The following is a 54872-nucleotide window of genomic DNA, read 5'->3' on the forward strand; positions in this document are numbered from 1 at the left end:
CAAGAGGAGAAAGGAGGGGGGCGCTCCCTCCCCCCCCACCCCCGCCGCGAGCGCCCCCCCCCCCCCCCCCGCCCGGGGCGTGGCGTCCGTAGGGGGTTTCAGGCCCCGTCGACGGCCATCACGACCGCCTTCGGCTCGGTGAAGAACTCCCGGCTGAAGTTGCCGCCCTCGCGTCCGACACCGGAGTCTCCCACGCCGCCGAACGGGGCACGGAGATCGCGCACGAAGAAGCAATTGACCCATACCGTACCGGCTTTGAGGGCCGCGGCGACTCGATGGGCCCGGGACAGGTTCTCGGTGAAGAGCATGGCGTTGAGGCCGTAGGGGGTGCCGTTGGCCGCAGCCACGGCGTCCGCCTCGGTGTCGAAGGGGGTGATCACAACCACCGGCCCGAACACTTCCTCCCGGCAGACCCGCGCCGTGGAGGGTGCGTCGGTGATGACGGTGGGACGTACCACCCAGCCGTCGCCCAGGCCACCCATCGCGATGGTGCCCCCGTCTTCGGGCGCGCCTTCCACGAAAGAGCGGACCTTCTTGTAGTGCTCCTGCGAGGCGAGCGGGCCGAGTTGGGTGGCCGGGTCCTTGGGGTCGCCGATCACGAGGGCTTCGGCCGCGGCGCAGAATCGCGCCAGGAACGCGTCGTAGATCTCCCGCTGGACGTAAAGGCGGCTCCCCGCGAGGCAGACCTGTCCCGCGTTGCCGAAGATGGCCTTGACCGACCAGGCGACGGCGGAATCGAGGTTGGCGTCGGCGAAGACCACGTTGGCGCCCTTGCCTCCGAGTTCCAGGCTCACCGGGGTGAGATTGGCGGCGGCGGCCCGGGCGATCGCCCGACCTGTGCCGGTCTCCCCGGTGAAGGTGATGCGGTCCACTCGGGGATCGTTGGTCAGCGCCTCACCCGCCGAACCGGGGCCGAAGCCGTGCACGACGTTGAGGACGCCCGGTGGCATGCCGGCCGCCAGGGCGAGTCGCGCCAGGATGGTGGCGGAGGCCGGGGTGTCCTCGGCGGGCTTGAGGACCACCGTGTTCCCCCAGGCGAGCGCGGGAGCGATTTTCCAAGTCTCCAACATCAGCGGGAAGTTCCATGGCGCGATGGCGGCGACGACGCCTGCCGGCTCGAATCGGGAGTAGGCGTGGTGACCGCTGTCCATGGGCAGCGCGTCTGCCGCGGTCATCCGGGCGTGGTCGGCGAAGAAGCGGAAGTTCATGGCGGACCGGGGAACGTCCTTGCCGGAGCTGTCGGTTATGGGCTTGCCCATGTCCGTGGTGTCGGCCATCGCCAGCTCATGGCTGTTTTCGTCGATCAGATCGGCGAGACGGTGCAGGATCGCGCCGCGTTCGGCGAAGCCCATTCTCGGCCACGGCCCCGTGTCGAAGGCGCGGCGGGCTGCGGCGACGGCCTCGCCGGCCTCGTCCGCGCCGCCGAGCGCGACCTGGGCCCAGGGTTCCTGGGTCCACGGGTCCACCGTGTCGAACCGGGCGGCGCCGCGTGACTCGGTCTCGCGGCCGTCAATGAGGTGTGGGATCAGGTCCATGGTGCTCGTTCCTCTTTTCTTCGATGGTCACGTCACCGCTCGCCCAGTGCGTGGCGGGGACTTCGCGAAGGATGACGCGGATGTTGCACCGGGGTGCGCCGATGGTCTGCTCCACGGCGTCCGTGATGCCGCCGATCAGGGCGCGCAGCTGCTTGGGGGTTCTGCCCTCGACGAGGGTCACTTCGACCAGGGGCATGGCGCTTTCCTCTCAGATCACGCGTGCGCTCGAGTCGTGCTTGGCCTGTGCTGTCGTGGTGGTGTTCAGGCCGGCCGTCGGCGGCCTGCCAGGATCTCGGCGGCCGTCGGGGCGGGCACCACCTCGGCGAAGACGGTGCCCATGACCCGCAGGCTGTTCTCGTGCAGGTCGTCGAAGTACCCGGAAACCGCGTCTCGGGCCACGACTGCCCGCAGGTCGCGGAAGAAGGCGTCCCGGACGGTTGACTCGACGCAGAAGTCGGTGCGTACCCCGGCCAGCACCAGGGTGGTGACACCGAGCCGGGCCAGCAGTTGTTCGAGCCCGGTGCGATGGAAGGCACTGAACCGGGGTTTGACCACCTCATGGTCCTCGGGCCGTCGGTCCAGCCCCGTCATCAGCTCGGCGCCCCAGGTTTCACGCCGCAGCCCGCGTTCGCGCAGAAAGGGGCTGCGTTCGGCGAGCAGGCCCACGTCGCCGCGGTCCTGCCACTCCATCCGCACCCAGATGACCGGCGCGCCGGCCGAACGCGCCGCCGCGACCAGGGAATTGATGCCGGCTACGAGCCCCTCGGGGTCGGTCACCCGCAGGCCGGCGGCGGCGAACACGCCCTCCGGGTGGCAGTAGTCGTTCTGCATGTCGATCACCAGCAATGCGGTACCAGGGGCGGTCATGCGGTCCCCCGGTGGGCGACGGTGAGGCAGGCGTGCGCGTCCAGTACGCGGGTCAGGCGGTCGGCGTCGCCGTCGGCGATGGCCTCGACCAGTTCTCGGTGGACCTCGGGGCCGAGTGCGTTCACCTCCGTCGGCTCGTCGGCGGTGACACCCTTGAGGCGGCTCTCCACGAACTCCAGCAGGGAGATGTAGGTGTGGCGCAGGATCTGGTTCGGGGTGATCTCGGCGATCCGGCGGTGTAGCGCCCAGTTGGCGGCCAGGTAGCCCGCGGTGTCCAGCCCCTTGGTCGCCATCGCCATCGCCAGCCGGCGCAGTTCGGCCACGTCGGAGGCAGTGCGGTGCCGCATCGCCTCCTGGGCGACCAAGGGCTCCAGCGTGTCACGGACCACCAGACAGTCCGAGACGGAGACCGAGTCGCCGCTGAGTTCGAGCATCTTGCGGCCGAGGCGAACAAGAGCGGGTGGCGAGGCGACGAAGATGCCGCCCTTCACACCCGGGCGGACCGAGATGGTGCCGCGCGAGAGGAGCAACCGAATCGACTCGCTGAGCGTGGCGACCGCCACGTCGTATTCCTGACGAAGGCTCTGCTTGGTGCCGAGCCGGTAGCCGCTGGGCAGATTCTGCTCCGCGATCCGCGTCTCGATCCGCTTGGCCACCGCTTCGGCGCGCGATGCCTGGCGAAACTCAACCGTGGTGTCCTGGCTGCTCATGGCAGGTGTCCTTCAACTGGTCGGAGTGAATTCGCGAGAGTAGCCGGCCGACCGTCGATGGGTCGGCCGAGGGTGGGCGTCAGGCCGAGCGCGGGCAGCAGGGCGGCGGCGTTGCCGCCGAGGATCGCCGCCTCCTGGTCCTCGTCGAGCCCGACGGCCCGCACCGTTTGCACCGGGCTGCGGTCGACCAGGTCGAAGGGGCTGTCCGTGCCGAGTAGTACGTTCCAGGCGGTCATGTCCTCGACGAGTCGGCTCAGTGCCCTGACATCGAAAACGGCGGTGTCGTAGAGGAGCCGGCGGAGGTAGTCGGTGGGCGTGTTCCGCACCACACGGGCCACCGGCTTGCGGTGCCATCCGAGGTCCAGGCGGGCACCGAGGGCGGGAGCGCAGCCACCGCCGTGAGCCAGGCACAGCACGAGGTCGTGGCGGTCGAGTACGCCGCCGAAGATGAGCCGAGACGCGGCCAGCGCGGTCTCGACCGGGTAGCCGAGCAGCTGCACCAGGTGATAGTCGGCGAGCCGGTCGCGGGAGGAGACCCTGCTGGGGTGCAGGAGAGTGAAGCAGCGGCGCTCGGCCAGCGCCGTCCACAGCTCCTCGTTGATCGGGTCGTCCAGTTCTCGTCCGCCGCCGAAGGAGCCCATCGTGGCACCGACCATGCCGAGCCGATCGAGGCAGCGGGCGAGTTCGTCGGCCGAGCCCGGGAGGCCGACCGGCACCGTGGCGAGAGCGGAGAGCCGACCGCCCGAGCCGGCAACGAATTCGGCGAGGGCATCGTTGGAACGCCGCGTGACGTCCAGAACCAGGCGCGGGTCGTCGGACTCGGAAGCAAAGAGGAACGGCGGGGCGGCGACCACGTGGTGGTCCGCGCCGGTGGTGTCGAGCAGCGCCAGTCGGCGGGCCATGTCGTGCTGCTCGGGGGCGAACGGCACCCGCGCGTCCGGAGGCAAGCCGCAGAGCGCCGGGTCCAGGGTCAGCACGTGTTCCGCGGCGCCGGACAGGTCTGCGAGGCCCTCGCGTTCGAGTTGGCGGAGGAAGGGCATCGGCATGGCGTGGGTGTGGATGTCGACGACCGGCGTCTGTCGTGGGATCACCGCACCGGTGGGCTGATCACTCACTGCGTTCCGCCATGTAGGTCTCGTAGTCGTCACCGAGCAGGGAGCGGAGCAGCATGGTGGCGGCCTCGGAACTGCCGGCCTTCTCGCCGGTGCCGTGGACGAGCCGGGCAAGCTGCGCGAGGAGGTAGGGGTGCAGGCCGAGTTCGTGCAGCCGGCGGTAGTCACGTTCGCGAATGGCGGTGCGTTCCTCGTCGGTCAGGGGATAGGCGGCCAGCACCTCGGCCTCGTGTGACTCGAAGCGGGCCCGCAGTTCGCCGTTCCACTTCAAATCCTGCACCAGGTCGTTGGCCCGCAGGAGCGGGTTGAAACGGTCAAGCGCCACAGCGGTTCGTCCTTTCGTGTCGTCGGCGGGGTGTCAACCGAGGAGCCACTGCACGGCGCCGACTCCGCAACGCCACTCGTCGACTGCCGCATAGCCCAGACGAGTCAGGGGCCGCGGTCCGATGGCGCCCATCACGACCAGCCATGAGAGGAGTTCGGCGGTGCCCCCGGAGCCGGCTTCCTCCATGCGCTCGAACGTCGCTTGGGCCAGGATCTCGGAGTGGTCCCCGTCTTCCAGCAAGTCGAGCCACCAGTGGTCGAACTCCTCGTCGATCTCCAGGTAGCGGGGGCCGCCGGGTTCGTGGCTCAGACCGCCGGAACCGAACAGCCCGACTCGGAGTCCGGCGGGCAGCGTGGTGCGAATGGCCTCACCCAGTGCCTGACCGAAGGCGTAGCAGACGCGTTCGTCGGGCACCGGGGGAACCGTGCAGTTCTGCAGGATGGGAATCACCGCCACGCCGGTGCCGGCCAGATCGGCCATCGCCGCGGGGACGGAGAGATTGTCGTCGAACCGTAGGTTGCCGTGTTCGGCGCGGATGTCGGGGCCGCTGTCCTTCAGGGCCTCGAAAAGGGCACCGGCCACCGCCGGGGCGCCGGGCAGCGAGTAGTCCGCGACGCGCAGCCAGGGCTTGAACCACTCGTCGGGGCCGGAGTGCCGCTCGGCGAGACCGACGGTGAAGTCGGCGTAGTCGCTCAGTCGTGCGTTGGCCACGTGGTCGTTGCCGACCACGAGCAGCACGTCGGTCCGTGAGGCGACGACCGCTTCGTGGATCGTGTCGTACGCGCGCCTGACCACGAGTCGGTCGGCCTCGGGCGCCTTGTCGAACCATCCGGTGAGGCCAGGGGTGTGACTGGCGGCTATGGCCATGCTGATCTGCGCCATTCGCTCCTGCGCTCCGTCTCTTGAAATCTAATAATGAATATATCTGATTGGGCGTCGCTTCGTGTTCTCTCAGTCACTCGCGGATCCGGTGCCGGCCGCGTTTCGGCCGAGCCCAAGCCGGGTCCGAATGGCGTCCGCGGCCAGTTCGGCGGACGCGGCGTGGGCTCGCCGGCCCTCGTCGGGGTCGGCCGCGGCGGGATCACCGCAGTAGCCGAGCGGCGTGGTGCGCCGGGCATCGTCGAACCCCCGCCGCCACACGGCCAGTTCGGCAGGCCCCAGGTCGGTGGCGACCAGCCCCGCCCGGACGTCCTCGCGGACGAGGTCGGGGTGCAGGTGCCTCATCACCGATGTCTCCGCGCGCCCGGCGTGCACATCGGCGTACTGCGGCTGCTCCACTCCCCCGACCGGTTCGGAGTCCGCCGGATCGGTGCCGTGCACCGTCAGACACCGGTCGCCGGGGTCGAGGCCGAGGCGGTCGACCAGCGCGGGCTCGAGCACGAAGCTGGCGTCGATGCCGCAGCGTTCACGGGCGACCCGCACACCCTCGTACAGGGTCCGGTTGTGCAGCGCGTCGCCGTGTCCGGAGAAGCAGAAGACGCGCCGGAAGCCGTCCCTGGCCATCCCGGCGAGCAGGTCGGCCATGACCTCCCGCATCAGCTCCGGCCGGATGCCGTACGACGCGGGGAAGCTGCCGGAGACCACGTTGATGCCCCAGTAATAGGGCGGCACGATCAGCGCCTCGATGCCCCGGTGTGCCAGCAGGCGGCGAACGGCGCGCAGCCGGGCGCTGGGCAGATAGACGTCCGTACCCGTCGGCAGGTGTGGGCCGTGCTGTTCGATCACGCCGAACGCCCACAGCAGGACGGCGCCGTCCCGGGCCGCCCGCTCCACCTCGTACCAGGTGAGCTCCGCCATGGTGTCGACGAAGACGCCGGTCCCGTCCGGCTCCCCCGCGGTCATGCCGGATCCCCGGCCGCGGCGGCCGCGGTGTGGAACACCTTGGCGCGCTGGATCTGTTCGTAGACGTGCGCGCGCAGCTCCGCGAAGCGTGGTAGCGCGCGCGTGGCCAACTGCTCGCGTTCGTCGGGCAGATCGACGGCGATGTCCTCCATCACCACGGTCGGGGACGCAGAGAGCACCAGAACCCGCCGACCGAGGTACACCGCCTCGTCGATGTCGTGGGTGACGAAGAGCACGGTCATGTCCAGGTCGCGCCACAACGATAGGGTGAGGTCCTCGAGTTCCGCGCGGGTCTGCGCGTCCACGGCGGCGAACGGCTCGTCCATCAGCAACACGGCGGGTTGGTAGGCGACGGCGCGGGCGATCGCCACTCGCTGTTGCATGCCGCCGGAGAGCTGCCAGGGATAGGCGGCGGGCGCATCCTTGAGCCCGACCGACTCCAGAGCCTGCGTCACGAGCCGGTCGCGTTCCTGACGCGGTACTTTCTTCTGCTTCAGCGGCAAGGCGACGTTTTGTGCAACCGTCATCCAGGGGAACAGGCTGCGGCCGTACTCCTGGAAGACCACGGCCATGTCCTTCGGTGGCTCGTGGACCGGGCGGCCGCTCAGCCGCACCTCACCGTCGGAGGGCGCCAGGAGCCCGGCGACGCACTTGAGCAGGGTCGTCTTGCCGGCCCCGGAGGGGCCGACGATACAGGCCAGCTCGCCGGTGCGGATGCCGAACGTCAGGTCACGCACCGCCTCCACGCTCCGCCCGGCGCTCTCGTAGGTCTTCCGCACCTTCCGGACATCGAGCAGTACCGGGCTCGTGGGGCCCGTGGTCGCGGCGGGGGCCGCGTCGGTGCTGGTCATCTCTCTCCCCTTTGGGAACGGCGGAGCCCGTGGTACCAGCCGAGGACCCGGGACTCGAACAGGCGGAACAGCAGGGACAGGGCGAAGCCCAGCAGGCCGAGGAGCAGGATTCCGCTCCACATCTCGGGGATGGCGAAGCTCCGCTGGAACTGCACGATCGCGAAGCCGACTCCGTTCGAGCTGGCGAACATCTCGCTGATCACCATGAGGATGAGCGAGATGGACAGCGCCTGCCGCATTCCGACGACGATCTGCGGGCTCGCGGCCGGCAGCACCAACCGCCGCAGCCGGGCGGCTCCGGTGATCCGGTAGCAGCGCGCCGTGTCGACGAGCACGTCGTCGATCGCCCGGACCCCTTCGATGGTGTTGAGCAGCACCGGCCAGACGGAACCGGCGATGATCACGGCAACCTTCATGGTGTCGCCGATGCCGCTGAAGAGCATGAGCACCGGAATGAGCACCGGTGGCGGAATGGCGCGGAAGAACTCCAGCACCGGTTCGAGCAGTGCCCTGGACCGACGATGGGACCCCAGCAGCACGCCCAGGCTCACGCCGAGCAGTACCGCCCCGAGGTAACCGACCGCCAGTCTGGCGAGACTGGGCAGGACGTCGTCGACGATCCGTGCGGAGAACCACGTGTCACCGAACGCGGTCAGGACTTCGTCGAGCGTCGGGTAGTAGAAGCTGTCGCTTCGGGCGGCCATCCACCATGCCAGTGCCAACAACCCCACAGGCAGCCCGAGTACGTAGAGCAGGCCCTTGACACCGTTCTTGAGCGTCCTCACGTCGCAGCCTCCGTCCGCACGGATGCGTGCCAGAACAGCACGCGCCTTTCGAGCACCCGGGCGAGTACGTTCACCAGGACCCCGAGCGCGCCGGTCACGATGACCAGGGCGTACATCGTGGGTACCGCGTTGCTGGACTGTGCGAGTGCGATCTCGCTGCCCAGGCCGGGGCTGCCGATGAGAAGTTCCGCGCTGATGGCCAGGACCAGCGCCACCGAAGCGGCCAGCCGGATGCCCGTCACGAGGTAGGGAAGTGCGGTCGGCCAGACCAGGTGGCGCAGCCGGATCCACGGCGTGAGTCGATAGCTGCGGGCCGTGTCGCTCGCCACCGGGTCGACGTCCTGAACCCCGTGCAGCATCTGGAGCAACACCGGCCAGAACGAGGCGTACACCACCAGTAGCAGCTTCGATTCCAGACCGGTGCCGTAGACCAGCACGGCCAACGGGACCAGTGCGACCGAGGGGATCGGGCGGAGGAACTCGATGGTCGACGCGGTGGCCTTGCGCAGCACTTCGATGCTGCCGATGAGCAGTCCCAGGACGACTCCCGCGCCGACCGCGATGGCCAGCCCGTACCCCCAGCCTTTGAGCGTGTCCAGCACCGCCTGCCAGAAGGAGGGCTCGTCGGCTTCGTCTGCCAGCGCCGCGGCCATGTCGCTGAAGGGCGGCAGGTAGTCCGCCGAGACCATGCCCAGGCGTGGCAGCGCTTCCAGCATGCCGGCCAGCAACACGATGCCGAGCACCCCGAGCGCCGGGTCCGGAACCGTCCGCGCCCAGGCGCGGGCGCGGGACGTGTGGATCGCGGAGGCGCGGCCGGGGCCGTCCGAAGCATCCGTCCCCGGCGGGTGTTTCGCGGCGGCCGGTGGCGCGTCCGCCCGCCGGGTCCCGCCGCGCGGCTGAAGCTTCACATCCATCTCCGACTCCTCGAACTGGGCTTGGTGGGCTACTTGTTCATCAACTGATCGAGCGGCTTGAGATTGTCGATCAAGCCGGTATCGACGGCGAGCCGCGCGAGGGTCTCGATTTCGTCCCGGTTCGTCGTCGGGTCCCAGCCGGGCAGCGTCACCTTGGCTCCGACGCCGTCGTCGAGTTTGAGGTAGCGGTTCAGGACGGCACGCGCCTCGTCCGGATGGGCTTGGGCGTATCGCAGAGACTGTTCGAGGGCGGTGGTGAAGCGTTGCACCACCTGAGGATTCTTGGCGGCGTAGGGCTCGGAGGCGAACCAGGCCGCGAACGGCAGCCCGTGGCCCATGCTGGCGTAGTTGACCGGAAGAGGGTGCGCACCCTGGTTCTCCGCGACCGTGGTGAACGGCTCGCCGAGCATGGCGGCGTCCACCTGGCCGGAGTGGAGTGCGGCCGGCATGTTCGGGATGGGCACCTCGACCAGCGCCACGCCGCCCGAGACACCGTTCTTCTTCAGAGTGGACCGGATGGCGACCTCGTTGATACCCCGGAGGGTGTTGACGGCGATCTTCTTGCCCGCCAGATCCGCGACGGTCTTGATGTTCGGGTCATTGGTCATCAACTGGCCCGATCCGTCGTCCAGTTCGTCGCCGGAGGCCCGGGCGCCCACGGACACCATGCGTACCGGGACGCCCTTGCTCTTGGCGATCAGCAGGCTGACGATGTTGGAGTAGCCGAACTGGAAGTCGCCGCTGACGACGCCGGGGACGATCGCCGCGCCGCCCTGCGAGTTCTGGGTGCGGACCTCCAGGTTCTGGTCGGCGAAGAAACCTTTCTCTATGCCGAGTTGCACCGGGGCTATATCGATGATGGGTATGACGCCCAGCTTGATCCGGGTCGGACCCGCCCCCTTGTCGCCGCCCCCGTTTGACCCGCAGGCCGTGGCGGCGAAGGCCAATGCGGCTGTGGCCGCGACTGCGATCGATCTCTTGCGCCGTGAGAATGACATACCGGACTCCCTACTTCTCATGCTTCGGGTAGCGCCCTGGAATACCGCCCGCGGATCGCAAACGGGCGCTGTCGCCGCCCCGGCCGAAACGCCACGACTGATCCGGGAGGGGGCGGATTCCAAATCGGAAGGGCAGCAGTGCGCGTGGTGGGATGATCGGCGCCGCAGGTCGGCGGCCGGGTGGTGCGGACGGGGCGCGCTGTCGGGCGGTCCCGTGGTGGTCGGGGAAAGCGGAGGCGGACTCGACGAACCGTCAGATGGCCCCGGAAAGCACCAGGGTGCCGAGCGTGCCGAATTCCGCGGTGATCCGCGTGCCGGGTGTCAGAACGACCGCGTCGGTCAGCCCGCCGGTCAGCACGGTCCAGCCCGCTTCGATGGCCAACCCGCGCCGCGCAAGGCCGTTGGCGGCCAGGGCCAGGGCCGCAGCCGGGTGGCCTTGGACGGCGGCGCCGGTGGCGACGGCGACGGTCTCGCCGTCCACGTCGAGACGGCATTGTTCGGTGGCGAGGTCGAGTCTGCCGGGTGCCAGCGCCTCGCCGGAGACGACGAAGCGGCAGGAGGAGGCGTTGTCCGCCACCACGTCCGGCAGTGCGAAGCTGAAGTCGCGGTACCGGCTGTCGATGACCTCGAACCCGGCGTGCACGGTGGCGACCGCGGCCAGCGCTTGATCCGGCGTCACTCCGGGACCGGCCAGCCGCCGGCCCATGGTGAACACGATCTCCGGCTCGACCCGGGGGTGGATCATCCCGTCCAGCGCCACAGGAGGGCCTGCGGGCAGCGACATGGCGTCCGTGAGCCACCCGGTCAACGGCGAGTCGATGCCCATGCGTTGCTGCTTGGCGTGGGAGGTCAAGCCCAGCTTCACCCCGATGACACGCTCACCGGCCCGCGTCTTGCGGTCCAGAAGCGCGTCCTGGACCCGATACGCGGTGTCCAGGTCGAGGTCCGGCCATTGATCGGTGATCCGGCCGCCGTCCTGAATCCGCCGCTCCCTGCTCAGCAGTTCATCGACAGCCGTCTCGATGGTCCACTCGGCCATTTGGCATTCCTTCGGTTCCGCGCGGTCGGGAGTCGGCCGCGTCTCGGATGGGGGCCGGGGTGCGGCCGCCTAACGTCACGGCCGGCCGGAGGGGCCCGTAGGTGCCCGCGGTGTGCCTGCACGAGGTCTTCATTCCTGTGCCTCCTGACCCGACGGGATGCGTCGATGGTTGGAGTATGGAACATGAAAAGACTGTAATCAATACATTGATAGCAGCTAATCTTCCGCGACGGCCGAGGCGCTCGTTGCGGGGTCCCCGGCGCCTCGCGCCGTCAGGTCGAGCGCGATGTCCGTGATCATGTCTTCCTGACCCCCGACCATGCCGCGGCGACCGGCTTCGACGAGGATCGCGCGGGTATCCAACCCGTGCCGCCGAGCTGCGGATTCGGCATGGCGCAGGAAACTGGAGTAGACACCCGCGTAACCCAGGGTGAGGGTTTCGCGGTCGACGCGGACTTCTCGATCCTGGAGAGGGCGGACGAGATCGTCGGCGGCGTCCATGAGCGGGAAGAGGTCGCAACCGTGATGCCAGCCCATGAGATCGGCCACCGCGACAAACGCCTCCAGTGGGCAGTTGCCCGCCCCCGCGCCCTGGCCTGCCAGTGAAGCGTCGACCCTGGTCACTCCGCTCTCGACGGCCACCACGGTGTTCGCCACCCCCAGGGCGAGGTTGTGGTGGGCGTGGATGCCCAGTTCGGTGCCCGGGTCGAGGGCGTCCCGATACGCGCGGACGCGATCCCGTACGCCGTCCATGGTCAGCCGGCCCCCGGAATCCGTCACGTAGACACAGTTGGCGCCGTAGCTCTCCATCAGCTTGGCCTGCCGGGCCAGTTCGGGGGGCTCGGCCATGTGGGACATCATCAGGAAACCGGCTACGTCCATGCCCAGTTCACGGGCGGCGGCGATGTGCTGGGCGCCGATGTCGGCCTCGGTGCAGTGCGTGGCAACCCGTACCGACCGGATGCCCAGTGCATGGGCCTGTTTCAGCTCCCGCACAGTGCCGATGCCCGGCAGCAGCAACGTGGTGGGCACCGCGTACCGGACGGCGGCGGTGACGGCTTCGATCCAGTCCCAATCGGTGTGGGCGCCGACGCCGTAGGTGATGCTGGAACCGGCCAGCCCGTCGCCGTGGGCGATCTCGATCGCGGCGACCCCCGCCGCATCCAGCGCGGCGGCGATCGTACTCGCTTGTCCCACGGAGTAGCGATGGCGGACGGCGTGCATGCCGTCGCGCAGGGTTACGTCCTGGACGTACAGGGACGGTGCGGTGGCGGTCATCGTGCGGCCCTCTCACTCTTCCGATGGGCGGCCATACGCTCGGCGGTGCGCAGCGCTGCCGACGTCATGATGTCGAGGTTCCCCGCGTAGGCCGGCAGGTAGTGCCCCGCGCCCTCCACCTCGAGGAACACCGAGACTCTCGTCGCTCCGGACCCGCTGCCGGGCGGCAGTAGGCCGCGTAGCGGATCGTCGGCCGCGACCGAGTCGAACTGCACCCGCTGCTTGAGGCGGTAGCCGGGCACGTACGCGCGGACCCGACCGGCCATCTCCTCCACCGAGGCGGCGATCGCCTCCCTATCGCAGTCGCCGACCAGGCAGTGCACCGTGTCCCGCATGATCAACGGTGGTTCGGCCGGATTGAGGACGATGATCGCCTTGCCCCGCGCCGCGCCGCCCACCTTCTCGATGGCCGAGGCGGTGGTCTCGGTGAACTCGTCGATGTTGGCACGGGTGCCGGGGCCGGCTGATCTCGAGGCGATCGAGGCGACGATCTCCCCGTAGTGCACAGGAGTTACGGCGCCGACCGCGGCCACGATGGGTATGGTGGCCTGCCCCCCGCATGTGACCATGTTGACGTTCGGCGCCGCCAGATGCGCGTCCCCGTTGACAGGCGGCACCACGTAGGGGCCCAACGCCGCCGGGGTCAGATCGATCACGGTACGCCCCAAGCCGCGCAGCACCTCGTCATGACGGCGATGGGCGCCTGCCGAGGTGGCGTCGAAGACGAGTTCCACCCCGGCGAACTCGTCCAGAGCCACCAACCCGTCGACGCCGTCGTGCGTGGTCGCGACCTTCAACCGACGGGCGCGGGCCAAGCCGTCGGAGCCGGGGTCGATCCCCGCCATCGCGACGATCTCCAGAGTCGGAGAGAGCCGCAAGAGCTTGATCATCAAGTCGGTGGCGATATTGCCCGACCCGATCACCGCGACCTTCGTGCGCGTCGCGGGCGGTGCGGCGGCGCCTCGCGCTTCGTTCGGCGGGTCTGTCGACGGTGCCGTCAACGGTCTGCTCCTTCCGTGCCGAACTCGACACGGACCGTGCCGAGCGGGGGGATGTGTGCTTCGAAACGGTCGCCCGGCGCGCAAGGCACCATGGGCCCCAGTGCGCCGGTAAGGACGATGTCTCCGGCGCGCAACCGATCGCCTCGGCGCACCAGCGCGTCGGCGAGCCACGCGGCGGCGTTGAGCGGGCTTCCCAGGCAGGCGGCCCCGGTTCCGGCGGACACCCGCTTGCCGTCCCGGGTCATCGTCATCCGCACCTCGCGCGGGTCGAAGGCTGTCATCGGGACAGCGCCGCCCCCCAGGACGAACAGACCGGAGGAGGCGTTGTCGGCCACGGTGTCGACAAAGCCGATGTCCCAGTCGGCAATCCGGCTGTCGACGATTTCCAGCGCGGGCAGCGCGAAGTCCACCGCCCGCAAGACCTCGGCCACGGTGCAGTCCGGATACGGCAGATCGGCACCGAGCACGAGCGCCACCTCGGCCTCGATCTTCGGCTGCATCAGGCGGCCGGCTGGGACACAACCCCCGTCCGGCACCGCCATATCGGCGAACAACGCTCCGAAGTCAGGCTGGTCGACGCCGAGTTGTCGCTGCACGGAGACAGACGTCAGTCCGATCTTGCGGCCGACGATCCTGCGGCCGGCGTCCTCGCCGCGGACAAGGCCCAGGCGCTGCACCGCGTAGGCGGCCTCGACATCCTCGGCCGCGAACAGGTGGCGCACCGGTGGGCAAGGCACCCCGGTGCGGGCGGCCGTGGCCAGGAGGGCGGCGGCCCGATCGACGGCGGAGTGGCTGCCGCCATCGTGGGCGGGCGGGCGATCGGACGGTGGGGGCGGCGGCATGGCGAGTCCTTCCGCTGGGTCACGCGGGGTGCGGGTTGTGCACGGGCCCTCGGTATAGACGCGGCGTCTTCGGCCTGGCAAGGTCTGTTCCGTGTCACGGAACGAGATCAGGACGAGCATGCTCCAAAAAGCCGTCAATCTACTCGAAAGCTTCCAGCCCACCGGTGGCCCGTTCCGGCTGACAGAAATGGCGGCCCGGACCGGCCTGCCCAAGCCGACGGTGCATCGGCTCGCGGCGGACCTGACGGCCCTGGGCTGGCTGGAACGTTCGGGGGCGCACTACCGGCTCGGCGGAAAGCTCTTCGAGCTGGGTTCACTGGTTCCGCGCCGCCGTGACCTGCGGGAGACAGCGCTGCCGTTCCTCCAGGATCTCTTCGAGGCCACCCGGGAGACCGTGCACCTGGGCGTCCGGGAGGGGCACGGGGTCGTCTACGTCGAGCGCATCCACGGCCACGGCGCACCGCTGATGCCGTCGCGGATAGGTGGCAGCCTGCCCCTGACCTGTACCGGTGTCGGCAAGGCACTGCTGGCCTTCTCCAGCCCCGAGTTGACCGAAGAGGTGCTGGCCGCGCCGCTACCGCGACTGACACCACACTCGATCACCGAGCCGGCCAGGATCCGAACGGCCATCGAGCAGGTCCAGGCGTCCGGCCTGGCCTACGAAGACCAGGAGTCGGCGCTGGGCGTGAGTTGCATAGCGGCCCCGGTGTTCAGCGGCGGGGAAGCCGTGGCCGCGCTCTCGGTCGCCGTACCCCGATCCCGCTTCCGGCCCGCCCAGCTTGCACCCGCGGTCCGCACCGCGGCGCTCGGCCTGTCGCGCGTCCTGCGGGCCGGCGCCTGAGCCCCTCCGGATCGACGAGCCGCCCTTCGCCGGACCCACCGACGCCGCACGGATGCACCAGCACCTCGACATGCACCCGCGCCCACCGTTCGTAGGTCGTCCAGCCCTTCGGTTCGAGTTGGACCGGCAGTCGCAAGGAACGGCATCCCTGGTATCGGTGTTGGACGGTCCTCGACCGATCACCCATGTCGCCCGCGAGGTGGGAATCCACGACACCACCCTCGGAACACGGGTGGCGCGGTATCGCAGATCGACGACGGGGCCGAAGCCGGATCCCCGGAACCGCGTGGTCGGGTGAGGGTGATCTGGCGTACGAGTTGGTGCAAACAGACCGTGGTCGCCACTGCGGGAAGGACGGCGACGACGCCCTGGACGGTCATGGGGGCGTGGGTGAGGGACAGCGCCATGGACAGGCCGGCGAACGCGGCAACCACGATCCACGAATGCAGTGCCCCCGGCAGTGCAGGCTGGAACGCAGGATCGACAGCGACGCCACCACCCACGGCCCCTGGACCAGGGCCGGCCACCACCGGGCCGGATCGGACGGGGTGGTTGATCAGGACCCTGTCGTCCGCACCCCGGACGGCGCGGGCGAGTTTGTCGCCGTGGGCGGCGAGTACCGGCCCGGTCACGTCGTACGCCGCGAAGAAGTCGGCAGATGACCAGGTGACGATGCGGTGCCTCGTCCTGCCTGCCCGTCGACCGGTTCGGAGCACGCGCGGGCGCCCCTCCTTCCTCTCCTCTCGAATGTCCAGATCGTCATAGCCTTCTAATACGAAACATATCGCGTTAAGGTGTCCATATAGGGCATCGCCTCGTCGGTCGTCGGAGAGACCGGGGCGCGTCCGGACGGGGGCCAAGTAGGAAGCCATCCGACAGCCCACTGCCGCGGAGACCACCGTGAATCACTCGATCACCTGCCCAATGGCCCGGTCCGCTTTCCCGAGCACCCGCCGGGCGGATCCTCCTCCCACCGAGCGCTCGCCCGAGGCGCCGCGCGCCAAGAACGCGGACGGCGACGTGACGGCGGATCTGACCGTCCCCTCCGATCCTCGCTCCGCCCGCGCCGCCCGCGACTTCGTCCGGCTCCGGCTGACTGGCATCGGAGCTCCCGCAGAGGTGGTGGACGACGCCGTTCTGCTGGTTTCCGAACTCCACGGAAACGCGGTCCGACACGCACCCGGAGCCCATGTCACCGTGCGATTCGTGCACGACCCGAAACGATCCGTGTTCACCGTAGCCGTCCAGGACCACGGCCACGCTCACCCCCGGGCCGCCGACACCACCGACACCACCGACCTCGTCGAACTCAAGGACTCGGGCCGCGGCCTCGCGCTCGTGGCGGCAATCGCAACCGCCTGGGGCTGGCACCCGCTGCCCGACGGGAAGGCCGTATGGTTCACCATCGACCTGCCTCGGGCTTCCTGGCTCGAGGGCTACCCGATCAACGCGGGAACACCCGGCCCCCGACCACACAGGCATACCGTGGAGCGCTACCGATGAGAGACGGTCGGCCCTCTCGACGGGAGTCCGAGACGTGTTTCTTCCCCGCGCACGCGTCCGTCCCGTATCGCTCGCCCGAACAACTCGGCTCTCACCCCGAAATCGCCGGCGCGGGGAATGGCCACCGTCGAACACGGGTACCCCCCGCGGGCGTACTGCCAGTCCGACTGTCCGACAGTTGTGGAGCCCGGTGCCAGCCATGAGTGAACCAGCGCACACGCCCGGATCCGTTCGTCCCGGTGGACGCACGGCGCGAACCCGCGCGGAGGTACTGAGCGCTGTGTTGGCGGAACTCGGTGAGCCCGAACGGGGCGGACTCACCATGGAGAACGTGGCGCGTCGCTCCGGTGTGCACGTGGCCACCCTCTACCGGCGTTGGCGCACGGTCGAAGGCTTGATCGTGGACCTCCTGACGTGGATCAGTTTCAACGAGCTTCCCTTTCCCGACACCGGATCATTGAACGGTGACCTTCGGGCACTGTCGCGGTCGATCGTGGCGTTGTACCGGGACGACATCCGATTCCGCACCCTGATCGAGACCATCGTCGCGGGCGCCACCCGGGATCCGGTGGCGGAACGCGCCCTGCACGACTTCTTCGCCGACCGCAACGCCGGCGCCGCGGTGATCGTCGAGCGTGCGATCGCACGCGGTGAACTGCCCGCCGAGACCGACGGCGTCGAGCTCATCTCGGCGCTGGGCGCGCCGGTCTACTACCGGATGCTCGTCGTGCGCCGGCCACTCGACACCGCGCTCGCGGACCGCGCTGCGGCCGCGGTCCACACCGCCGCCCTCGCCGGCGTCTTCGCGAGCACCGACCCCATCGTGAAAGCATCCGCTGGAACCGGCGACGACTCGATGCACGGACCCGGAACGCGCGGTGAACACGGCTGAGATCGTCACCCAAGCGCAGTGATCGCAGGGCCGTGCCCCAGGCGACCACCTGATCGAGCATCGAGCCCGCCGCCGCGTACTGATGTTCGCGGGGTCGGCGAGGTGCCGCCGTCCGGGCTGAAGGAATGCGCTGTGACTCTCGCGGATTTGTCGGCCATGGCCGGCAGTTGTTCGTCCGTGTGGGCGTCGCGGATGACGACCACGCCGTTTTCGTCGACGGCGTTCGGCGTGTTGTCGAAGGTGCCCGTCGTCCTGGTGCCGCCCAAGACCGTTTGCCGGCCCGTCGACCCGGGCGAAGTGGTGGACCGACCGGTCGAGTCGGCCCAGGGTGCGCCGGCCGGGCGGGACGGCGAGGAGGATGTCCGTGCCGCCGTCCGGGTGGCCGGGTACGAGGGGCAGCAGCAGCGCGCCGCCCGCGCCGAGGATCAGCATGGCCGGCGGGTGCACACGCGGATGGAAGATCCGAAGGCGGCCGATGTTCGCGGTGGTGAGGCCGCCGGCGAGGACGAGCGTGAGAATGCCGGTGCACCGACCGCCACCGACTCAACCGCGGCAGCGACCGCCAGGCCACCGCGCACTGCGCGCCATCGTGCGCGTCCGCACGCGCCACGACCCACGCACCCGCGCCTACGTCGCACGACGCACCCTTGAACGACTCGAGACGAAGGACATCTTCAGATGCCTCGAGCGCTTCGTAGCGCGCGAGGGCTACCGCTACCTGACCTGCGACTCGAGGAGCGACCCCGCAGTGTCGACGGCTCCTTGACCATCTGTAGGAGCTTCAGAGTCAAGCTCGGACGCTCACCGCCCGCCGGGCCACCTGGTTGATCAACGCCGGCCCGGACGGCTCGCCGAGGACACGGCGATCAAGCGCAAGAAGCCGCCGGCCCGCTTGCCACGCCGAGCTGAAGCCGTCCTTGGCTGCGCCTGCCCCCACCCACCATTCTCACAGGCCCCATTGGTGAGGCGGAGCGGGAAGCAATATCGTTAGCACTAGTGCTAACGTTAGTCGTATGTCTAGTAAGACGAGACGAGTTCTCACTACCGAGGCCGAGATTGCGGCGTACCTGCACCGGACACGCATGGCGATCCTCGATGCCCTGCGCGACGGTGCCGCCACGGCAACGCAGGTCGCCAGAAGGCTCGACGTCCACCCCGCCAACCTCACCCGACACATCCGGATCCTGGAAAGTGCCGGCTTGGTGATCCTCGTCGAGAAGCGGGACACGGGTCGGAACCTGGAGAAGTACTACGCGGCGTCAGCCGAGCGTTTCACGGTCGCGCCCGCTCCGACCGACATGACCGCACCACACAAGATCGCGCTGACCTTCGCCCGCAGTGAGTTGTCGGCCGCGCTGGCGCGACTGCCCGACAAGTCGAGTGACCCCATCGTGGCCCTGACACTCGGCGTTCGTATCGCTCCCGGCGACGCGAGCGCGTTCGCCGACGAGCTGGTCCGGCTCGGCGAACGCTTCTCGGCGGCCGACCAGGAGGACGGTCGGCCCTATCAACTCGTCCTCGCCATCTACCCCGGGGAGGACGTCACGGCCGACGGGCGGCAGGAGATTCGGCTGCCACCCGCGAAGGACGAGAGGGGGTGACACGGGTGTCACGAGGAACCGAGGCACTGGCGCGCGCCGGACGGGCGGTGACACGCCGACTCGGCATGCGTTCCCGGCCCACCCGCGTCGCGCAGCCGGCCTGGGACGCCTGGCGGGCCGGGGATCTGCCGCTCGCCCGCGAACTCGCGGCGAACCTGCTCGCTACGGGGCATGCCGTGGACGAAGCACGGCACGTGCTCGTTCTCGCCGACTCCGTGCTCGGCAACTACGACGGCGCCATCAACACACATCGGATGATCGCCCCTCGCTACGAACGTCTCGATGAACTGAACGAACCGATCCTGTGCGCGCACATCCACCGAGGAGACATCGCGGGCGCCGTGACGCTGGCGGAACGACGGGGCCTTGCGCGACGCGGCGCGATCGGAGCACGTTTGCGCCTGGCCGTTGAGCGGCCCCTCGGAATCGATATCGACGGCGTCGTCGACGTCCCGTTCACCGACGACCCGCTCACGCCGTTCATGCCCGGTTTCGCCGGGCACCTCAATGACCGACCGACCGTACTCCGCCTCGACACCGGCGGCTCATTCGTGCACCTTTCGCGGGAGCTTGCGGCCGCCCACGGGATCGACACGATTGCCTCGGCACGGGAGTTCGCGGCGCTCGGCCGGCACCGGGTCGGCTACGGACTGGCCGATCTGGAGATCGGGACGATCCGTCTGCGCAATGTGCCCGTGGCCGTGCATGAAAAGGGACTTCCGCCGGCCGCGGCCTTCGACGTCCCGCTCGGGCCGATCGTCGGCACCAACATTCTGGAGCGCTTCCTGACGACGGTCGACGCGCCGAATCGGCGTCTCGTCCTGTCCCGCCGTGGCGACAACATCGCCCGCGCCCGGCATCTGGCCCGTCTCGGTGCGGCACAGCACGTGGCACCGTTCGGCCTGTGGAGCGATCACCTGATGATCGCCCGTGGTCGCGTCGATGGGATCAGTGGCGTCAACCTGTTCGTCGACTCGGGCCTGGTGGCGCTCACCCCCGATCAGGGACAGGTGGCGATGCTCGTGCCACGGCGCACCCTTGCCCGGTGGGGAGTGGCCAGGCCGCAGACCGGCCGGTTCGCCGAACTCCCCGGCACGCTTGCCATCGGCACGGCATCGAGAGAGGGAATGACCGCCTACCCCGTAACGGATCGCGTCTGGCGCGACTTCGGCGACTGGGGCGGAATCCGCGTGGATGCGCTGATCTCGTGGGGGTACCTCCGCCATTTCACCTGGACGATCGACTTCGAACGCAGGGAGTACCTGTTCGCATAAGACCAGCCCTGACCGCGATTTCGCGAAACCACAACCGGATCGCTGCCGGAATGACCGCACCGTGAGAGTCGGCCCGTCTGCGAAAACGCAACCGCTGGGGTTCGTCGAGGTCGGTGACCGGCTCGGGCAGCGCACGGAGCGGCGCCGCCCGCTGGAGCGTTCGGTGCGGCCTGTACGCATTGTCATGGTGATCCCCTGGACTGGTCAGTGGTCCCGGAACGAGTCGCCCCCGTCGGCCCGTACCACGACCTGCCGCGTCGCCGAGTCAGTGTTCGTCGTCGTGCCCCGCACGAACAGTGCGTGGCGAAGCGCCCAGTTCACGTCTGCAGGCCTTGTTGAAGGCCTGCAGATCAGGAATTCCCACCTGCGATGCGACCGCTGGGATCGCCAGAGTCGAGTTCCGCAACAGGTGCGCGGCGACCTGGAGGCGACGCCGCCGTAGATAGGCGACCACGGTCTCGGCGAAGGCGACGCGAAACAGGCGGGTGAGTTGGTTGTGCGAGACCCCCGCGGCCCGGGCGATGGCCGGAACCGTCAGCGGACTCGCCATGTTCACCTCGATGTGGGCCAGCGCCGCAGCCAGTGCCGGATGGCGCTCCTCCGCCTGTGGCACCTCGCCGGCCGCCAGTGCCCACAGCACTGTCCACACCTCTGCGGCGGCCCGCAACGGGGTCTTCGAGTGCCACGCTACGGCCCTCAGCAGTGCGTCCGACAGATGTGGCGCCTCCGCGCCGCAGTCCAGCACGGCTGGTACTCGGTGAGGCGTACCGGTGGTCCCGAGCTCGAAGTGCGCGTACAGGTGCTCCGAGCGGCCCCGGTACCGGAACTCCACCACCGCGCCGGGTGGAACGAGGCTCGCACAGCCGGGCCGGACCTCGTGGGCCACCCCGTCGACGATCAACTCGGCGCTGTAGCGGTACAGGTGCAGCTGCCACAGTTCGGGCAGCTGGAACACCTCACGCTCGATCCCCAGCCCGTGCACTCCCACCCCGACCTGCGCCACGCGCGGAGGTGAGTCCAGGTGGGCGATATGCCTCGCCGAAGTTTCGACCATGGTGAGAAATTACCAGTAACTGGTGAACCTGGCCCACGTCAGGAGCACCTATCTGGTTCTACTGTGCACATCAGCAACCACTTGAGTCGGACGCCCTCCCACCTCCCCACACCTTCTTCAAGGAGCACCCCATGCCCATGCAGCCCTGGTTCACCGATGCCAAGCTCGGCATTTTCGTCCACTACGGGATCTATGCCGTCGACGGCATCCCGGAATCCTGGGCCATGTACGACGGAACCGTCAGCCGCGAGCAGTACCTGGCACAGCTCGACGGCTTCACGGCCGCCCGCTACGACCCCTACGCGTGGGCCGCGCTGTTCAAGCGTGCCGGTGCGCGCTACGCCGTCCTCACCGCGCGTCACCACGACGGCGTCGCCCTCTGGGACAGCGAGTGCGGCGACCTCAACGTCGCCAAGCGCACCCCCGCAGGCCGAGACCTCGTCCGGGGATTCGTCGACGCCCTGCGCGGCGAGGACCTGAAGGTCGGCCTGTACTACTCCCACTCCGACTGGAGCCACCCCGATTACGCCAGCGTGATCCACCCCGACCCGTCCCATCACACGTACATCCCCGGCAACACACTGGTCGAGCCCGCCGACGGTCGCGAAGACCCCGCCGCCTGGGTTCGCTACCTCTCCTACCGCGACGGCCAGGTCAGCGAACTGATGCAGCGCTACCGGCCCGACCTGCTCTGGTTCGACGGCGAGTGGGAGCGCAGCGAGCAGCAGTGGCGCACGGACGTGCTCGCCGACATGATCCTCGCCGAGAACCCGGACACCATACTCAACGCCCGGATGCTCTCCCGGGGCGACTACGCCACCCCCGAACAGGGCATCCCCCTCCGGGCGCCCACGGGCCCCTGGGAGCTGTGCCTGACGATCAACGACTCCTGGGGCTATCGGCACGCCGACAACGACCACAAGAGCGTGCGTCAGCTCGTCCGCTACTTCACCGAGACCATCGGCATGGGAGGCAACCTGCTGCTCGACGTCGGCCCGATGGCCGACGGCCGCATCACCGCCGAGCAGTCGGCCCGGCTGGAGGGCCTCGGCGCGTGGATCGCCCGCCACCATGCGGCCGTCCACGGCACTGGCGCCGGTCTGCCGCCCGGGCACCACTACGGGCCCAGCACCCTCTCCTCCGATCAGCGAACCGTCTACCTGGTCTGCTACGGCACCCATCGCGAGCACCTCGCCCTCAAGGGTCTGCGCACCCGGGTCAAGCAGGCGACCGTAGTGGGCACCGGCACGGAATTGAGCCACCACGTCACCGGCGGCCTGGGCGAGGTCCCCGGAATCACCTGGATCAACGCCCCTGCGGAAAAGGACCAGGACGAGTACGCGACCGTCCTCGCCGTCGAGCTCGACGGTGAACTCGAGCTCTATCGGGGCCAGGGACGAAACTGACCGCGGGTCCGGATAAGCGGTCCCAACCAATAGTGAATTCGGTGTGACTATCGGCTTGTTCGGTCGTTGGGCCCGGTGTGCGCAGAGGCGAGTCGCGTCCGTCGATCGTTTCGGACGAACTGTGCTCCCTGTTCGAGCCGTTGCTACCCGAGCCGGCGCCGAGATCGGTGCCCGGGCGGCCTCGTGTGCCGGATCGGCGCGCGTGGTGCGGGACCCTGTTCGTCCTGCATACGGGTATCCAGTGGGAGTTCCTGCCGCAGGAGTTGAGGTTCGGATCGGGGATGACGTGTTGGCGTCGTTTCGCGGCCTGGAACGAGGCCGGCGTGTGGGATCGGCTGCACGCGATTCTCCTCGCGAGACCGCACGCGGCCAAACAGCTCGACTGGTCGCGGGATCGACTCCAGCCATATCCGGGCCGCCCGACGCGCCGTCGGACGCGAAACCAGGTCCAACGCCGGATTCGCCTACCTCCACAACGCCGTCGACGACCACTCCGGCCTCGCCTACGGCGAAATCCTCACAGACGAGAGGAAGGAGACCGCCATCACGTTCCGTGAACGCGCACGCGAGTACCTGGGTGGGTGGCGCGACTACGTCGACGCCCCCGCGTCCCTACTCGCGATCGGGGCCGACGACTCCTCGTGGACGGCGGAGCAACAACCCGACTACCACTCGCAGTTCGTCGCCGTGGCCACCCCCGGCCATGCGGAAGGTTTCGACCGAGCCGCAGTTGCTGCTGCACCTCAACCGTCGCCAACGGGGCACCGTCGGGCGTGGACTGGAGGACGAGAAACGTCCGTGCCGGATCATGCTCCGGGCCCGCATCCGCGGCCCGGCGGTAGGTTCGGACATCGAGGCGTGGATGATCCCCCTGTCTGCGGCCAACCCCTGGCGCGGGCCTCGGAGATCGTGCACAACCGAACCCGGACACCGCCCGCGCGTGCGCTACCGTATGCGGTCGGAGCCAGACGTGCGGCTCTTGGCGAGAGCGAGAGCCGACGTGAACATCGACGAGGCCGTGGCCTTCTTTCGGGAATTCCTTACTGCGGTGTACGCGCAGGACGTCGCCAACCTCACCGAGCCCGACGATCGGCTCGAACTGCGGGTCGCGCGTACGGAGGCCTTCATGTACTCCTCACCCGGGACCAGTATGACGTCCCCGTTCATGCGTCCCCGGCGCATGTCGGCCGAGAGACTGGCCGAGATCGCGAAGAGGGCCGCAACACCGGTACGCCGCCCGCTGTACGTGGCGGTGGAGTACGAGGTACCCGGATGGGGCACCTGCTTCGCCGCCGACGTCGGCGGCGGGGACGAGCACAACTCCATCGCCTACGAACGCCAGTACTGGGCGATGAAAGTCGACGGGCAGCCGAAGATCGTCGCGCAGTACGGGATCGACTTCTACGCCGAAGGTCTCGCCTGGGAGAACATCATGGGAGCGGAGATCGGACCCGTCGGCGAACCGGTCTCGGTCCGAGCCTTGGAGGAACCCCAAGTCCCGCGTGACCGGCACGACTACCAGCGCATCGTCGCCTCGGCCCCGCGGAACGGCGTTTGATGTGACGCTCGAGTGCCGGTCCGTCCAGCGCCCGCGCCGCATTCCGGCGCGGGCGTAGTACAGGCTCGGCGGGACCACGAACACCACGGCCGCCGGCAGACCCCAGTCCACCCCGTCCGCACGGCTGCCTTGGGCGCTGTGGGCGCCGGTCAGCGGGAACACGGCGAACAGCGGGTACTTCGGGTCCAAGCCGTCGGTCACCCGACGCGCGAACAACGACGCCGGGGACAGCGTGTGAGACACGCCATCGCAGTCGCGCAGATCCGAACCGCTGGAACCGCACCCCGACACAAGGGGGGCGTCACGCCCTGCACCCACACTCCTGGGAACCGGACGGTTCTGTCACGCACCACCACGCGCCCCGAGGCGCAGGCGACGTTCCCTCCTATCGGCATACCGCGACTCCGACCCGCTGACAACAAACCACCGCCAGGAGACTCGGAGGACATGGGACACGTTGGCCATACTCTCCAGCAGCGAGTTCAACTCATTGACCAGCCCGTTCGTGCTGTCGCCCGCGTCCTGGGTGGCGAGCTGGTGGAACAGGCCGAGGACGTGGCAGAGGCCGGACATGTCCCTGCCTGACCCTCCGTCGCGGCGGTACGTCTTGTGGTGAGTGTGGATCCCCCGAAGGTTCGCCGCGGCCCGCACCATCCCCCTGCCGGCACTTCGCCCCGCCGCGTTGCGGCGGGGCGAAGCAACCAGGCTCGGATCGGCCGACAGCATCCCTGTGGGGGCCGCGCACCGGGCGATTATGCGACTGCCGCGACCTTGGGGTCATCCGTCGCGGCCGGGTAGTCGATGTATCCCTCCGCCCCTCCCCCGTACAGGTGCTCCGTCGGTGGCCCCGCCAGCGGGATGCCGTTGGCCAGGCGGGCGGGCAGGTCCGGGTTCGTCATGAACAGGCGGCCGAGGGCGACCACGTCCGCGTGCCCGTCCCGCACCAGCCGGGCCCCCGCGCCGGGGCTGCTCGGCACCGGACCGTTCGTGTTGGCGACGAGCGTCCCCGACCAGCGCGTCCGCAGGTCCGCGATCGCTCCGTACGCACCGTTCTCCAGCACGTGCAGATAGGCCAGGCCCAGCGGGTCCAGTGCGTCGACCAGCGCGCGGTACGTGGTGCGTGCGTCGGCCTCCGCGAGCTGGTTCTCGGCGTTGTCCGGCGAGATGCGCAGCCCCACCCGGTCCGCACCGACCTCGGTGACGACCGCCTCGACGACCTCCATCGCGAACCGCAGGCGGCCGGTGGCCGAGCCGCCGTACTCGTCCGTGCGCAGGTTGGTGTTGTCGGCGATGAACTGCTGGATGAGGTAGCCGTTCGCGCCGTGGATCTCCACGCCGTCGAAGCCCGCCTCGATCGCACGCCGAGCTGCACTCGCGAAGTCGCCGACCGTCCGGGCGATTTCACCGACCGTCAGCTCACGCGGGGTCACGTGGTCGAGCATCCCGTCCCGGGTGAAGATCTGCTTCCCCTCGATGGCGACGGCCGACGGGGCCACCGGCAGCTCGCCGTCCGGCAGCGTCAGCGGGTGGGTCATCCGGCCCACGTGCCACAACTGGGCGAAGACCGTGCCGCCCCCGGCGTGCACCGCGTCCGTCACCTCCCGCCAGCCACGCGCCTGCGCGTCGGTCACCAGACCCGGGATGCCGGGGCCGCCCTTGGCGAGCGCGTTGACGTACACGCCCTCCGTGATCAGCAGCCCGGCTCCGGCGCGCTGCCGGTAGTACGTCGCCGCGTGCCGGCTCGGCACCCCCGTCACGTCGTCGGCCCGGCCGCGCGTCATCGGGGCCATCGCCACACGGTTGGCCAGTTCCAGCCGCCCCGCCCGGTACGGCTCCAGCAACTCCCGCATTTCTCCACCCTCGTTTGCCGTGTCCGTGTCCCGCGCCACTCCCCTCACGCCCCCGGCGCTCATGCGGCACTCCGGTCCAGCGCGACGACCTCGACCTCGATCTGCCAGTCGGGCCGGGCCAGCGAGACGACCTCGACGATGGTGTCGGCCGGGTAGGGCTCGGCCAGGAACTCACCGCGCAGTGTGATCACGTGCGGGAGATTCGTCGCCATGTCCCGCACGAAGATGCCGACCTTGATCACGTCCGCGAAGGCCAGACCGGTCGCATCCAACACCCGCGCGACATTCCTGAACGCCTGCCGTCCCTGCGCCAGGAACCCGCCCTCGACGGTCGTCCCGTCCTCCTCGAACCCCGCCTGACCGGACACGTACACGAAGCCCCCGGCCCGGACGGCCTGCGATATCCGATACGGCGCGTACCAGTCCGGCGTGGTCGCGATCTTCTCGACGCGCCCCACGGTGGTCGCGCTCTCGTTGCTGGACATACCTCTCCCCTTGTCTCGGCGGCATCCGGTACCGGGCCCCGCTCGATCACGTTACGAAACGTTCCGTAACGCCAAGAAAGTTAGATCCTCCCGAGCGACTTGTCAAAACGAAACGTAACGTCACGCGAGCGGTAGAGTGGGAACCATGACCCCCGACCCGAACAGTGAACGGCGCAGCGAGCGCGCCCGCCGGGCGATCCTCGACGCGGCGTTCGACCTGGTGAGCCGCAAGGGCTTCGCGAAGGTGACCATCGAGGCCATCGCCGCCCAGGCCGGCGTGGGCAAGCCCACGATCTACCGTTGGTGGCGCTCCAAGGGCGCGGTGGTGCTGGAGGCGATGAACGAGGAACTCGGCGACGACTTCGACTTCCCCGACACCGGTGACATCGCCGCCGACCTCACGACCCAGATCACCGCGGTGAGCCGGCGGCTGATCACCGGCCGGATCAGCGAGGCCTTCAAGGGCGTCGTGGGCGAGGCCCAGAACGACCCCGCGCTGATGAAGGCGTTCCGCGAAACGATCCTCGAGCCCAGCATCGCGCAGTGCCGGGCCCGCCTGGATTCCGCCGTCGCCGCCGGGCAACTCCGCTCCGACGTATCCACCGACGTGATGGTCGACCTCTTCTACGCGCCTATCCACTACCGGCACTTCCTGGGCTTCGGCGACGACGCCGTCAGGCGCAGCGCCGATCTCGTCCAGGACGTCCTGCTCGGCCTGCGACCCCGGCCGGACACGGGGTGAACGACCGGCGCCCGGCCCCTCGTCGAGGATGCTGTCGGCCGACCCGGGCCTGGATGCCTCGCCGGCCATGACGCGGCGGGGCGAAGTGCTGTCGGGGGGCTGGTGCACCAATCGACGCGCGCCGACGCCCACGTGACAGGCCGCGAACGCGAGGACCGGTCACTCCCGGCCCGCGCCGTCACCGTTCCTCGTCGTCGAAGTGGACCACGCAGGCGTTACCGCGCCGAACCGAAGTACGCCGCCCCGATCAGAGACGGTCCGTCCGTCTCCCACAAAGGAGTGTGTCCGGCGGTGGTGGTCCACCGCGGCGCCCGCCGCCCACGACGCGGGCGCCGCCGCGTACGACCCCGGGTAGCCTCCGGGCTCAGACCCTGGTCATGGTCGACGTGTATCCGCCCCCACCGGGGTAGACCCAGTCACCGGTCATCACCGTGTCGTCGGCGTTGAAGGTGCCCCGGAAATACGCCGGGCTGCCTTTCGCCCCTGCCCAGATGGTGAGTGTGTCGCCGGCGAGTTCGTAGACGTAGTCGAATGTGTTGCCGTTCGAGTCGTAGTACCGCGACACCACGTCCGCGCCGGCGGGCTCGCCGAACGGACGGAGGTTCCCGATCACTTCCAGGCCACTGACCGGCTCACCGAACTGCGTGAGCTCGACCTGCTGGCTCAGGAAGAACCCGCCGGGCATCCACTCGTATCGCACGCTCCCCTCGGCCCCGCCGGTCACCGCCCAGGTGCCGACCAGGCGATCCAAGGCCTTGAGCTCGACGCTCGGCTGGTTGCTTTCGGACATGTCGTCCTCCTTCTTGTCGATGGTCGCCGATACCTCGAAGCCGTCGACCCGACCTCGACATCCGGCGCGTGTGGCGTGGATCACGCCTGGAAGGTGTCGAGACCCGGGATTCGGTACCGAGGTATCCGGCAGGACCCACCAAGGAGGAGTCATGACGAACACCGTCACCACCGACGCCGCCCCCGCGATGCGCCGCTCGGATCACCTGTTCATCGCCGGAGCGCTGGCCGGGCCGGTGTTCTTCGCCTCGGCGGGCGTCCAGATGGCCACCCGCGAGGGCTTCGACATCACCCGGCACCCAATCAGCCAACTCTCCACCGGTGGGGCCGGCTGGATCCAGATCACCACGTTCGTACTCGCGGGTCTCGGCGCTCTCGCCCTGGCCGCCGGCATCGCGCGCGCCCTGACCGAAGGTGTCGGACGACGGACGGTACCGGTCCTCGTCGCGGTCTTCGGCGTCGGGATGATCTCCGCCGGACTGTTCACCATGGACGCGGAGAACGGCTTCCCGGTCGGCACCCCCGACCGGCCGGTCGAACGCATGTCCTGGCACGGCATCGTCCACTCGGCCTCGGCCGTCGGCGCCTACATCGCCCTGGCCGTCGCCGCGATCGTGTTGACCGTGCGCTGCGCGCGCCGCCGGGCGATCGGCGCGGCTGTGCTGAACGGCGTGGTCGCGACGGTCCTGCTGCTGCCGATGTCGGAGGACCACATGAGCATCCGGATCGCCGTGAACGGCCTGGTCGCCTTCGGCTGGACGACCGCCCTTGCGCTGACGCTCCGCCGTGTCCACCGGCCCGATTCGACCTACCATCGGCAGGGATGATCGGAAAGGAAGCGTCATGAAATACCTGCTTCTCGGCTACACCTCGGCCGCCGCCTGGGACGCCGCGACCGCCGATGCCCCGACGGAGGACGCGCTGGCCGCGTTCGCCGCCTACCAGGCGTTCGAGAAGGAACTCCGCGCGACCGGCGAACTCGTCGGCACCGAGGGCCTGGGCCACCCCGCGGTCAGCACCACCGTGCGCCGGACCCCGGCGGGTGTGACCGCGACCGACGGACCGTTCGCCGAACTCAAGGAGGTCCTCGCCAGCTTCGCCGTCATCGACGTGACCGGCCGGGAACGTGCCCTGGAAATCGCCTCTCGGATCGTGGAGGTCCTGGGCGAGCCGATCGAGATCCGGCCCATCATGGGCGAGGACTTCGCGTCATGAGCAACAGGCTGTCGCACGACCCGGCGCGGACGGCGCGCCACATCCCGCGATGAACGACGGGCCGGGCGCGACCGCGGATGTCGAACTCCTGCTTCGCACCGAAGCGCCACAGGTGCTTGGCGCGTTGACGCGCCGTTTCGGCCGCTTCGACATCGCCGAGGACGCCGTACAGGAGGCGCTGTTGACGGCGAGCCGGACGTGGGCCGTCGACGGCGTGCCGGACGAACCGCGGAGCTGGTTGATCCGGATCGCCCACCGGCGGATGGTCGATCTCCTGCGCTCCGAGCAGGCACGGCACCGGCGCGAGCAGAAAGCGGGCATGGCCGAACTGATCCTGCGCGAGCCGACCCGCCAGGCGGCCCCCGCGCGGGAGACCGACGACGGCCTCATCCTGCTACTGCTGTGCTGCCACCCCGTGCTGAGCCCCGACTCCCAGGTGGCACTCACGCTGCGCGCGGTCGCCGGCCTCACGACCGCCGAAATCGCGCACGCCCACGGAACGACCGAGGCCACGATGGCGACGCGGATCAGCCGTGCCAAACGACGACTGGCCGACGTCGGAGCCCGCTTCACCCTGCCCACCGACACGGACCAGGCCTCCCGGATGAGCGCCGTCATGCGGGTGCTCTACCTCGTTTTCAACGAGGGCTACACCGCCTCCGCGGGAGACGAACTCGCTCGCACCCGGCTGACGAGCGAGGCAATTCGGCTGACCCGGATGCTCGTCGACGCGGTGCCGGACGACGCCGAGGCGACCGGCCTGCTGGCGTTGATGCTGCTCACCGAGTCGCGACGGCCGGCCCGCACCGGCGACGACGGCGCGTTGATACCGCTGGACCGGCAGGACCGCTCCCGCTGGAACAGCGATCTGATCCGCGAGGGCACCCGCCTGATCGACGGCGTCTGGCACCGCCGTGAGCCGGGCCCCTACCGACTCCAGGCGGCGATCGCGGCGCTGCACGCCGCGGCCGCCACGCCGAAGGCGACGGACTGGCCGCAGATCGCGATGCTCTACCTGTGGCTGGAACGGCTCGCCCCGACCGCGCCGGTGCGACTGGCCCGAGTGGTCGCCGTCGCCCGCGCGTACGGCCCGGTTCGGGGACTGGCGCTGCTCGACGACCTCAACCGGCGCCACGCATTGGATCAGGATCCGCTCACTCACCGACGCGAACGCGCGGTGCGCGCCCATCTCGCACATGCCACCGGCGACACGGCGGCTGCGAGGACCCTGTACCGCGAGGCCGCCGCGCTGACCGACAACCGGGTCGAGCGCCGCTACCTGCTCGACGAAGCCGACCGGCTCACCCCCCGAACCGATCGTCCATCCCCGGGCGACGCCCGCGATGCCCCGGCGATTCCGAAGGGGACATCCCACCTGCCCCCTGAAACCAGCGAGTAGCGTGGGGGCCGGCGCGGTGGCCAACACCCCGTTTCCGGCCCCCGCCGCTTCGAACCGTGCCTACCAACCCTCGCGGCTGCGGAGCAGGCTGTTCCGGTACGCCGTCAGGAACCGCTCGAACGACGAGGCCCGCACGGGCAGCGGGCCGCCTTGGATCTCCCAGGAGAAGACCTGTCCGCGGACGCCGTCGGCCTCGGGGGCAAGGTCGATGCAGTGCAGATTGCCGCCACCGTCCCGTGCGAACGGGACCCAGCCGGGATGCCACCATCGGTATCGGACGGACTTGTCGTCCGGATCCAGTTGGTGTGGCTCCGCGCTGTCGAAGGTGCCCTCGGCGAGAAGGTCGGTGAGCCCGCGCCGGGTGCTGATCATCTCCGAGACGGACATCCCGTCGTACTCGAACACGTCCAGACCGGCCGAGCCGCCGAACAGCCGTAGGTACGCCCGGAATTCGGCCGGCAGCGGTTCACCGACCGCGGCCTCGAGTTCGGCGATCGCGGCCGGATCCGCCGCGCCCCGTCTGCTGCTCAACCTTTCGGCGGCACCGGCGTCATGCGCGGCGAGCCAGTCGGCGATGTCGGACACGGTCGTGGTCAGTCGCTCGGTGCAGGCGTCGATGTCGACGGAATTCGGCACCTCACGACGCACGAGCGGCAAGGCCGTGGCGGCATGTTCGGCACGCCATTGGGCGACCTCGGATGCGCCGTCGATCAGATCGACCGCACCGTGCTTCCGCAACAGGGCTTCAATGTCGCGGTGATGGCGGACGCCGGCGATGTGCAGCGCGTGGGTCCTGCGATTCCCGGTACCCTTCACGGCGAGCACGTCCGCCCCGGCCGCCAACAGCGCTTCCACGACTTCGATGTCCCCGCCGTGTGCGGCCAACATCAGCGGGGTCCAGCCGTCCGGGCGGGGCACGTTCGGGTCGGCTCCGGCACGCAGCAGCGCGGACACGACCGGCAAAGGCTCGGCACACCCGAGCGCGTGGGTCAGGACTGTCCCGAAATTCGGATCGTCCGGGTCGTTCGGATCGCACGGATCGCTGTGGTTGACGTCGGCGCCCGCGCCGATGAGGTACTCGACGATCGGAAGGCAGCCATCCCGGGCTGCCGTACCCAACATCGTCGAGCCGCCGACGAAGACGCCTGCCACCTGCGCGTCGACCGGCAGTCCCGCGACGACGAACGGCCGAACCAACTCCACCGCACCGGTGTCGACAGCCCGGAAGGCGACCAGATCCACCAAACCGTGATCGTCGTACTCGGCTGCCGGATCGACACCCTGGGCGAACAGGCGACTCAGCGCGTCGGGGTTCTTCTCCTCGATCGCGGCAAGAAGCGCGCGTGTTGGCTGTTGCATTCACGAAAGTTAGCACGCCTGTTCGATCAGCATCCGAGCACATTCCGCCCGGGTCACCGAGCACACCCGACACGCACGCGCCGGCGCGCCGGGGGCGCGACGGCGACCCGGTTGTCGGGCCGCTTCGTCGAAGTCGCCGCCGAACTTGCAGCCACCACGTGCCGCCCGCCCCACGCCAACCGGCCGCACAGGACCCGGCCGTTGCGACGGGGACTGTAGAAAGGTCCTGATACTCCCACCACCGGACATGAGAGCACCGGCGATCACCTCTCGAGGCCGCCATCGGTCGCGTGTCGGAGGTCCGCGGCGGGCGCCGCCGTCGATCCGCCGTCGTCGAGTCCTGGCAATACATGACCTTGACCGGGGCACACTCACCCCGGGAAATGCACCACACCGTCCCGCAGGCAGGCGAGACCCACTCGCCGTCCTGGCTCGATCCCGGCTTCCCGGGGTCGGTGGCGGCGCGTTCCCGCCCGCGATGCGTCGCGGTTGTGGCTGTTGTCGTGTCGGCACGGAGGAGTGCCGGTGGCCTGGGGAGTGATCTGGTGCGTGAACGAATCGGACTGGCCGAGGTGTTGGCGGCTGCGGAGGGTACCGCGCCGGTGCGTTCCCTCGATGTCGTGGCACACAATCTGCGCGAGCGTTTCGACGCGCGATACGTGTCCTTCCTGTTCGTCGACGTCGTCGGACGAAGGCTGCTGCGCGTCAACGACACCCCCCGTACCGACCACGAACACCACGCCGAACAGGTCCCTCTCGCCGGCAGCAGCGTCTACGACGAGGTCCTGCGCGCCCAGAAGCCGGTCGTGACACCACAGGGCGACCAGGGTCAGCGGGTACTCACCCCCGTCACCAACCGCGGCGACACCATCGGTGTCCTGGAACTGTTCCTCACCCACGTCACCGCGGACGTGCTGGCCCAGGTCGAGGAGGCCGCGCACGCACTGGCGTACATCATCGTCACCGACCGCCGCTTCACCGACCTCTACCACTGGGGCAACCGCACCACCACCGTCAGCCTGGCCGCGGAGATCCAACGCCAACTCCTGCCCTCCGCCCCCACCTGCGAAGCCCCCGAATTCACCCTCGCCGGCGCCCTGGTCCCCGCCTCCGACATCGCCGGCGACACCTACGACTACGCCCTCGACCACGACACCCTGCACCTATCCGTCACCGACGCCATGGGTCACGACGTCGACGCCTCCCTCATGGCCACCCTCCTCGTCAACGCCTCCCGAGGCGCCCGCCGTGCCGGAGCCGACCTCGCCGAACAGGCCCGCCAGACCCACCAGGCCCTCCTCGACCACGGCCGGCAGACCTTCGCCACCGGCCAACTCCTGCGCATCGGCCTCGACGGAAGCAGCGCCCAACTCGTCAACGCCGGCCACCCCTGGCCCCTACGACTGCGCGACGGAACGGTCGAAGAACTGCGCCTGGCGGTGAATCTGCCCTTCGGCGTCGTCGGACAGGGCGCCTACCGCGTGCAAGACCTCGACCTGCACCCCGGCGACCGCCTCCTGCTCCACACCGACGGCATGCAGGACCGCGAAGCGCATACCGTCGACCTGCCCGGCCTCGTCCGCAAGACGGCCGCCGAGCACCCGCGCGAGGTCGTACGCACCCTGGTCGCCGCCGTCGCCGACGCCTACGACGGCAGACCGCCCAAAGACGACGCCACCGTCCTGTGCCTGGACTGGCACGGCCCCCGACCCGGCCCCGGCCCCGAAATCCGGCACCCGGACTCGGCCCGGTTCTCGTACGGCCATGGCTGATCCGTCGACGGCGACGGATCAGGCTTCTCTGCGCGTGGTTCGCCACTCGACCGCTCGGTGACGGCCGTGATTACCCAGGGCCCCAGACGTGTTGCCTTGGCTGGGGAAGTTGTCCGTCGGCGCCGGCTTCCCCCCGGTCGACGCTCGCGCGGTCCGGCACCCGCTCACCCCCGTCCGACTGTCGGGCCGCGCTCTTCCCGGACTGCCCGGGAGGATCGGCCCGCTGATTCGGCTCGGTGGTGGTGAACGGCGCGGAGACGGCGTAGGGGTGCCGGGGCGCGGCCGCGTCCGTCTTGAGCGAATTTCGCAGGCGCAGTCGCTGCGCGGCCCCGGCAATCGTGTCCGGTGGCTACAGGAAGCGTCTGATGGGGAGGACAGCCGCCTCTCGCAGGCGTTGCCCGGTGGCCCGACGCCGCCAGCGGTCGGGGTCGATGGTCACGCTACGTTCGAGGTCCGCGTCGTAGTCCCGGTCGAGTTCCGCGGTGAACGCCTCGTCCAGGACGGCGAGCATGACTTCCTCGTCGTGGTCCATGGAGCGGCGGTTGAAGTTGGTCGAGCCGATCAGCGAAGCCACCCCGTCCACGGTCATGATCTTGGCGTGCATCATGGTCGGCTGGTACTGGCGGATGCGCACGCCCGCGTCGAGGAGTCGGGTGTAGTGGTGCTGGCCGGCGAGTTGGCAGGCACGTTGGTCGGTGTGGGGGCCGGGGAGCAGGATTTCCACCGTGACGCCGCGGCGGGCGGTGGCGCACAGCAGGTCGACGAAGTAGGTGTCCGGGGCGAAGTAGGCGGTGGCCAGGCGGAAACGTTGTTCGGCGGAGGTGAGCATGACGCGGATGAGGGCCTGCATGTCCTGCCATCCGACTCCGGCCGAGCCGCGCACGACCTGGACGATCGAGGTCCCGACCTGGTCGTGTTCGGTGAAGCGGTCGCGGTCGTCGAAGAGTTCGTCGTGGCATTCGGCCCAGTTCTGGGCGAACGCGGCGGCGATCCCGTCCACGGCCGGGCCCCGGACCTTGACGTGGGTGTCGCGCCACTCGTCGGGGTTGCGGGCGTCGCCGCACCATTCCTGGGCGATGCCGACGCCGCCGGTGAAGGCGGTGTGCTCGTCGATGACGAGGGCCTTGCGGTGGCAGCGATGGTTCTGTTTGAACGGCGACAGCCACAACGGTTTGCGGAACCAGGCCACTTGGACACCGGCGTCGTCCATGACGTCGAGGAGGTCCTGCTCGATCTCCTTCGCGCCGAAGCCGTCGAGGAGCAGTCTCACCCGCACGCCGGCCCTGGCCCGGTCGGCGAGTGCGGCGGCGAAGTCGCGGGCGATGCGACCTCGCCAGTAGACGAAGGTCATCATGTCGATGGTGTGCTCGGCGCCGCGTATCGCGTCGAGCATGGCGGGGAAGATCGCATCGCCGTTGCGCAAGGGGACGAGTTCGTTGCCTTCGGTGGCCGCCATTCCCAGCAGGCGCTCCAGTCGCCGACGCAGGCGCTGCTTGCGGGCCGGTACATCGTGCCGGGCCGTCACGTCGGTGCCGTCGGCGTGTTCCGTGTTCTCCCGAGTGCTCATGCGGCACCTTCCGACGGTTGGGATGGCGAGCGCGTCGGTCATCCGCGGACAGATCAGCAGCGGGCCGGTGGTGCCCGTGTTCATCGCAACGACTCGGCCGATGCGGTGCGTGGGAGGGTCCGCCACGCGCGGTCGCGAACGAGGCGACGCGGTCGTTCCCCGGGCATCACGTACCTCGATCGGGTTTCAGTCGGCGAGGAGTTGGGTGCGCAGTCCGGTCAGGGTTCGGGCCAGGAGGCGGGAGACGTGCATCTGGGTGATGCCCAGGCGCTCGCCGATCTGGGACTGGGTCAGGTCCTGGCCGAAGCGCATGGACAGGATGTCCCGCTCGCGCTGCGGCAGGGCCGCGATCAGCGGCTTGAGGGCGTGCAGGTTCTCGGCGAGGTCGTATCCGGGGTCGACGAACGAGGCGCGCGAGGCGTGGACCTCGGTGGGGCCGTCGTCCGTGGCCGGGGCGTCGAGCGAGGCGGCCGTGTAGCCCGCGGCGGCGGCGAGGCCCTCGACGACTTCCTCGACGCCGATACCGAGCCTGTGGGCGAGTTCGGCGGGGGTGGGTTCACGGTCGTGTTCGGTGGTGAACGCGTCGCGCGCCTTGGCCAGTTCCAGGCGCAACTCCTGCAGGCGGCGCGGGACGTGCACCGCCCAGGAGGTGTCGCGGAAGAAGCGCTTGATCTCGCCGGAGATGGTGGGGACGGCGAAGGTGGGAAACTCGACGTCGAAGGAGGGGTCGAAACGATCGATGGCTTTGATCAGGCCTATCGTGCCGACCTGGACCATCTCCTCCGTGGTCTCCGGGCGCGAGCGGAAGCGGCCCGCGACGAACCGGACCAGGGGGATGTTGAGCTCGATCAGGGTGTTGCGCACGTACTGGTACTCGTGCGTGCCCTCCTCCAACACCCGCAGCCGGTCGAACAGCACCTTCGACATCGCCCGCGCGTCGGTCGCCGAGACACTGCCCGGGTCGTCGATGATCGGCAGATCGGCGAGCGCGCCGTCCCCGGCTGCGGCGGTCGCGGTCGCAGTTGCGGTCACGGTCGCGGTCGCGGTCGCGTCGGCCGCCGGGAAGGCGGTCGCGGCGGCGGTGCGGTTCATCTCGGCGTCCTCCTGCTTTCGGGCCGGCTGTGGGCCGCAGCATTGTGCCCCACCTCGAGGGAAGTACACCCGATCGGGGGTGAGATTCCGCGCCGACGGCAGTGACGTCCTGCCGGGGTCGTCATCCGAAACGTGGCGTTCGCGGCGTCGAGTGCCGATCCACTCGATCGGGCGACGCGTAAGGCGCGGGCCGCCGGGCAGGCGTGCGTGCGGGCACGGCGGCATCGGCCTCGGGAAAGGATCGCCCATGGTGCACGAACGGCCAGGTCACGGCCCCTACGGTGGAGTCGAGGTCTCCCGCTCCGATCCCGCGCTCGACGACCGGCCGGACGAGGACGCGAACGCGTCGTTCCGCGCCTGGGCCCGTATGCCGAGGTCGCCCCGGAACACCGTCCGCCGTCCGCCCACGTGTCCGTGAGGAAGGTCATGCCTCGACATCGTCGTTGTCTCGTCCGGTGGCGCGTGCCACAACGGACCGGGGCTGCCGCCCGCGCCCGCACGGCCGTGGGAGCTGCCCTCGCCGACTGGGGGTGGGGCGAGGACCGCGTGGCCGCGGCCGTTCTGGTCCTGTCGGAGATGTTGACCAACGCCCAGGTGCACACCACCGGGGACGTGGTCCTGGCCGTGCGCCGGACCGGGCGCGGGGTGCGGTTGTCCGTCACCGACACCGGCTCGCGGATGCCGACGCGCCGCGATACCGGCCCCGAGCACGAGGGCGGCTTCGGCCTGCACATCCTCGACACCCTCACCACCGACTGGGGCGTCCGCAAGCACCGGGGTGGAAAGACCGTCTGGGCAGACCTGGACGTCCCCCGCCCCGACGCACGCCGACACCCGCGTCCGGTGCGCGCCGGACCCGGGGCCGCCCCGATCCGGGCGGCCCTTGGCTCGATTCGTCGGGCGGGTCCGGCGGTGGCCCGCCGAACGGCAGTGCCGCGTCGCTCGGCGGCGTGGGTGCGGCGGCAGATCGGCTCGTCGGCGCGCGGGTGGGTGCCGGCGGCGATCCGGCGAATGCGGCACGAGAGTTCACGCCTGATGTTGGTGGACGTCCTCGCCGCGGTCTGATCCCGCGCAGCGGGCATGCCGGCCGAAAGCGGGGTGGTCGTCGGTCAGGGGTGTTCCGATGCCGGTGCCGTGCCGCGGCTGGAGCAGGATGGTGGCGTCGTCGCGAAGCCGGTCGTGGTGGTACTCGCGGAACGCTCGGATGAGTCGGCGCAGGGTCTCCGGCGCGGGCAGGCCGTCCGCCACGTGGCGGATGACGAAGTCGACGAACCGGTCGAGGCCGAAGATCTCGCCTTCGGGGTTGCGGGCCTCGGTGATGCCGTCGGTGTACTACAGGACCCAGTCGCCGGGTTCGGGCTGCTCGTCGTACACCTCGACGGGCAGGCCGATGGCGGTGCCCATCGGGTGCGCGGGCGGGTGTTCCAGGGTGGCGACCCATTGACCGTTGCGGATCACGATCGGCGGGTGGTGGCCGCGGTTGACCCGGGTCAACGCGCAGGTGAGCAGGTCGAGTTCGGCCAGGATCGCGGTCGCGTAGCGGCTGTGGCCGAACTGTTCCAGCAAGGCGGCCTCGATCTCCTCGGTGGTGTCGACCGGGCCCACGCCGTGCCGGCGGCTGCTGCGGCAGCCCGCCAGGGGACGGCGGTCCGGCCTGCACGGCCTCGGCGTACCCTGGGGCGCGCACTCCTGGCACCCGTGTTCGACCTGCCCGGACGGCCGAACAGCGCCCGCTTCCTGTTCCTCGACGAGGCCCTGGCCCGGGACCTGTTCCCCGAGTGGGACCGCACCCCGTTCCGGTTGGACGCGTCGGCGAACCCGCCGTGCACGAGGACGACGGTCGGCTTGGGCGGGCGGGGGTGGCGGTCGCCGAGGGGGTGAGCGTGGGGAAGGCCGCGGCTCCGGCGAGGGTGAACGCGGCGGCGCCGAGGCCGAGCTTCCGGGATCTGCGGTGGGATGCCATGTCGGGCTCCTCGGTATTCGGGGGCCGGTGAAGTCCCGTCCGGGCGTGGGGTGTTGGGGCTGCCGGAGGGGTGGCTGTGACGGAGCGGCGCCCGCCGGCCCGCCCCTTGTGGGGGTGGGCCGGCGGGCGCCGGAGTGCCGGTCGGGCGGGTTCAGCTGCCGGCGGCCTGCTTGATCAGGTCGGCGACGGCGGCGGGCTGCGAGACGTAGACGGCGTGGCTGCCGGCCGTCTCGGCGACGCGGGCGCCGATTCGCTCGGCCATCGCGCGCTGCACGGGTGGCGGGATCATGTGGTCCTCGGTGGCGACCAGGTACCAGGACGGCTTGGTGCGCCACGCCGGAGTGGACACCGCGCCTCCGGCCGCGTCCAGGCCCCAGGGCAGCTGCGAGTCGGCCAGGAACCGGCGAGGCTGGTGCAGTGATGGCCCGCGAGGAGGTCGCCGTGGTCGTCGTCTGTCGGGAGGTCGACGGGGCGCGGGTGGCATACTGTGGCGGTCGTCTCGGTGATGTTCGCGGTGCTCGGGCTCATATGGGCATCCCCTTCGATCGTCGGACGGACGCAGGGCCGGCCTGCCCAGGGGGCCACGGGATACACCCGTATGCAGTAGCGAGCCGAATAACGAACCGTGCCTTCCGCCAGGAACCTTGTCGCCGCGGTGGGCCTGTAAGCGCTCGCAGGAGTGGATTTCGACGCCCGCCTCCGGCGACACACGCGGCAAGCGTACGGAGTGCACACGCCGGTCCTAGGCATCGTGGCGCGCCCCAGGAGGCAAAGTGTCGTCGGGTTCGATCGCGGCCAAGGCGTGGTCGACGTCGTGGTGTTCGGCGACGACGAGGGACAGGCCGGTCACGCGCAGCATCCTGCGGAGGCGCTCGGGTGGGGCCGCGACGGCGACGGTGCCCCGATGGGCGCGGGTGCGGTGGTGGAGGGCGACCAGGACGGCCAGGCCGGTGGAGTCGGAGAACCCCAGGCCGGCCAGGTTCAGGATCACATGGCGGTGCCCTTGGTCGATCAGCTCGAAGCCGCGCCTGCGCAGTCGGGGCGCGGTGTGGTGGTCGAGGTGGCCGCGAACGTCGACGACCGCGACGCCCGGACGTGGGGCGCGTGTGGTGAGAACGAGGTCGGGTTCGGCCACGCTCATCGGATCGCCGCCTTGCTCGTCGGGGATGTCCACATCGTCGCATTCGATCGCACGGCTGTGTCGCGCGGCTTCAACGTCGTATGCGGGCGCGGACGTGCTTGCCCACCCCGTGTTGTTCGACGCTCCACGTCGTGGTGAGCGTGTCGAGCAGGCGTAGGCCGTATCCGCCGTCGCCGATCGCGGGACGCTGGAGGACGAGGAGATCGCGGGCGTGGTCGCCCACCGCGATCTCGACTCCGTCGGGGGTGGGGCTCAAGGTCAATTCGGCTTCGCCGTGGGTGTGGCGAAGAACATTTCCGACGAGTTCCGAGACGACCTGGACGACGTCGTCCGCGCGGTCCGGGGGCCGGCCCCAGCCGCCGAGGGCGTCGCGGACCGTGGCGCGGACCCGGCCCAAGACACCAACACTGTGCGTCAGGGTCCAACTCAGTTCCTCTGTGGGCGGGTTGCGTGTCCCCTGTGGGCGGGTTGCGTGGCGGAATGGTCATATCCGGGCTCCCACCCGTGTTGATTTCGGTGAAGCACCGCCGACCCGCGCCGGCGGGCCGGCACGTGGAGAACGCGCAGTCGGCGCGCGCCGGGGCGCTGCCGACGACGCGACCCGGGCCCGCCGCGCTCGTCGGCGCGGCGGACCCGGCGGGAGTCACGAATCGAGGGTCTCGACCTTGGCGTCGGCCGCGTTGGTCCTCACCGATTCGACGCCCTTGAGGCAGGCGGCCTTGGTCTCGTAGGCCTCGCCGGTGGCGACGATCTCGCCGTTGCCCGCCTTGAGTCGGAACCTGAACTTGCCGTTCTTGTCCGTGTACACCTCGAACTTGCCTGCCATGGGATTCACCCGGCCTCTCGGTTCGTGCGGGCACCGGACCGATGGTGTCGGTACCCGCGGACGTGGGTCGAAAGGGCGGACGCGGAGCACGTCGCCTCGCCGACCGTCGATCACGGACGGAATTCCGGACGACGCCGCCGGCGACGGACAGCCTCGCGTGTCGGCGTCGAACCCGGGTCCGTTCGCCGGTTACGGCGTGCCGGCGGGGCCGGCCCCAGGGGTGCCCGGTGCGGTGTTGCCGTAGTAGTCGCCGGTGCGGCTGCGGTGGTCGTGGTCGTCGAGGTGCTTGTCCTTGTCGAACTCGGGGGAGTTCTTGATCTCCTCCTTGGTGCGCGAGACGTGGACGACCTTGTTCTCGGTGTCGATGCTCGCGATCGTGCCCGCGGGGAGCAGGACGTGCTTGCCGAAGATCCACACACCGATGTCGACCACCAGGTAGGACGCGTCGACGTCGTCGTTGTGCTTGTCGACCTTGCCGATGTGGCCGTCGGTGGCATCGACCTTGTAGCCGGCCAGGCTCGTTCCCGCGGTGTAGCCGGACTCGGGACGGTGACCCCACACGTTGTCGCCGGTGCTCACGGAAATCCTCCTCGGATGTCGACTATCGACGAACCCCACGCGGCAGACAGCAGCCGCCGCCCGGGAGTCGTCCGTGCAATGGTTCGGCGCACGCCTGCCCCGCCGCTCCCGCTCCACACCCGCCGCGAGGAAAGGCCGGCTCTTGAGAACTCGCCTTCGGATCGGACGGTGTTCCGGCCCGCGACCGGGAACGGGCGACGGCTCCGGCCACGGACTCCCGAAGGCGAACAGGTCGACCACACGCCTGCACAGGCCGTTCGACGCCACCTGCGCAGGCGCCAGCGCGGACGACCCCGCCGCGACCGAGAGACGCCCGGGCCAGCCGCCGGTCGTGGCCATCACCGCCGCGGCGGCGCACCACAACTTCGAACCCTCCGCCGCCCGTCATCAGGCTCGGTCGGCACCACCCAACCCCCACTGCATCCACACGGCAGTGCGAATGTCCCCGGGCACGCCGCCCCGTTCCCCACCACGGCCAAGACCCTCTCCCCCGCCGCGAAATCCCCGTCCCCGCCGTAGCGCGCCCCGGGGCTCCACCCGCCGCGACTGAGTGGTTTTCGAGGCGGGTACACGCCCTCCTCCCACGACCGGGGCGCGCGCCCGGCACCGGCGAACCCCGGCTCCGGCGAACCCCGGCTCCGGACACACGCGCAGGAAGAGTGCCGTTATGTTCGCATCCGAACCCCGACCACCCACACCACCGACGACGTCCGCGAGTCGCGAACCCGCCCCGCCCACCTGGGAATTCGAGACCTGGGCGCCCTCGCCCGGGCCATCCCCAGCAATGGGTTGACCACGGTGAGGGCGAGCATCGAGGCGACGGCGACCGCGTGCCTCGGCGCGCCTTCGTGGCGGCCGGCATGGGTGCCGCCCAGACGCGGCGACAGTCCCTGCCCGTTCACGAATCGAAGCTCAGGAGTTCTTCGAAAGACACAGATATTCACCACGGGCCACTTTGGCGTTTTTGTCTGGAGCGCGGCCTGCGAGGGTGTCCCGCTCTGTCATTGCGCGTACCGTGAAACCCGCCGTGGTGAGCATGTCGGCGAGCTGCTCGTGGGTGCTGCCCCAGCGAAATACCTCGTCGCGTCGACGAAGCCAGCCTTGCACGGGACTACGTTCGTCTACAAACGACGGTCGACCCGAGACATCGAGGCCCATAAAAGAAAACGCGCACCACGTCGTACCCGCCGGGCGGGCACCCAGCTCACCGAGCAGTACGGTGACCTCTTCTGCTTCCAGGTACATCGAAACACCTTCGACAACGAACAATGTCCGCGCTTGCCGAACATACAGCGGGGAACGTGCCAACTGATCCTCGACCCCGCCGCGCGCGAGGTCGCCCTCGACCAGCGCATGATTATCCTTCAGACCACCGTAACGCTCATACGCTGACCGCTTGAGATTCAAGGACGGGCCACGGTCGAATTCGATAAAGCGGGTGCCGGGAAATACTCCGGACAATTCCAGTGCCAGCGTATCGAGCCCTGACCCCAGAACCACGACTTGCTCCACTCCTTCGGAAATGGATTGGCGTGCCCATTCCCGCAGCAACTGCTTGCGCAGCGCTTGGTGTGTAAAAAGCCCGGGTAGAAAGATACGTTCCAGCCCGCGCAAAAGGCCCCGTGCCATTCTCCATCGCGTCGCGGCAGCAAGCAAAGACCATGGGAATGTGGCACCGCCCAGGGCAGTCCGCAGGAATGCTTGGGTCTGTGGACCCACCAGCGGACGCCATGTCGGATCCTGCCCGACGAGTAGCTGCCCTCCTGCTACAACCAGAGCTGTCGCGGAAACGGTCACCATGCTTGTGCCATTTCGAACAGGTCCCTGTGGTGACGGTACCAGTCGCTGGTGAAGCGTTCCTGCGGGTCGTGGGCGCGTTTGAGGGTCAGGAATTCGCTGAACTTCGGGTGGCAAACTTCTATTTGCTCGCGAGTCGCGTGCCGATGATAGGTGAGATAGAAGCTGCCGTTGTGGGTGATGGCCAGGTCGATCAGGCCACGGAACGCCGTGCCGGCTTCCTCGTGCCCCGTGGCGTCATGGCGCACGTGGAGATTGAAGATGATGCACGCGTAGTCGCGGCGGGCCCAGGCGAGGAAGGTTTCATCATCGCGCCGGACAAGCCGTATCGTGCCATAAATGAGATCGATGTCGTTGCTGCGCAGGTAGTCCGCGGCTGCGGCCATGTACTCGGTGAGTCGCGAGCGGGGCACGAAGATTTCGGTGATGACCTCAGAGCCCTGATGGCCAAGCACCTCATCGACCGCGAGATGGTAGTCGTCAATGTACGTGGCGAATTGATGACTGTCGGACCAATAAACCTGACCCGAAGTGGCCAGGTAGTGCTCGGCATAGCGATCGAATGCCGCCGACTTGTCTGTATGGGCAAGCATCAACAGGCCGCGCCAGTCATCAGGGGCTAGAATGCGCTGATCCTCGGGAATGGACGCATCACTGCCGACTGGCTGGTAGCACGAGAACACGCCACGCTGCAGAAATGTATCTGCGACCGGGTCGATTTCGAACTGGAAGTCGCCGTACAGGAAGCCCTCGGCGATGCGTCGATCAAACGATTCTTGCAGATCGTCGATTCGACCGATTTCCACCACGCGGCGCACTTTGTACCGCTCCGTGAGGCGCAGCGTCACGTTCCCTATGACGCCGAAAAGGCCGTACCCGCCGATGGCGAGCGCGAACAGGTCTGCGTTTTCCTCCCGGCTGCACAGCTTTGGCTCACCTTGCGAACCGATAATGGTGAAGCTCTCCACATCGCTGACAAACGGGGGCAGAGTCAAGCCGCGGCCGTGTACGTTCGCTGCGAGGCAACCACCGATGCTCAGTCGATTGGCGCCTGTCTGCTTCTGTCGGAACGTCCACACTTTTTCGACTCCGGCCTGGTTCGCCAGGAGCCATTCGTGCAGCTCTTGCCACTGAATTCCGGAATTTACCTCGACCAGGCCACGTTCGGCGTCCAGAGAGACAACACTGTTGAATTCTGCGGTATCGACAAGTATGTCGTTGCTGGAAAATTGCTGCCCTCCCATGGCGTGGCGGCCTCCGCATATAGCCACCCCTCGTTCTGTGCGCGTCGCCTCCTTGACGGCGGCGCAGATATCCTCGATAGACCTGACGGGGACGATCTCGGCAACGTGCGTAAGGTTCAGCGCAGAATGCCTGTCGTTTACCGTAACGGGGTTCTGCGGAGCGCCTGCAGTCATTGTGATCCTTGCGATTGAATTGATCTCGGTGAATGCCAGTCGGGCCGGGGCCGACCCAGCCAGGCCGTGGCGCCGGGCGCACCGGGCAGCCCATCAGGAATGCCAATGCGTCGTAGTGCCCTCGGTTGTGGGGGGCGACCTGGAGGGAGAGATCCGCGAGGCGAGATCGCCCGAGTTCGGTGGTGCTGCCGGTGAGCGCAGTCGCCTTGGTCTTCCCCCCGGAACCGGTGTCGTCCTCTATATGGTGAAGCCGGCCGGTCGTATCCGCCTGAGTACCCGTACTCATATAGGTCCGGTCTCCGGTCTCGCCCGCTCGGGCGAACCCCGGGGTACATGTACCGCATGGGCGCGTCCACTGGCCGGTCGTGATCGACCGGGCCCGGGAGATCGTCGCCGAGTACGACGCCGGCGTGACCTTGGGACAGTTCTGGCATCGGGCGATCTCCGAGCAACTGGTGCCGAACACGCCGTCGATGTACCGCCGGCTGTCCTCCCGTCCGGCCCGGGCCCGGCGCGAGGGGCGCTTCCCCGACCTGGTGGACACCCTGCGCGAGGTCCACGTCCCTCCGGCCCGGACCGACAACGCGGCGTTCCTGGAGCGGGCGCCCGACCGGTTCCGGCTGGCCCGCAGCCGCGGCCGGGAGGTCGCCGTGTACGTCGCGGCGGAAAAAGACTCCCTGCGGCGGAAGTTCAGTTCCTGGTTGGCCGATCCTGGTGTACCGGTGCCTGTCGTGCGCGGCTTCGGCAGCCAGTCCTACCGTCCAGCGGTGGCCGACGCCTCGCCGCGCTTGGCCTGCAGTAGGTGCCGGCGCTTGTCATCTTTCGCCCAGGTGTGCGAGCCGGGCTTGGCTGCCTCGGCGACCAGGTGCTTGACGGTGATCTTGCACACGAACTCCTTGAGCTTGGCGCCGGGGCGTCCGCCGAGGTGGAGCTTCTTCGCGGTGTCGTCCTTGTCGGCGAACTGGAAGATGCCGGCGCGTCGGCCCAGGCTGATGCACTGGCCGGCGAACCCCAGGCTGATCGGCGCGGGTTGCTCACCCGCGATCCGGCTGAGCACCGTGTCGGCAGCCTGCGCACCCAGCGGAATCGCGGCCTGGCAGCTCATCCGGAACGGCAGGTCCGACGGCGCCGCCGAATCCCCGGCCAGATTGAAGTCGGTGGCCTCTGCTTCGGCCGGGGTTCCGGCGCGGCGGTGCCGTCGCGTAGCGCACGGCCCGGCTCGACGAGATCGGTGGAACGCCCTCGCGTACCCGGTAGTCGGCCTGCGCGGTACTCCGGGCGGCAACATCTCACGGCCCCTGGTCACGCGTGGGTTGCCATCGGCCCCGTCTCGGAGCTGTGTCGTTCGGATTTGTCGAAGGTCGAGCTGCACGCGCGCGATCCGGCGTGACCATCGCGGCGGTATGTCGATGCGGGAGCTTGAGCACAAGCACGGCGTGCCGGACGGCCGGCCATCCCGCGTTTGCGGTGTCCCTTGAAGGGGTCTCACGAATCGAGCACGGCGGCGACGGCCTCGATCTCGACGAGTTGGTCCTTATAACCGAGCACGGTGACGCCCATCAAGGTGCTGGGGACGTCATGGTCGGCGAACGAGTCCCGGACCACCTGCCAGGCGGCCACCAGGTCCTCCCGCCGGGCCGATGCGACGAGAACCCTTGTGCTGATGACGTCCTGGAGCGACGCACCTGCGGCAGCAAGCGCAGCCTGCATGTTCTCGATCGCTTTCGCTGCCTGGCCCGCGTAGTCCCCGATCGCTGCCGTGGAACCGTCATCGTTCAGCGGACATGACCCGGCCAGGAAGATCAGGCGTGACTCGGCGGGCGCCGTGGCAGCGTAGGCGTACTCGGCGACGTCGGACAGGGAGGCGGAGCGGATCAAAGTAATGGCACGAACCACGGTCGTGGGGCCTTTCCCTTGGGTGCTGAGCGCGGACATCCTGCCGGCATCCCGGCGGCTTCCGCCTTCCCTTTTGTCGCCGCCCCCACGGCAACGCCATCATTTCTGCTCGACATTCATGAATCGCATGATCACCAACCGACTCCGGAACCAATCGACAAACGCTGTTCCTGGAGATCAACGAAGCCGGCTGTCGATGAGCGTGTTCCGCAACAGCGCCCGGTCGGTTCCGACACGTGGGGAGTGTCCGCGGCGAGGAGTGCGCGGGCATGGTCGCGGACGCGTTCGGTGTGCCAGTGGGTGGCGTGCACGCCCTGGAGGAGCGCGGTGAGCAGGGCGAACGCGGCGGAACTGTCCGGGTTTTCGGCGGCCCTGGCGGCGTTGACCGGCGAGGCGTCGGGGAGCGTTGTGGCGGCGGTGCGGGCGGCGAGGCCGACCCACGTGGCCGGGTCGAGCGCGCGGGCGTGCGCGAACGCCCCGGCGCCGGCGAGCCTTTCCGCGGGCAGTTCGGTGTCGAGGGCAGTGCGCCACACCTCCAGGGCGACGTCGACGAGCCGGTCGCTCGCGTCGTCGGGCAGGGCCCGGCGGTCTCCTCCAGCAGATCGGACCCGGCCCCGGGAGCGCCCGGCCCCGGGGCGAGAGTCGTGAGGACGACGTCGAGGGGCGCAAGGACGCCGGGGTCGCACAGGTGAACGAAGGCGACGTCGACGCGGCGGAAGGGCGGATGAAGGTCTGGTTCCGGTTCGTGCCGCGGGAGGGGTGGCTGCCTCATGACCGGGAAGTGTTGTGGGCCGTCCGGGTCGGCGACGACACCGCGCGTATCGAGAACGTGCCGTTCCTTCAGGGCGGCGTTGCCCAGGGCGACGTCGTGCGGCTCGTGAGCGATCACGAAGGTCTGCACTGGGCCGTCGGCCGGGTCGAGGCGTCCGGCGGCTGCACCATGCGCATCCTGCCGGTGCCGAGCGGCCCGCTCGGGCCCGGCGCGAAGGCCGTCCATGAGCGCTTCGCGCCGTTCGGTCCGGGCGGTGCGGCGTTCGGCGACGACTTCCCCTTGGTCGCGTTCGATGTGCGGGCCGACGCGGAATGAGCGGCATCAAGCCCTGCTTGTTCGAGGTCGGGCGGAAGGCTGGTGGCACGTCGAAGAGGGCTGCGTCAACGACGCCTGGCGGAATGCGTAGAGGCAACGGCCCCGCTTCCCCGCCACACTGCGGACCGGACACCCGGCTCCCAAACCGCACCGAACGGAGCGAAGCCACGCAAGAGGCTCGAACGTGCCCGCCGGACCGGTTCACCGCCGACGGGCACGTCGACCGCTTCGGGCGGATCCGGATCGAATCGGGCGACGGGTTGGTCGGGGGGCGAACGCGGGGCCGTGCGTGGGCAAGGGGCATTCGGCGTCCGGCAGTCGGTGCCGGCAGTCCGGGCGGCCTCGGGCGCAGTGGCACACGAGCCGAGCGGATCCCCACCCGGGATCGGCCGAGGGAGGCGAGCACCGGGGACGATGCGCGGGCGGTGTCTCAGAACTCCCCGTGTCCACCGGCGGAACCCCCGCTGCGGGCAATGGCCGTGACGACGGTGAACAAGAGGGTCACACCGAGCCACAACAGGACCGCAGACACATCGAGGGATATCGCGATATCGGTCCTACCGTCGCCGAAGTACACGTTCAACAGGCCCCATACCAAGGTGTCCTCGGCCCGGATCAGAGCGTAGACGAGTTCACCCACGACGGCCGCGACCCAGAGGGAGGCTGCGACGGAGGCGCCTACCCGGATGGCGGAGCTATCGGAGTTGCTCATGGCGTAGGCGTCCCCTTTCCCGTGGCGCACCCGTCCGGCCGAGGGCTCGGGCACCGGGCGCGGCAAAGCACGACTCGGCGAGGCCGGCGTCCCGCTCGGGGCGCGACCGATCGAATGGACCGAGGCACCCGACGTGCGGGGCGCGCCCGGCGGAGAGGTGGCAGGCAGTGCTCTGGTAAACCCTAGGGCGAATCCCGCCCCACGCACAGGACTTCGGCAGTTCGTGGAGTGGAGTACCCGGACCCGTTCTGGAGCCTGCGGGGATGGCTCGTCGTGTACCGATGGAGCGGGGCAACCACCGCCCGACTGCACCTGCCCGAAGCCGCGGACAGACCTGGTCACCGTCGTCGGGGGCCGGCACCTGCGGCACCCGCTCCGCCGCGACCCCGGGACCGGTCTCCGCGCTCCACGTCCCGCGCCGCGCCCGGGCCTTCGCGAACCTGGTCGACCGGGCACCGCTCGGGGTGGCCCATCCCGCAGAGACGTGTCAGCGCCGGCGCAGTTCCACGAGCATCAATGTCGGGTCGTTCCCGGCCAGGTTTGGTCCGTTGGTCACATAGGCCCGATTCCCTCGAATGGCGACGGCCGTGGTGCCCTGCATGCCGCGAAGTACCGGCACTCCCAAGCCTCCCGCCTCGACAGGTCCGATGATCCGTCGAGCAGCGGGCCCGGATCGCGCACCCGCCCACCCGGCGCGGGCGGACCCACCCCCGTACCCGGCCCCCGCACCGAACGCCCCCGAACAACAGCCACCGGGTCGAGCGGTCCACCCGAACTCACAGGGCTCGGGCCGCCATCGTGACGTCCACCGATCGCCCTTCCCGTTCGGCGAGAACGCGGCGCGTCCGGAGTTCACCGGAACGGGCGACCCATGAACCCCTCGACGCCCGGGTATGAAACCGTCGGGCGCGGGCCGGGTCCTCGGGGAAGAAAGACTCGGCACGCGCCCCTCACCAACCACCACCATGCACCGCCCGGCCCAACGCCAACCGGCCAACGGGACACGGGTATCGAGGCGTTCGAGTCCCCCGGCCGAGTTTCGCGCGGCCGGCCGGGCATCTTTCGACGGTGAACGTCCGACCACAGCGAAACCCCGTGCGGGCGTCGAACCCAAGGACCCCGGCACCGCCAGGCGGACGCGACCGACCCCGCGTCCCGGGGAGCGGGCGCGGCGGGCGCGGCGGGCGCGGCGGGCGCGGCGGGCGCGGCGGGCGCGGCGGGCGCCACCGTGCGTCGAAAGCGCGCCAAGGGTGCACGCAACGCCGGAGAGTGTGTAAGCCCCGGGATCGAGCAGGGGTGGGCATCCGTCGCGTTCTCCTTTGCAAAGACGGTCGTCTTCCCGTCACGCCGTTCGGGAATCGAGCGGGATGCTTCGCCGTCGCAGGTACGGGCGGATCTTTCGGGAACCGTGACCCTTGTCGCACGGGACATCCCCGGCTACGAAGCCCAGACTGCGCAGGACCACCTGCGTCCGGCGGGGCCGCCCGTTGCCACCTCGGTCGGCACGACCGTCACACAGCGAGGCGAGGCGCCCGGGCCCCTGCGTCGAGTGGGGAGAGTGATGCGAGACTGGCGGGTATGGATATCCGCCGCAGGAACAACATCACCGTCACCGGCCGCGCGGACGGGCCGGTGCTGTTGCTGGCGCACGGGTTCGGCTGTGACCAGAACATGTGGCGTCTGGTGCTCCCCGCTCTGGCCGAGGACTTCCGGGTGGTCCTCTTCGACTACGTGGGCTCGGGGCGAGCGGACCCGTCGGCCTGGGACGAGCGGCGCTACAGCTCGCTGGAGGGCTATGCGCTGGATGTGCTGGAGGTCTGTGACGAGTTGGACCTCCACGATGTGACCTTCGTGGGGCATTCGGTCAGCGCGATGGTCGGGGTTCTCGCGGCGGCAAAGGCACCACAGCGGTTTTCCCGTCTGGTGATGGTCGCCCCCTCGCCCTGTTACATCGACGAGGACGGGTACCGGGGCGGCTTCAGCGCCGACGACATCGATGAGCTGCTGGAGTCGCTGGAGTCGAACTACCTGGGCTGGTCGGCGGCGATGGCCCCGGTGATCATGGGGAACGCGGACCGCCCTGAACTCGGCGAGGAGCTGACGGCATCGTTCTGCGCGACCGATCCGGACATGGCCCGGGTCTTCGCCCGCACGACCTTCCTGTCCGACAGCCGCGCCGATCTCGAGTCGGTTTCCCTGCCGACACTGGTGCTGGAATGCAAGCAGGACGTGATCGCTCCCCGGGAGGTCGGCGCCTACGTCCACGCCGCGATCCCCGGCAGCCGTCTGGTGACGCTGGAGGCGACCGGGCACTGCCCGCAGCTGAGCGCACCACAGGCCACCGCGGGGTCGATCATCGACTTCGTCGGAGCGAGCCGGTGATGTGCCGCACCGACCAAGCATCCGAGCCAGGCGAGGAGCAGGACGCGCACGCCACGGACGCGGTATTCACCTCGCTGCTGGAGGACAGTGCCGAGGAGCTGTACGAGCAGGCGCCGTGCGGATATCTGTCGACGCTGATGGACGGCACCATCGCGAAGATCAACACCACGCTGCTGCAGTGGCTGGACCTGGAACGCTCCCAGGTCGTGGGCCGCATGCGGTTCGCCGACCTGCTCACCGTGGGCGGCAGGCTCTATCACGAGACGCACTTCGCGCCGATGTTGCAGATGCAGGGCGAGGTCAGCGGAATCGCCCTGGACATCAGGGGCGCCGGCAAACAGCGCATGCCCGTGCTCGTCACCTCGAAGGTGAAGGTGAGCGAGGACGGCGAGCCGCTGCTGATCCGCACCACCGTCTTCGACGCCCGTGACCGCCGCGCCTACGAGGCCGAGCTGCTGCGCGGACGCAAGGCGGCCGAAGAAGCCCGTCGGCAGGCGGAGGCCGACCGCATACGGCTCCAGGAAGCCCTCGCCGTCCTCCAACAGAACCTGCTGCCCGCCGCGCTGCCCGCGATTCCGGGCCTGGAGGCAGGCTCCCACTACCACACGGCGTCCCCGGACCTGCTGGGCGGAGACTTCTACGACCTGTTTCCCCTGGGCGCCGACCGGTGGGCGTTCTTCCTCGGCGATGTGTGCGGCAAAGGCCCCCAGGCCGCCGCGGTCACCTCGCTCACCCGCTACACCCTGCGCGCCGCAGCCCTGCACGACCCCGATCCCGTCACCGTGCTGACCACCTTGAACACGGTGCTGCACGAGCGCTACACCAGCGGCGACACCCGCTACTGCACCACCATCTTCGGCGTCCTGGACCCCGGCAGCGACCACGTCGGCGTGCACCTGGCCTCCGGCGGCCACCCCCCGGCGCTGATCCAACGCGCGGACGGCACCGCGGACTATCTCCCCACCCCCGGCGGGATGCTCATCGGCGTCCTGCCCCAGGTCCAGTTCACCAGCGCCCACACCCGGCTGTTCCCCGGCGACACCCTGCTCCTCTACACCGACGGCCTGACCGAGGCCCGCATCGGACCCGAGCGCGAACTCTACGGCGAGGACGCCCTGCGCGCCTTCGCCGCCGCCCAGCCGCCGGCAGGCCCGCGCGCCCTGATCGGCGCCCTGACCGCTCTCCTGGCCGGCTTCGGTAACGGACTCGACGACGACACCGCCCTGCTCGCCCTCGGCGTGCCCGCCCCCCGCAAGTGAAGACCCGAGATGAGCCCGCTGACGATCACCGCCCGCGACGCCGCCACCGGTCCCGTTCTGGAGATCACCGGTGACCTCGACCATGCCACGGCACCCCGACTCCGCCTGGCCGTGGACGGCCTCACCCTGGCCGCCGGGCACCTTCTGGTCCTGGATCTCGCCGGTCTGGAATTCTGCGACTCCAGCGGCATCACCGCCCTGCTGGCCGCCCGGAACCTGGCCATCGAACACGACGGCGGCATAGCCCTGGCCGCGGTCCCCGACAACACCGCCCGCATCCTGCGCATGGTCGGTCTGGACCGGGTGTTCACCATCCACCCGCACGCCCCGGCGGCCACCGCCCCGCGCTCCGCCACGTGCTGATCCCGCCCGAATGCGGGCCTCGGGTTTCGGTACGCGGCCGTCGCCGTTCCCGGGCGGCGGGTCGCCCTTGTCCAACGGCCGGTCCGGCTTGCTGTGCTCGCCCACCGCACATCCCTGGGGTCTCACGTTCCAGGTTCCCGTGACGACGCGGAGCGCACCTCGAGGGGACCGGCGAACACCCGACATCCCCAGGCAACGCACGCCCTCCCGCCGCGCGCGAACCCGGCCGCATCCACGACGAGGTCACCACGGCGTCGATCCGCATTCGCCCCGCGCCACGAAGAGGCAGTGCGGTGCCCGACGACCCGGGCGAGTTGCCGGCGCAGACCACGGGGATGGTCGGCGCCCACCCCGCGTTCGGCCGCGACCAGGTCGGAGGCAAGCCGCTGCGGATTCGTGGTCGCTTGGCCGCCGAAGAGCCGCCCGTGCGGTCCCGGTTTCAGCCGACTCGGAGACCGGCGGTGACCTCCCGGGCCGGCCGTTCGGCGTCGGCGGCTACTCGGTCGGCCTGTTCGGGCGGTACCCGGGGGGTGAGGTAGGAGACTGCCAGGATCACGTTCGCGCGACGCACGGTCACCGTGACCATGTCGCTGGAGCGCTTCGGACTGGGTCCCCAGCCACCACCACGTCGACGCGGCGACGACCGCGAGGAGCACCGACCCCACGAGCGCGACCCGACGATGAAACTCGACCACCGTCCGTCGTTCCGGAGTGGGATCGCCAGCCGAATCGTCCCGCTCGGATGCGTCCGAACCCATCCGCCCCCCAGGCCGTCGGTCCGCCGAACCTATCGATGTCCGGGCCGCTCGGGTACCCTCGCAAAACGTCGCCCGGCGCATGGCCGATGCCGCCCACCGCGTCCGGTGTCTCCCTTTCGCCTGATCCGGGCCGCCGAGGCCGTCCCAAATCAGGTAGACTCGCCGAGAAACCGCGCGAGCCGTCTTGGACACAACGCGAACAGCGCCGTATTCCAGCAGTACGTGCGCGCGGGCGGACTGTGGGAGGACGCTGCCACCGAGGGACCTGTTGTCGGCCCGCGAGGCATCGGCCGGCGCCGTGGTCGTCGGCGACGAACGCACTCCACACGGCCGGCATGACGCTCCGGGGGTCGGGCCGGTCGAACAAGGTCGTCGGTGACTTCGACGCCGGTGCCGTCGGCGAGCATGCCCCGGCCCGCCGGGATTCGTGGGGCGGTGTCGGCGTGTTCGGGTTGTACCCGTCCCGGAATCGACGGGTGGACAGGCTTGGAGTCACCGGCCTGATCGCGGGCCTGTATCCCTCCTGGCGCGCGGCCCGCGTCGAACCCGTCGAAGCCCTCCGCCGCTGACCACCCCCGCACGTCGTCCCCGTTCACCGCAGCCGCCGAGAGCTCAGCCAGGACCGTGCCCCCCAATTCGCGCCTCCAGTATCCGACTTGTCCTTCGGTTCCGGCGTCCTTGCAGTGGTGACTTCAAAGGCTCAATGGCCTCGCCTCGTGCCCTGTCGCATTCCATTCGGCGGATGATGGGCCGCTGACCTGCCGGGTTCCAGGTCCTTTGAGAACATGCCCTTCGGATTTCCCATACGGCCTGGCTTCCACGGAAGTCACTTGCCCGATGGCGGTATAGGCGCGGGCAGAGCGGCTCCTGAGTCCGTGCGAGGCTCGAGGGTTGGCAACGGCGAGGCGAGGAACGGTTCCAGAAGGCTGAGCAGCCTCTCGGGGCGGTGCAGTGGGATGATGTGGCCGCAGTCGTCGATGATGTGGCCGACGAGTTGATCGGCGAGCGGCCGCAGTTGTTGTTCGAGGGCTCTGCCCACAGGGCGGGCCCCGATGGCCATGGTGGGTACGGTCAACCGGCCGGTATCGGCCGCTTCCCGGATCTGTTCGTTGCTCGTGGGCAGTGCGCGGTAGTACGAGAAGGCGCAGCGCAGGGCCTCGGCCCCGGTGTACGCGTGGACGAAGGCGTTTCGGACGGCGGGATCCACGCCCTCTCCGTTGGAGCCCGTGCGCAGGAACCAGTCGATGTACTGGGCTTCGTGTCCGGTGAGTACGGTTTCCGCGAGGCCGCGTACCGCGTGGAAGCCGAACCACCACGGTGCTCCGTGGGCGAGGAATTCCTCGGCGCCCGGCAGAAGTGTGCCCAGAAGTGACTCCATGACCACGAGTTGTCGGACGAGGTCGGGGCGGCGCATGGCAAGAAGAAAGGCCGGTGGGGTTCCGGCGTCGATGCCGACCACGGACGCCGAACTCTCCCCGAGAGCGTCGAGTAGCGCTTCGGCGTCGGTTGCAAGCGTTCCGGCGTCGTAGCCGTCCCTTGCGTGCGTGCTCGCGCCTGTTCCTCGCAGGTCCGGTGCGATCACTCGGTATTGCCCGGCGAGGCCGTCCAGGACATGGGCCCACAGTTGCCAGGTGTGCGGGAAGCCGTGCAACAGCAGCACGGCCGGTCCCTCGCCGGCGAGAGCCACGTTGAGGTCGACGCCGTTGGCCGTGACCCGCCGTAGTTCGATGCCTGACGGGCGATTGGGTATGTGGCGCGGTGCAACCGGCACGGCGATCTCCCTGGGTGGTTACGAATGGTGACAACAAAACGATAGGTAACTATGGTGAAGGGGCCAAGACCGCACTTCTGCCACAGGTGGTGAGTTCCAGGTGACCTCCTCGACGCGGCGCCCCCGTCATGGGAATCGTGGAGATCTGTTCGATCCGCAGTGTCCGACCCGCCGTCTGCTTGACCGGATCGGCACGAAGTGGACGTCCATGACCATCAAAGTGCTGGCCGAGGCGTCTCCGCAGGAGGTGCGCTTCGCGGAACTACAGCGCAGGATGGCCGGCGTCTCGCAGAAGATGTTGTCGGTCACCCTTCAAGGGCTGGCCCGTGACGGCCTGGTCAGCCGTCGGGTGGAAGCGTCAGTACCACCACGCGTGTACTACGGGCTCACCCCACTCGGCACCACACTGGAAGAACCGCTGG

At 69.4% G+C, this 54872-nt stretch carries 54 protein-coding genes and 5 pseudogenes (1 of these 59 running past the window's edge); 22 read left to right on the forward strand and 37 right to left on the reverse strand.

The features are described 5' to 3' along the window. Window positions 1-98 precede the first annotated feature (98 nt). The 16 genes from ACZ4FV_RS36965 to ACZ4FV_RS37040 all read right to left on the reverse strand — a co-directional run bounded on the left by ACZ4FV_RS36965 (window position 99) and on the right by ACZ4FV_RS37040 (window position 14099). On the reverse strand, window positions 99-1535 hold the full coding sequence (locus tag ACZ4FV_RS36965; RefSeq protein WP_395870882.1) for an aldehyde dehydrogenase: 1437 nt from the start codon (window positions 1533-1535) through the stop codon (window positions 99-101). Next, window positions 1510-1731: a 2-hydroxymuconate tautomerase gene (locus tag ACZ4FV_RS36970; protein WP_395870881.1), complete on the reverse strand. Its 222-nt coding sequence runs from the start codon at window positions 1729-1731 to the stop codon at window positions 1510-1512. The genes ACZ4FV_RS36965 and ACZ4FV_RS36970 overlap by 26 nt, the downstream gene beginning before the upstream one ends. Before the next feature lie 65 nt (window positions 1732-1796). Beyond that, on the reverse strand, window positions 1797-2402 hold the full coding sequence (locus ACZ4FV_RS36975) for a cysteine hydrolase family protein (protein WP_395870879.1): 606 nt from the start codon (window positions 2400-2402) through the stop codon (window positions 1797-1799). Continuing rightward, window positions 2399-3112, reverse strand: coding sequence for a FadR/GntR family transcriptional regulator (locus ACZ4FV_RS36980; RefSeq protein WP_395870877.1), 714 nt, complete (start codon window positions 3110-3112; stop codon window positions 2399-2401). Before ACZ4FV_RS36980 ends, ACZ4FV_RS36975 begins: the two co-directional genes overlap by 4 nt. Further along, the gene (locus ACZ4FV_RS36985; protein ID WP_395870875.1) at window positions 3109-4227 is read right to left on the reverse strand and encodes an amidohydrolase family protein; all 1119 of its coding nucleotides are present in this window, start codon (window positions 4225-4227) and stop codon (window positions 3109-3111) included. Before ACZ4FV_RS36985 ends, ACZ4FV_RS36980 begins: the two co-directional genes overlap by 4 nt. After that, window positions 4220-4549 (reverse strand): extradiol ring-cleavage dioxygenase, encoded by a 330-nt coding sequence (locus ACZ4FV_RS36990; RefSeq protein WP_395870873.1) that lies wholly within the window; start codon window positions 4547-4549, stop codon window positions 4220-4222. Before ACZ4FV_RS36990 ends, ACZ4FV_RS36985 begins: the two co-directional genes overlap by 8 nt. A 33-nt stretch (window positions 4550-4582) precedes the next feature. After that, on the reverse strand, window positions 4583-5431 hold the full coding sequence (locus ACZ4FV_RS36995) for a DODA-type extradiol aromatic ring-opening family dioxygenase (protein ID WP_395870871.1): 849 nt from the start codon (window positions 5429-5431) through the stop codon (window positions 4583-4585). A gap of 69 nt (window positions 5432-5500) precedes the next feature. Next, entirely contained in the window at window positions 5501-6391 is an 891-nt protein-coding gene (locus tag ACZ4FV_RS37000; RefSeq protein WP_465324922.1) for a creatininase family protein, read from the reverse strand. Next, on the reverse strand, window positions 6388-7242 hold the full coding sequence (locus tag ACZ4FV_RS37005; RefSeq protein WP_465324924.1) for an ABC transporter ATP-binding protein: 855 nt from the start codon (window positions 7240-7242) through the stop codon (window positions 6388-6390). The genes ACZ4FV_RS37000 and ACZ4FV_RS37005 overlap by 4 nt, the downstream gene beginning before the upstream one ends. Then, a complete protein-coding gene (locus ACZ4FV_RS37010; RefSeq protein WP_465324927.1) occupies window positions 7239-8027 on the reverse strand; it encodes an ABC transporter permease in 789 nt (262 codons plus the stop codon). The genes ACZ4FV_RS37005 and ACZ4FV_RS37010 overlap by 4 nt, the downstream gene beginning before the upstream one ends. Beyond that, window positions 8024-8935 (reverse strand): ABC transporter permease, encoded by a 912-nt coding sequence (locus ACZ4FV_RS37015; protein ID WP_465324995.1) that lies wholly within the window; start codon window positions 8933-8935, stop codon window positions 8024-8026. Before ACZ4FV_RS37015 ends, ACZ4FV_RS37010 begins: the two co-directional genes overlap by 4 nt. Before the next feature lie 35 nt (window positions 8936-8970). Further along, window positions 8971-9939 carry an ABC transporter substrate-binding protein gene (locus ACZ4FV_RS37020; protein WP_465324929.1) on the reverse strand — a complete coding sequence of 323 codons (969 nt, stop codon included), beginning with the start codon at window positions 9937-9939 and terminating at the stop codon, window positions 8971-8973. 253 nt (window positions 9940-10192) lie between these two features. After that, window positions 10193-10978: a 2-keto-4-pentenoate hydratase gene (locus tag ACZ4FV_RS37025; protein WP_395870863.1), complete on the reverse strand. Its 786-nt coding sequence runs from the start codon at window positions 10976-10978 to the stop codon at window positions 10193-10195. Between the two features lie 216 nt (window positions 10979-11194). Beyond that, complete coding sequence (gene dmpG / locus ACZ4FV_RS37030) at window positions 11195-12256, reverse strand: 4-hydroxy-2-oxovalerate aldolase (protein WP_465324931.1); 1062 nt, start codon at window positions 12254-12256, stop codon at window positions 11195-11197. Beyond that, window positions 12253-13257, reverse strand: a complete 1005-nt coding sequence (locus ACZ4FV_RS37035; RefSeq protein ID WP_465324933.1) for an acetaldehyde dehydrogenase (acetylating) — start codon at window positions 13255-13257, stop codon at window positions 12253-12255. Before ACZ4FV_RS37035 ends, dmpG begins: the two co-directional genes overlap by 4 nt. Further along, entirely contained in the window at window positions 13254-14099 is an 846-nt protein-coding gene (locus ACZ4FV_RS37040) for a 2-keto-4-pentenoate hydratase (RefSeq protein ID WP_465324998.1), read from the reverse strand. Before ACZ4FV_RS37040 ends, ACZ4FV_RS37035 begins: the two co-directional genes overlap by 4 nt. A 118-nt stretch (window positions 14100-14217) precedes the next feature. Between ACZ4FV_RS37040 and ACZ4FV_RS37045 the strand changes: the two genes are divergently transcribed. The 6 genes from ACZ4FV_RS37045 to ACZ4FV_RS37070 all read left to right on the forward strand — a co-directional run bounded on the left by ACZ4FV_RS37045 (window position 14218) and on the right by ACZ4FV_RS37070 (window position 20210). Beyond that, window positions 14218-14940, forward strand: a complete 723-nt coding sequence (locus ACZ4FV_RS37045) for an IclR family transcriptional regulator (protein ID WP_465324935.1) — start codon at window positions 14218-14220, stop codon at window positions 14938-14940. Between the two features lie 924 nt (window positions 14941-15864). After that, entirely contained in the window at window positions 15865-16443 is a 579-nt protein-coding gene (locus ACZ4FV_RS37050; RefSeq protein ID WP_465324937.1) for an ATP-binding protein, read from the forward strand. A gap of 199 nt (window positions 16444-16642) precedes the next feature. Next, window positions 16643-17335, forward strand: a complete 693-nt coding sequence (locus tag ACZ4FV_RS37055) for a TetR-like C-terminal domain-containing protein (protein ID WP_465324938.1) — start codon at window positions 16643-16645, stop codon at window positions 17333-17335. Between the two features lie 192 nt (window positions 17336-17527). Next, window positions 17528-17986 (forward strand): hypothetical protein, encoded by a 459-nt coding sequence (locus tag ACZ4FV_RS37060; protein WP_465324941.1) that lies wholly within the window; start codon window positions 17528-17530, stop codon window positions 17984-17986. A 362-nt stretch (window positions 17987-18348) separates the two neighbouring features. Then, on the forward strand, window positions 18349-18936 hold the full coding sequence (locus ACZ4FV_RS37065; RefSeq protein ID WP_402238778.1) for an ArsR/SmtB family transcription factor: 588 nt from the start codon (window positions 18349-18351) through the stop codon (window positions 18934-18936). A 5-nt stretch (window positions 18937-18941) separates the two neighbouring features. Next, entirely contained in the window at window positions 18942-20210 is a 1269-nt protein-coding gene (locus tag ACZ4FV_RS37070) for a retropepsin-like aspartic protease (protein ID WP_395870846.1), read from the forward strand. 265 nt (window positions 20211-20475) lie between these two features. On the opposite strand, the gene ACZ4FV_RS37075 is transcribed toward ACZ4FV_RS37070, so the two are convergent. Further along, window positions 20476-21264 carry a helix-turn-helix transcriptional regulator gene (locus tag ACZ4FV_RS37075; RefSeq protein WP_465324946.1) on the reverse strand — a complete coding sequence of 263 codons (789 nt, stop codon included), beginning with the start codon at window positions 21262-21264 and terminating at the stop codon, window positions 20476-20478. Window positions 21265-21395: 131 nt separating this feature from the next. Between ACZ4FV_RS37075 and ACZ4FV_RS37080 the strand changes: the two genes are divergently transcribed. The 4 genes and pseudogenes from ACZ4FV_RS37080 (at window position 21396) to ACZ4FV_RS37095 (ending at window position 24228) form a co-directional block, all read left to right on the forward strand. Further along, a complete protein-coding gene (locus tag ACZ4FV_RS37080; RefSeq protein WP_465324948.1) occupies window positions 21396-22670 on the forward strand; it encodes an alpha-L-fucosidase in 1275 nt (424 codons plus the stop codon). A 77-nt stretch (window positions 22671-22747) separates the two neighbouring features. Then, window positions 22748-23062: pseudogene (locus ACZ4FV_RS37085) on the forward strand (transposase); the annotation flags it as partial. A 64-nt stretch (window positions 23063-23126) separates the two neighbouring features. Continuing rightward, a pseudogene (locus ACZ4FV_RS37090) lies at window positions 23127-23243 on the forward strand (IS481 family transposase); the annotation flags it as partial. Between the two features lie 427 nt (window positions 23244-23670). Next, window positions 23671-24228 (forward strand): hypothetical protein, encoded by a 558-nt coding sequence (locus ACZ4FV_RS37095; RefSeq protein WP_465324951.1) that lies wholly within the window; start codon window positions 23671-23673, stop codon window positions 24226-24228. 752 nt (window positions 24229-24980) lie between these two features. Here ACZ4FV_RS37095 and ACZ4FV_RS37100 read toward each other — a convergent pair. After that, window positions 24981-26078, reverse strand: coding sequence for an alkene reductase (locus tag ACZ4FV_RS37100; RefSeq protein WP_395870838.1), 1098 nt, complete (start codon window positions 26076-26078; stop codon window positions 24981-24983). A 59-nt stretch (window positions 26079-26137) separates the two neighbouring features. Next, window positions 26138-26563 carry a RidA family protein gene (locus ACZ4FV_RS37105; protein WP_395870836.1) on the reverse strand — a complete coding sequence of 142 codons (426 nt, stop codon included), beginning with the start codon at window positions 26561-26563 and terminating at the stop codon, window positions 26138-26140. Between the two features lie 145 nt (window positions 26564-26708). Between ACZ4FV_RS37105 and ACZ4FV_RS37110 the strand changes: the two genes are divergently transcribed. Beyond that, the gene (locus ACZ4FV_RS37110; RefSeq protein ID WP_465324954.1) at window positions 26709-27305 is read left to right on the forward strand and encodes a TetR/AcrR family transcriptional regulator; all 597 of its coding nucleotides are present in this window, start codon (window positions 26709-26711) and stop codon (window positions 27303-27305) included. A 364-nt stretch (window positions 27306-27669) separates the two neighbouring features. Here the strand turns inward: ACZ4FV_RS37110 and ACZ4FV_RS37115 are convergent, their stop codons facing one another. Continuing rightward, the gene (locus tag ACZ4FV_RS37115; RefSeq protein ID WP_395870832.1) at window positions 27670-28095 is read right to left on the reverse strand and encodes a hypothetical protein; all 426 of its coding nucleotides are present in this window, start codon (window positions 28093-28095) and stop codon (window positions 27670-27672) included. A 151-nt stretch (window positions 28096-28246) separates the two neighbouring features. Between ACZ4FV_RS37115 and ACZ4FV_RS37120 the strand changes: the two genes are divergently transcribed. The 3 genes from ACZ4FV_RS37120 to ACZ4FV_RS37130 are packed head-to-tail and all read left to right on the forward strand — an operon-like array spanning window position 28247 to window position 30708. Then, window positions 28247-28921 carry a DUF998 domain-containing protein gene (locus ACZ4FV_RS37120; RefSeq protein ID WP_395870830.1) on the forward strand — a complete coding sequence of 225 codons (675 nt, stop codon included), beginning with the start codon at window positions 28247-28249 and terminating at the stop codon, window positions 28919-28921. 16 nt (window positions 28922-28937) lie between these two features. Continuing rightward, complete coding sequence (locus tag ACZ4FV_RS37125) at window positions 28938-29309, forward strand: YciI family protein (RefSeq protein WP_465324957.1); 372 nt, start codon at window positions 28938-28940, stop codon at window positions 29307-29309. 49 nt (window positions 29310-29358) lie between these two features. Continuing rightward, window positions 29359-30708, forward strand: a complete 1350-nt coding sequence (locus tag ACZ4FV_RS37130; protein WP_465324959.1) for an RNA polymerase sigma factor — start codon at window positions 29359-29361, stop codon at window positions 30706-30708. Window positions 30709-30768: 60 nt separating this feature from the next. On the opposite strand, the gene ACZ4FV_RS37135 is transcribed toward ACZ4FV_RS37130, so the two are convergent. After that, window positions 30769-32067 carry an SMI1/KNR4 family protein gene (locus tag ACZ4FV_RS37135; RefSeq protein ID WP_465324961.1) on the reverse strand — a complete coding sequence of 433 codons (1299 nt, stop codon included), beginning with the start codon at window positions 32065-32067 and terminating at the stop codon, window positions 30769-30771. A 542-nt stretch (window positions 32068-32609) separates the two neighbouring features. Between ACZ4FV_RS37135 and ACZ4FV_RS37140 the strand changes: the two genes are divergently transcribed. Next, a complete protein-coding gene (locus tag ACZ4FV_RS37140) occupies window positions 32610-33839 on the forward strand; it encodes a PP2C family protein-serine/threonine phosphatase (protein ID WP_402238910.1) in 1230 nt (409 codons plus the stop codon). 349 nt (window positions 33840-34188) lie between these two features. On the opposite strand, the gene ACZ4FV_RS37145 is transcribed toward ACZ4FV_RS37140, so the two are convergent. Both ACZ4FV_RS37145 and ACZ4FV_RS37150 read right to left on the reverse strand, forming a co-directional pair. After that, a complete protein-coding gene (locus tag ACZ4FV_RS37145; protein ID WP_465324963.1) occupies window positions 34189-35406 on the reverse strand; it encodes a phospholipase D-like domain-containing protein in 1218 nt (405 codons plus the stop codon). Between the two features lie 186 nt (window positions 35407-35592). After that, window positions 35593-36498 carry a SigB/SigF/SigG family RNA polymerase sigma factor gene (locus ACZ4FV_RS37150; RefSeq protein ID WP_465324965.1) on the reverse strand — a complete coding sequence of 302 codons (906 nt, stop codon included), beginning with the start codon at window positions 36496-36498 and terminating at the stop codon, window positions 35593-35595. Window positions 36499-36924: 426 nt separating this feature from the next. Between ACZ4FV_RS37150 and ACZ4FV_RS37155 the strand changes: the two genes are divergently transcribed. Then, the gene (locus tag ACZ4FV_RS37155; protein ID WP_465324967.1) at window positions 36925-37563 is read left to right on the forward strand and encodes an ATP-binding protein; all 639 of its coding nucleotides are present in this window, start codon (window positions 36925-36927) and stop codon (window positions 37561-37563) included. On the opposite strand, the pseudogene ACZ4FV_RS37160 reads toward ACZ4FV_RS37155, so the two are convergent. From ACZ4FV_RS37160 to ACZ4FV_RS37210, 11 genes and pseudogenes are all read right to left on the reverse strand, one after another. Continuing rightward, a pseudogene (locus ACZ4FV_RS37160) lies at window positions 37525-38616 on the reverse strand (PP2C family protein-serine/threonine phosphatase). The gene ACZ4FV_RS37155 and the pseudogene ACZ4FV_RS37160 sit on opposite strands and share 39 nt — an antisense overlap. Next, entirely contained in the window at window positions 38613-38945 is a 333-nt protein-coding gene (locus ACZ4FV_RS37165) for an alpha/beta fold hydrolase (protein WP_465324969.1), read from the reverse strand. Before ACZ4FV_RS37165 ends, ACZ4FV_RS37160 begins: the two are co-directional and overlap by 4 nt. 258 nt (window positions 38946-39203) lie before the next feature. Beyond that, complete coding sequence (locus ACZ4FV_RS37170) at window positions 39204-39602, reverse strand: STAS domain-containing protein (protein ID WP_465324972.1); 399 nt, start codon at window positions 39600-39602, stop codon at window positions 39204-39206. A 70-nt stretch (window positions 39603-39672) separates the two neighbouring features. Beyond that, window positions 39673-39999, reverse strand: a complete 327-nt coding sequence (locus ACZ4FV_RS37175) for an ATP-binding protein (RefSeq protein WP_465324973.1) — start codon at window positions 39997-39999, stop codon at window positions 39673-39675. 246 nt (window positions 40000-40245) lie between these two features. Then, the gene (locus ACZ4FV_RS37180; RefSeq protein ID WP_395870812.1) at window positions 40246-40428 is read right to left on the reverse strand and encodes a YegP family protein; all 183 of its coding nucleotides are present in this window, start codon (window positions 40426-40428) and stop codon (window positions 40246-40248) included. Between the two features lie 189 nt (window positions 40429-40617). Beyond that, the gene (locus ACZ4FV_RS37185) at window positions 40618-41007 is read right to left on the reverse strand and encodes a PRC-barrel domain containing protein (protein WP_465324975.1); all 390 of its coding nucleotides are present in this window, start codon (window positions 41005-41007) and stop codon (window positions 40618-40620) included. A 912-nt stretch (window positions 41008-41919) separates the two neighbouring features. Continuing rightward, on the reverse strand, window positions 41920-42807 hold the full coding sequence (locus tag ACZ4FV_RS37190) for a class I SAM-dependent methyltransferase (protein ID WP_465324978.1): 888 nt from the start codon (window positions 42805-42807) through the stop codon (window positions 41920-41922). Beyond that, complete coding sequence (locus tag ACZ4FV_RS37195; protein ID WP_395870806.1) at window positions 42801-44222, reverse strand: FAD-binding oxidoreductase; 1422 nt, start codon at window positions 44220-44222, stop codon at window positions 42801-42803. The genes ACZ4FV_RS37190 and ACZ4FV_RS37195 overlap by 7 nt, the downstream gene beginning before the upstream one ends. Window positions 44223-44976: 754 nt before the next feature. Further along, a pseudogene (locus ACZ4FV_RS37200) lies at window positions 44977-45366 on the reverse strand (FAD-dependent oxidoreductase); the annotation flags it as partial. Window positions 45367-45707: 341 nt separating this feature from the next. Then, window positions 45708-46118, reverse strand: a complete 411-nt coding sequence (locus ACZ4FV_RS37205) for a RidA family protein (protein ID WP_465325000.1) — start codon at window positions 46116-46118, stop codon at window positions 45708-45710. A gap of 131 nt (window positions 46119-46249) precedes the next feature. After that, window positions 46250-46651, reverse strand: coding sequence for a hypothetical protein (locus ACZ4FV_RS37210; protein ID WP_465324980.1), 402 nt, complete (start codon window positions 46649-46651; stop codon window positions 46250-46252). A gap of 191 nt (window positions 46652-46842) precedes the next feature. On the opposite strand from ACZ4FV_RS37210, the pseudogene ACZ4FV_RS37215 reads away from it, so the two are divergent. Then, a pseudogene (locus ACZ4FV_RS37215) lies at window positions 46843-47296 on the forward strand (DUF4265 domain-containing protein). A 339-nt stretch (window positions 47297-47635) separates the two neighbouring features. Here the strand turns inward: ACZ4FV_RS37215 and ACZ4FV_RS37220 are convergent. Next, window positions 47636-47917: a hypothetical protein gene (locus ACZ4FV_RS37220; RefSeq protein ID WP_465324983.1), complete on the reverse strand. Its 282-nt coding sequence runs from the start codon at window positions 47915-47917 to the stop codon at window positions 47636-47638. A gap of 1578 nt (window positions 47918-49495) precedes the next feature. On the opposite strand from ACZ4FV_RS37220, the gene ACZ4FV_RS37225 reads away from it, so the two are divergent. The 3 genes from ACZ4FV_RS37225 to ACZ4FV_RS37235 are packed head-to-tail and all read left to right on the forward strand — an operon-like array spanning window position 49496 to window position 51921. Continuing rightward, window positions 49496-50299, forward strand: a complete 804-nt coding sequence (locus tag ACZ4FV_RS37225; protein WP_395870788.1) for an alpha/beta fold hydrolase — start codon at window positions 49496-49498, stop codon at window positions 50297-50299. Further along, window positions 50299-51558: a PP2C family protein-serine/threonine phosphatase gene (locus ACZ4FV_RS37230; protein ID WP_402238853.1), complete on the forward strand. Its 1260-nt coding sequence runs from the start codon at window positions 50299-50301 to the stop codon at window positions 51556-51558. Before ACZ4FV_RS37225 ends, ACZ4FV_RS37230 begins: the two co-directional genes overlap by 1 nt. Window positions 51559-51567: 9 nt before the next feature. Then, on the forward strand, window positions 51568-51921 hold the full coding sequence (locus ACZ4FV_RS37235) for an STAS domain-containing protein (RefSeq protein ID WP_402238856.1): 354 nt from the start codon (window positions 51568-51570) through the stop codon (window positions 51919-51921). A gap of 439 nt (window positions 51922-52360) precedes the next feature. On the opposite strand, the gene ACZ4FV_RS37240 is transcribed toward ACZ4FV_RS37235, so the two are convergent. Continuing rightward, window positions 52361-52498: a hypothetical protein gene (locus ACZ4FV_RS37240; RefSeq protein ID WP_465324987.1), complete on the reverse strand. Its 138-nt coding sequence runs from the start codon at window positions 52496-52498 to the stop codon at window positions 52361-52363. A gap of 516 nt (window positions 52499-53014) precedes the next feature. Between ACZ4FV_RS37240 and ACZ4FV_RS37245 the strand changes: the two genes are divergently transcribed. Beyond that, on the forward strand, window positions 53015-53248 hold the full coding sequence (locus tag ACZ4FV_RS37245) for a hypothetical protein (protein WP_465324988.1): 234 nt from the start codon (window positions 53015-53017) through the stop codon (window positions 53246-53248). A gap of 257 nt (window positions 53249-53505) precedes the next feature. On the opposite strand, the gene ACZ4FV_RS37250 is transcribed toward ACZ4FV_RS37245, so the two are convergent. Further along, window positions 53506-54456, reverse strand: coding sequence for an alpha/beta fold hydrolase (locus tag ACZ4FV_RS37250; RefSeq protein WP_465325002.1), 951 nt, complete (start codon window positions 54454-54456; stop codon window positions 53506-53508). A 94-nt stretch (window positions 54457-54550) separates the two neighbouring features. Here ACZ4FV_RS37250 and ACZ4FV_RS37255 point away from each other — a divergent pair, with 94 nt between their 5' ends. Continuing rightward, window positions 54551-54872, forward strand: partial view of a winged helix-turn-helix transcriptional regulator gene (locus tag ACZ4FV_RS37255; RefSeq protein WP_465324990.1) — the 5' portion only. 80 nt of this gene lie beyond the right edge of the window; the window shows 322 of its 402 coding nt (coding positions 1-322); the start codon lies at window positions 54551-54553; the stop codon falls past the right edge of the window.

The organism is Embleya sp. NPDC025285 (assembly GCF_055558835.1).

What these genes read in the sequence shown, in the direction of transcription:
- ACZ4FV_RS36965 (WP_395870882.1), bottom strand. Translation starts at nt 1,535, where the DNA reads ATGGACCTGATCCCACACCTCATTGACGGCCGCGAGACCGAGTCACGC.
- ACZ4FV_RS36970 (WP_395870881.1), bottom strand. Translation starts at nt 1,731, where the DNA reads ATGCCCCTGGTCGAAGTGACCCTCGTCGAGGGCAGAACCCCCAAGCAG.
- ACZ4FV_RS36975 (WP_395870879.1), bottom strand. Translation starts at nt 2,402, where the DNA reads ATGACCGCCCCTGGTACCGCATTGCTGGTGATCGACATGCAGAACGAC.
- ACZ4FV_RS36980 (WP_395870877.1), bottom strand. Translation starts at nt 3,112, where the DNA reads ATGAGCAGCCAGGACACCACGGTTGAGTTTCGCCAGGCATCGCGCGCC.
- ACZ4FV_RS36995 (WP_395870871.1), bottom strand. Translation starts at nt 5,431, where the DNA reads ATGGCGCAGATCAGCATGGCCATAGCCGCCAGTCACACCCCTGGCCTC.
- ACZ4FV_RS37000 (WP_465324922.1), bottom strand. Translation starts at nt 6,391, where the DNA reads ATGACCGCGGGGGAGCCGGACGGGACCGGCGTCTTCGTCGACACCATG.
- ACZ4FV_RS37005 (WP_465324924.1), bottom strand. Translation starts at nt 7,242, where the DNA reads ATGACCAGCACCGACGCGGCCCCCGCCGCGACCACGGGCCCCACGAGC.
- ACZ4FV_RS37020 (WP_465324929.1), bottom strand. Translation starts at nt 9,939, where the DNA reads ATGTCATTCTCACGGCGCAAGAGATCGATCGCAGTCGCGGCCACAGCC.
- ACZ4FV_RS37025 (WP_395870863.1), bottom strand. Translation starts at nt 10,978, where the DNA reads ATGGCCGAGTGGACCATCGAGACGGCTGTCGATGAACTGCTGAGCAGG.
- dmpG (WP_465324931.1), bottom strand. Translation starts at nt 12,256, where the DNA reads ATGACCGCCACCGCACCGTCCCTGTACGTCCAGGACGTAACCCTGCGC.
- ACZ4FV_RS37040 (WP_465324998.1), bottom strand. Translation starts at nt 14,099, where the DNA reads ATGCCGCCGCCCCCACCGTCCGATCGCCCGCCCGCCCACGATGGCGGC.
- ACZ4FV_RS37045 (WP_465324935.1), top strand. Translation starts at nt 14,218, where the DNA reads ATGCTCCAAAAAGCCGTCAATCTACTCGAAAGCTTCCAGCCCACCGGT.
- ACZ4FV_RS37050 (WP_465324937.1), top strand. Translation starts at nt 15,865, where the DNA reads ATGGCCCGGTCCGCTTTCCCGAGCACCCGCCGGGCGGATCCTCCTCCC.
- ACZ4FV_RS37055 (WP_465324938.1), top strand. Translation starts at nt 16,643, where the DNA reads ATGAGTGAACCAGCGCACACGCCCGGATCCGTTCGTCCCGGTGGACGC.
- ACZ4FV_RS37060 (WP_465324941.1), top strand. Translation starts at nt 17,528, where the DNA reads ATGACGACCACGCCGTTTTCGTCGACGGCGTTCGGCGTGTTGTCGAAG.
- ACZ4FV_RS37065 (WP_402238778.1), top strand. Translation starts at nt 18,349, where the DNA reads ATGTCTAGTAAGACGAGACGAGTTCTCACTACCGAGGCCGAGATTGCG.
- ACZ4FV_RS37075 (WP_465324946.1), bottom strand. Translation starts at nt 21,264, where the DNA reads ATGGTCGAAACTTCGGCGAGGCATATCGCCCACCTGGACTCACCTCCG.
- ACZ4FV_RS37080 (WP_465324948.1), top strand. Translation starts at nt 21,396, where the DNA reads ATGCCCATGCAGCCCTGGTTCACCGATGCCAAGCTCGGCATTTTCGTC.
- ACZ4FV_RS37100 (WP_395870838.1), bottom strand. Translation starts at nt 26,078, where the DNA reads ATGCGGGAGTTGCTGGAGCCGTACCGGGCGGGGCGGCTGGAACTGGCC.
- ACZ4FV_RS37105 (WP_395870836.1), bottom strand. Translation starts at nt 26,563, where the DNA reads ATGTCCAGCAACGAGAGCGCGACCACCGTGGGGCGCGTCGAGAAGATC.
- ACZ4FV_RS37110 (WP_465324954.1), top strand. Translation starts at nt 26,709, where the DNA reads ATGACCCCCGACCCGAACAGTGAACGGCGCAGCGAGCGCGCCCGCCGG.
- ACZ4FV_RS37115 (WP_395870832.1), bottom strand. Translation starts at nt 28,095, where the DNA reads ATGTCCGAAAGCAACCAGCCGAGCGTCGAGCTCAAGGCCTTGGATCGC.
- ACZ4FV_RS37120 (WP_395870830.1), top strand. Translation starts at nt 28,247, where the DNA reads ATGACGAACACCGTCACCACCGACGCCGCCCCCGCGATGCGCCGCTCG.
- ACZ4FV_RS37125 (WP_465324957.1), top strand. Translation starts at nt 28,938, where the DNA reads ATGAAATACCTGCTTCTCGGCTACACCTCGGCCGCCGCCTGGGACGCC.
- ACZ4FV_RS37130 (WP_465324959.1), top strand. Translation starts at nt 29,359, where the DNA reads ATGAACGACGGGCCGGGCGCGACCGCGGATGTCGAACTCCTGCTTCGC.
- ACZ4FV_RS37135 (WP_465324961.1), bottom strand. Translation starts at nt 32,067, where the DNA reads ATGCAACAGCCAACACGCGCGCTTCTTGCCGCGATCGAGGAGAAGAAC.
- ACZ4FV_RS37145 (WP_465324963.1), bottom strand. Translation starts at nt 35,406, where the DNA reads ATGAGCACTCGGGAGAACACGGAACACGCCGACGGCACCGACGTGACG.
- ACZ4FV_RS37150 (WP_465324965.1), bottom strand. Translation starts at nt 36,498, where the DNA reads ATGAACCGCACCGCCGCCGCGACCGCCTTCCCGGCGGCCGACGCGACC.
- ACZ4FV_RS37155 (WP_465324967.1), top strand. Translation starts at nt 36,925, where the DNA reads ATGCCTCGACATCGTCGTTGTCTCGTCCGGTGGCGCGTGCCACAACGG.
- ACZ4FV_RS37165 (WP_465324969.1), bottom strand. Translation starts at nt 38,945, where the DNA reads ATGCCACCCGCGCCCCGTCGACCTCCCGACAGACGACGACCACGGCGA.
- ACZ4FV_RS37170 (WP_465324972.1), bottom strand. Translation starts at nt 39,602, where the DNA reads ATGAGCGTGGCCGAACCCGACCTCGTTCTCACCACACGCGCCCCACGT.
- ACZ4FV_RS37180 (WP_395870812.1), bottom strand. Translation starts at nt 40,428, where the DNA reads ATGGCAGGCAAGTTCGAGGTGTACACGGACAAGAACGGCAAGTTCAGG.
- ACZ4FV_RS37190 (WP_465324978.1), bottom strand. Translation starts at nt 42,807, where the DNA reads ATGGTGACCGTTTCCGCGACAGCTCTGGTTGTAGCAGGAGGGCAGCTA.
- ACZ4FV_RS37195 (WP_395870806.1), bottom strand. Translation starts at nt 44,222, where the DNA reads ATGACTGCAGGCGCTCCGCAGAACCCCGTTACGGTAAACGACAGGCAT.
- ACZ4FV_RS37220 (WP_465324983.1), bottom strand. Translation starts at nt 47,917, where the DNA reads ATGAGCAACTCCGATAGCTCCGCCATCCGGGTAGGCGCCTCCGTCGCA.
- ACZ4FV_RS37225 (WP_395870788.1), top strand. Translation starts at nt 49,496, where the DNA reads ATGGATATCCGCCGCAGGAACAACATCACCGTCACCGGCCGCGCGGAC.
- ACZ4FV_RS37230 (WP_402238853.1), top strand. Translation starts at nt 50,299, where the DNA reads ATGTGCCGCACCGACCAAGCATCCGAGCCAGGCGAGGAGCAGGACGCG.
- ACZ4FV_RS37235 (WP_402238856.1), top strand. Translation starts at nt 51,568, where the DNA reads ATGAGCCCGCTGACGATCACCGCCCGCGACGCCGCCACCGGTCCCGTT.
- ACZ4FV_RS37245 (WP_465324988.1), top strand. Translation starts at nt 53,015, where the DNA reads ATGACGCTCCGGGGGTCGGGCCGGTCGAACAAGGTCGTCGGTGACTTC.